We start from the raw sequence: 54,586 nt of genomic DNA on the forward strand, positions 1-54,586 counted from the left end.
CACCGCCGCGCATTCGGTCTTGTCATTGGCGGCCGTTCCGGTGCCATGGGCGTTGATATAGCCGATCTCGTCTCGGTTCAGCCCGGCATCCTGCATTGCGCCGGTGATCGCGCGTTCCGCCCCCTGGGCCGAGGGCATGACGATGTCCTGCGCGTCCGAGGACATGGCAAAGCCCACCACCTCGGCCAGGATGTCGGCGCCGCGCGCGCGGGCATGCTCGTATTCCTCGAAGACGAAGACGCCCGCCCCCTCGCCCTGGACCATGCCGTTGCGGTTGGCGCTGAAGGGGCGGCAGGCATCCTTGGACATGACGCGCAGCCCCTCCCACGCCTTGACGCCGCCGAAGCACAGCATCGCCTCGGACCCGCCCGACAGCATCACCTCGGCCGCGCCCGAGCGCACCATCTGGAAGGCCAAGCCCATCGCGTGGTTCGAGCTGGCGCAGGCCGTGGCGACGGTGAAGGACGGGCCGCGCAGGCCGAATTCCATGCTGACATGGCTGGCGGCGGCATTGTTCATCAGCTTGGGGACGACAAAGGGGTGAACGCGGTTCTTCCCTTCCTCGTAGACGGCGCGGTAATTCTCGTCCCAGGTGTTCAGCCCGCCCCCGGCCGTGCCCAGAACCACGCCCGAGCGAAAGCCGATCGCGCCCTCGAAATGCAGGCCCGATTGCTCGACCGCCTGCTTGGCAGCCAGCAGGGTGAATTGCGTGAACTTGTCGTAAAGCAGGATCTGCTGGCGGTTGAAATACTGCTCGGGCTGCCAGTCATGGACCTGCGCGCCGATCTGGATGGACAGCCGCTCGACATCGCGGAACTGAAGCTGGGTGATGCCCGAACGCCCCTCGCGGAAGGCGTCCAGCGTCGAGGCCACGTCCGCGCCAAGCGCGTTGATCGTGCCGGCGCCGGTGATCACCACCCGGCGCAGACCGGACCGCGCGGTCAGACCGCCCGTCCCCTGCACCGCCGGCGCGGCAATGCCCGCATCGGCCAGCGCCTCGATATCGGCGGGCGGGGTCTTGTCCTTGCCCGCCATCAGCCCTTTTCCGCCACCAGCCGTTCGACCGCTGCGATGATCGTGCCCATGGACGAGATGTCGAAATCCGATTTCTCGGGTTCATTGGCGTTGAAGGGGATCGAGATGTCGAACTCCTCTTCGATGGCGAAGATGGATTCGACCAGGCCCAAGCTGTCGATGCCCAGATCCTGCGGGGTCGCGTCATCGGTGATCTGCTCGGGTTCCAGCATGGCCTGTTCGGCGATGATGGCGCGGATGCGGTTCTTGATGTCGTCGGTCATATGGCCTCCTGATCAGCCCTTTTCCAACAGTCGTGTAACGGATTGCTGAAGTTTTGAAAGCTGTTCTGCGAAACGCGGCAGACGGCGCATGGCCTTCTGGATCTCCATCTGCGTTTCCATCTTCACGGCGGGATTGCCCAGGATCACCCTGCCCGAAGGGACGCGGGTGAAGATCTTGGTCGCGCCGCCGGCGATCACGTCGTCGCCGATTTCGATATTGTCGCTGACGCCGACCTGCCCGGCCAGCACCACGCGGTCGCCGATCCGCGACGAGCCCGCAATGCCCACCTGTCCGCAGATGAGGCAGTCGCGGCCCACCACGACATTGTGGCCCAGATGCGCGAGGTTGTCGATCTTGGTGCCCGATCCGACCTGCGTGGCGCGGATCGTGCCGCGGTCGATCGTGGCATTGGCGCCGATTTCGACATCATCGCCGATCTCGACGCCGCCAAGCGAATGGATGCGCGTCCAGTGCTGCGCCTTGATCGCGTCGCGCTGGCCGAGGGTGCGGCGGATCTCCTCGATGCCGGATTCCTCGGGCGTGACGAAAGAGAAGCCGTCGCCGCCGATCACCGCGCCGGGCTGGACGATCAGCCGGTCGCCCGCCGTGACGCCATGGGCGATGCGCACGCCAGCATGGATCAGCGCATCATCCCCGATCCGGCTGCCGCGCGCGATGCTGGCATGGGCGCCGATTCGGGCGCGCGCGCCGATCACCACGCCGGCCCCGATCACGACGAAGGGTCCGATCGAGGCGCCCTCGCCGATCTGCGCCGAAGGGTCGATGACCGCGCTGGCATGGATGCCGGGGGCGATGTCGGGGCCGGGATCGAAGGCCTGCGTCAGCCCGGCCATGACCAGCCGGGGCCGGGGCGCGAAGATCGCGGCCCGAAGGCCAAGCGCCTCGGGGTCCATCCCCTCGGCCAGGATCGCCATGGCGCCGGGGGCCAGCGCCTCGGCATAGCGCGGCGCCATGGCCAGCGCGATGATGCCGGTCGAGGCGGCGCCTGCGGAGGCGGGTTCGGCGGCACCGGTGACGTTCAGGTCAAGCTCGCCCCAGGCGCGGGCGCCGAGGGTCTGGGCCAGGTCGCGGATGGTGATCGGCATGTCGCCCCCTTTCCCGACGCGACTTAGCCTGTTTGGCCGCGCCGCGCCAGTCTGCTGGCCGTGCCGCAGCGTCAGCCCTGCGTGGCGTCCTGCAGCGCGCGCCAGATGCGGGCATCGCGGCCATAGACATCATCGAACAGCCGCACCCGCCCCTGATCATCGGGCCAGGCGGTGAAATAGACCAGATGGACCGGGATGGCGGGCCGCATCGTCAGCCATTGCTCGCGGCCGCTGTCGCGCGCGCGGCGGAACATCGCGGCCGGGTCGTCCGTCTGGCGCGACAGCAGCTGGTGGGCCAGATCGACCGGGTCGCCGATCCGGATGCAGCCATTCGAGGCCGCCCGCATCCGGTTGCCGAACAGGCTCTTGTTCGGGGTGTCGTGCAGATAGATGTTCCAGGGATTGGGAAAGATGAACTTGACGATGCCAAGCGCATTGTCGTCACTTGGCTTCTGGCGCAGCCGATAGGGAAAGCCGCCCGACAGGTCCAGCGCCTCGCGCGGGACGACATTGCCGCGACGGTCGATCACATCCAGATGCGGAAAGGCGTGCCGGTTCTCGCGCAGCTTGGGCAGATAGGTGCGCTGCAGCATCCCCGGCGGCACCGTCCAGGTCGGGTTCACCACGATATGGGACAGCATGTCCGAGAATTCCGGCGTCCGCATCTCGTCGGCATGCTTGCCCACGACGCTGCGGGTGCGGAAGATCTCGGCCCCGTTCTCGACGATGGTGGTGCTGTATTCGGGGATGTTCACCCAGACATGGCGCTGGTTCAGGTCATGCCCGCCCATCCAGCGCAGCCGCTCCAGCGCGACGGCGATGGCGCGCTGCCGCCCGTCCTGCCCCGAAGGCGTCTCGCCGTTCAGCGCGCGGATCGTCTGCGGCCCGGCAATGCCGTCGGCAGGCAGTCCCGCAGCCTCCTGGAAGCGCTGCACCGACAGCGCCAGTTCGGCGTCATAAAGCGTCGGCTCGGCGGCCGGCGCGGAAAGGCCCATCGCCTCCAGCCGCGCGCGCATCAGGGGCAGGTCGCCCCCCCGCATGCCGATCCGCCACAGTCCCTCGGGCACCCGCGGCAGGTGGTGCGGGATGTCCAGATCGGCCCTGCCCGCCAAGGCCTGCTGCAGGGCGCGATAGGCGGGATGGTCCGGCGCCGCCGACGCGATCACCGCAGCCGGGTCGGACGATTCGACGAAACGCGCCAGCAGGCCCGGCACGTCATGCCCGCCGCCCTCGCGCTTGATCTCGCCATCGACGCGCGAGGGGCGCAGGACGCCGCCCGACAGGTCCGACAGCAGCCGCGACAGGGCGCGGGCATGGGCCAGTTCCGCCTCGATCCCCTCGGTCGCGCCCAGAAGATGCGGCGCGTAGCGGGCCGAGGGGATGGCATGGCGCGGCGCCTCGGCGATAGCGCGGCGCAGCGCCTCGCGACGGGGCGCCGCAGATTCGCCCAGAAAGACCGGCCGCAGCCCGTGCCGCCCGTAGAAGGCCGCCAGATCGGGATCGCCCGCGATCGCCTCGGCCAGCGCCATTTCGTCAGGGGTGAAATGCAGGCGCGGCGCATTTGCCACGCTGACCGAGGTCGCGGTTCCGTGACCGATCTGCGCCATCGCGGGCCCGGCCAGCAGCGCTGCGGCCAGCAACGGCACGGATTTCAGAAACAGACGCAGCACCATCACCGACCCTCAGACCTTGTCTGGACAATACCCGCCGCCCGGCGCACTGTCACTGTCAAGCGGCTGATCGGTCTGGCGAAAACCGCTCTTGTGGCGGGTCGGTCACAGACAGATGCAGATCGGTGACAGTGCCCGGGGATCGGCAAGAACCCGCCCAATTTGCACGATGCAACGTTCGCAGGCCAGAATCCGTTTCGTTCCACACCGGAATTTGACATATTGTTAGCACAGCGGGGGTACAACCCGAACGTGCCGCGCCATGCGTGGAAACCAAGAACGATGCAGGACAGGCGATCTGACATGACTTTGGACCTTATCTCTCGTCGCGGCATTCTCGGTGTGTTTGCGGCGACAAGCGTTGCGGCCGCTCCGGTCATGGCCAACGCTTTCGGATTTCTGCGCGGCAATGCGGGCGACATGCGGCGGGTGCGCATGTATAACGGCCGGACCGGGGAAAGCATCGACACCGTCTACTGGATCGACGGCAAATATGTCCGCGAGGCGCTGAACGAGATCAACATCTTCATGCGCGACTGGCGCACGGGCGAGGTGATCGGCATCGACCCGCGCACCATCGACGTGGCGGCGGCCTCGGCGCGCCTGCTGCAGACGAACGAACCCTACATGATGCTGTCGGGCTACCGCTCGCCGCGCACGAACGCCATGCTGCGGCGTCAATCGGGCGGCGTGGCTCAGAACTCGCTGCACACGACCGGCAAGGCTGCCGACCTGCGTCTCAAGTCGCGATCGGTCGCGCAGATGTACCAGGCCGCCGTGGCCTGCCGCGCGGGCGGCGTGGGCCGCTACACGCGCTCGAACTTCGTTCACATGGATTGCGGCCCGGTCCGCACCTGGGGCAGCTGAGGGCAGAACGTCCCCGCAAATGCCAAGGCGCCCCCGCAACAGGCGGGCGTCTTCGTTGATCATATTCACATTTCGCCCTTGCAGCGCCGCGCGCTACGCCGCAACGTGGGGCGGCACTGACAGATCGAACGGAACGGCATGAGCCCCCAAGAAGCCCGACGCCTCAAGACGGCCAAGAAGATCCAGTCTGCCGCCGTTGCCCTGGCGGTGCGTGACGGCCTTGCCAATGTCACCACCGAGGCGATCGCCCGCGAGGCGGGAATCAGCACCCGCACCTTCTTCAACTATTACCCCTACAAGGAGGCCGCCCTGATGGGGCCGCCGCCCGATTATCCGGCCGATGCGGGCGAAGCCTTCGTGGCGGGCCGCGGGCGTCTGATCGACGACCTGTCGCGCCTGATCGAGGCGCATCTGTCGCGCTTTCTGGACGAGCGCGAGATGATCGGCCACCTGCTGCGCCTCAGCGAGACCGATGCGAAGCTCGAGGCGCTGCGCAACAGCGCCATGCTGGCCCGGCGCGCGCAGATGCGAAACCTGCTGCATCGCCGCCTGCCCGGCTCGGACCCGCGCCTGATCGAGATTCTGGCCGCCGCCATCGTCGCCGCAACCAACGCCGCGACCAAGGACTGGGCCTCGGGCGAGCGTCCGGACTTCATCGCCTCGGCGCATGAGAACCTGACCATGATCATGGCCGCTGCCGAATTGCTGGGCAAGTCGCAGCGCAGCTGATCAGGGCGCAAGCAGCCGGCGATACAGGTCCTCGGCAAAGCCCTCGGCCTCGGCGATGGGATCGCGCGAGGCGCCAAGGACCGCGCGCACCTGGGCATCGAAATCCGCATAATGCTGCGTCAGCGCCCAGATCGAGAAGATCAGGTGATGCGGATCGACGCGGCGCAGCCGCCCCTCGTCCATCCAGCGCCCCAGGATCGCCGCGCTGTCATCGACGATCTGGCGCAGGCCGCCGCCCAGAACCTCGGTCAGATGGGGCGCGCCTTGCAGGATCTCATAGGCAAAGAGCCGGCTTTCGCGCGGAAAATCACGCGACATCATCAGCTTGGCGCGTATATAGGCCAGCACTTCGGACAGCGGGTCGCCCTGGGGGTCCAGCCGCCGCAGCGGATCCAGCCACATCTCCAGAAGCGTGGTCAGCAGCGTCTTGTGGATCTCATCCTTCGAGGCGAAGTAATACAGCACGTTCGGCTTGGAGAGGCCCGCCGCCCGCGCGATCTGGTCGATCGTGGCTCCGCGAAAGCCATTCGCCGAAAAGGCCGTCAGGGCACCTTCAAGGATCAGGTCGCGATTCTTCTGCTGAATTCGCGTCATCGCGGCCGGCGCAGCCTCTGTCATCGCGTCGATCCTTCTGGCATGCTCGGAAAACCGGCAGCGTCCCTGTATCGGCCCTGCGCCCCATCACGGCGCTTGACTGGCACTGGACCCGTGCTAGCCTGATCCTGACCGTTTGGTCAATATTCCGTGAGGACGTTACCCATGCCGCTCGATCGCAAGCCCGCCCCGAATGACCTGCGCGCCTTCTGGATGCCCTTCACCGCGAACCGCCAGTTCAAGTCGGCGCCGCGGATGCTGGTCGCGTCGAAGGACATGCATTACACCTCGGCCGACGGCCGGCAGATCCTCGACGGGACGGCGGGCCTGTGGTGCTGCAATGCCGGCCATTGCCGCCCGCGCATCACCGAGGCCGTGCAGGCGCAGATCGGAGAGCTGGACTATGCCCCCGCCTTCCAGATGGGCCATCCGCTGGCTTTCGAGCTGGCCAACCGCATCGTGGACATCGCCCCCGAGGGGATGGAGCATGTCTTCTATTGCAACTCCGGCTCGGAAGCCGTCGATACGGCGCTGAAGATCGCGCTGGCTTATCACCGCGCCCGCGGCGACAGCGCCCGGACGCGCCTGATCGGGCGCGAGCGCGGCTATCACGGCGTGGGCTTCGGCGGCATCTCGGTCGGCGGGATCGTGAACAACCGCCGCCATTTCGGCACGCTGTTGGCCGGCGTCGATCACATGCCCCATACCCACCTGCCCGAGAACCGCATGACCAAGGGCCAGCCCGAACACGGCGCCCATCTGGCCGACGAGCTGGAACGGATCGTGGCGCTGCACGGGGCCGAGACCATCGCCGCCGTGATCGTCGAGCCGATGGCGGGCTCGACCGGCGTACTGATGCCGCCCAAGGGCTATCTGCAGAAGCTGCGCGAGATCACCCGCAAGCACGGCATCCTTCTGATCTTCGACGAGGTCATCACCGGCTTCGGCCGTCTGGGCAGCCCCTTTGCCGCCCAGCATTTCGGCGTCGTCCCCGACATGATCACCTGTGCGAAGGGCCTGACGAACGGCGTCATCCCGATGGGCGCGGTGCTGACCTCGGGCGCGATCCACGACGCCTTCATGCAGGGCCCCGAGCACATCATCGAACTGTTCCACGGCTACACCTATTCCGGCAACCCGATCAGCTGCGCCGCGGCCATCGCCACACTGGACACCTATGCCGAGGAAGGGCTGCTGACCCGCGCCGCCAGCCTTGAAACCTATTGGCAAGAGGCGATCCACAGCCTGGCGGACCATCCGCATGTGATCGACATCCGCAATATGGGCCTGATCGGCGCGGTGGAACTGGCCTCGATCGACGGCCAGCCCGGCAAGCGCGCCTTCGACGTCTTCATCAAGGCATTCGAGGCCGGCATCCTGATCCGCGTCACCGGCGACATCATCGCCATGTCGCCGCCCCTGATCATCAGCGAGGCGCAGATCGACCATCTGATCGGCACGCTTGGCGATGTGCTGAAAGCCGCCGCGTAAGGCGCGGAACCCATCAAGCCGACCCCGCGACAGAACGGGGCGGCACGACAGGAAGGACGAGACGAATGAGCGACGCGAGCGCCGTGATGAGTGCTGCGAATCTGGCGGTGGACGGCCAGAGGCTGTGGGACAGTCTTGAAGAGATGGCCCGGATCGGCCCCGGCATCGCGGGGGGCTGCAACCGCCAGACGCTGACCGATGCCGATGCCGAGGGGCGCGCGCTGTTCCGGCGCTGGTGCGAGGATGCCGGGATGGTGATGGGGCTCGACCGGATGGGCAACATGTTCATGCGCCACGAGGGGACCCAGCCCGATCTGGACCCGGTCTATATCGGCAGCCATCTGGATACCCAGCCCACCGGCGGCAAGTATGACGGCGTGCTGGGCGTTCTGGCCGGGCTGGAGGTGATCCGCTCGATCCGTGATCTGGGCATCCGCACGCGCCGACCCATCGTGGTGGTGAACTGGACCAACGAGGAAGGCGCGCGTTTCGCGCCGGCCATGCTGGCCTCGGGCGTCTTTGCGGGCGTGCATGACGAGGATTACGCCAACAGCCGCACCGATGCCGAGGGCAAGCGGTTCGGCGAGGAGCTGGACCGGATCGGCTGGCGCGGCGACGAGAAACCGGGCGATCGCAAGATCCACGCGATGTTCGAGTATCATATCGAGCAGGGCCCGATCCTCGAGGCCGAGGGCAAGCAGATCGGCGTGGTGACGCATGGCCAAGGCCTCTGGTGGCTAGAGGTCACGCTGACGGGGAAGGACGCGCATACGGGCTCGACGCCGATGGGGATGCGGGTGAATGCCGGTCTGGGCATGGCGCGGATCATCGAGGCGGTGCACCGGATCGCGATGGACCACCAGCCCGATGCGGTGGGCGCCGTGGGCCAGGCGAATGTCTGGCCGAACAGCCGCAACGTGATCCCCGGAAAGGCGGTCTTCACCATCGATTTCCGCTCGCCTGATCTGGGGAAACTGACCTCGATGCGTGCGAGGCTTGAGGCGGAAGCCGCTGAAATCGCCTCGGATCTGGGGCTGGGCATCGAGATCGAGCCCGTCGGGCATTTCGACCCGGTGACCTTCGACGCGGGGCTGGTCGCCAGCGTCCGGCGCGCGGCAGAGACCCTGGGGCTGAGCCATATGGATATCGTGTCGGGCGCGGGTCACGATGCTTGCTGGATCAACCGCGTCGCGCCCACGGTGATGATCATGTGTCCCTGCGTGGACGGGCTGAGCCATAACGAGGCAGAGGCGATCACGCCGGACTGGGCGCGCGCGGGCTGCGACGTGCTGCTGCATGCGGTGCTGGACGCCGCCGGGATCGACCGTTGAGGGGCTGGCGCTGAGCGGCGGGCGCCGGGGGCCAGCCCCCGGACCCCCGGGGTATTTGGACAACGAAGAAGAGGGAAGGCCATGAGCACGGTCATCAGGGGCGGCACCATCGTCACGGCGGATCTGACCTATGAGGCGGATGTGCTGATCGAGGGGGGCCGGATCGCGGCCATCGGCGAGGGGCTGGTGGGGGATCGGGTGCTGGACGCCTCGGGCTGCTATGTCATGCCGGGCGGGATCGATCCGCATACCCATCTGGAGATGCCCTTCATGGGCACCTATTCGGCCGACGATTTCGAAAGCGGCACGCGCGCGGCGCTGGCGGGCGGGACGACGATGGTCGTCGATTTCGCCCTGCCCTCGCCCGGTCAGGGGCTGCTGGACGCGCTGCAGATGTGGGACAACAAGGTCAGCCGCGCGCATTGCGATTACAGCTATCACATGGCCGTCACCTGGTGGGGCGAGCAGGTCTTCGACGAGATGCAGGCCGTCGTGGATCGGGGCATCACCAGCTTCAAGCATTTCATGGCCTACAAGGGCGCCCTGATGGTGAACGATGACGAATTGTTCGCCAGCTTCCGCCGGGTGGGCGATCTGGGCGGGCTGGCCATGGTCCATGCCGAAAACGGCGATGTCGTAGCCGAACTGTCGGCGCGGCTGCTGGCCGAGGGCAATTGCGGCCCCGAGGCCCATGCTTATTCGCGCCCGCCCCAGGTCGAGGGCGAGGCCGCGAACCGGGCCATCATGGTGGCCGACATGGCCGGCGTGCCGCTTTACATCGTGCATGTCAGCTGCGAGGAGGCGCATGAGGCGATCCGCCGGGCGCGGGCGCAAGGCAAGCGCGTCTGGGGCGAGCCGCTGATCCAGCACCTGACCCTGGACGAGAGCGAGTATTTCCACCCCGACTGGGATCATGCCGCCCGCCGCGTCATGTCGCCGCCCTTCCGCAACAAGGCGCATCAGGACAGCCTCTGGGCGGGTCTGCAATCGGGCAGCCTGTCGGTCGTGGCGACCGATCACTGCGCCTTTACCAGCGAGCAGAAGCGTTTCGGGATCGGCGATTTCACCAAGATCCCGAACGGGACCGGGGGGCTTGAGGACCGGATGCCGATGCTCTGGACGCATGGCGTCGGGACGGGGCGGCTGACGCCGAACGAATTCGTCGCCGTGACCTCGACCAACATCGCCAAGATCCTGAACATGTATCCGAAGAAGGGCGCCGTTCTGGTCGGGGCGGATGCCGATCTGGTCGTCTGGGACCCCGAAGCCGAAAAGGTCATCACCGCCGGCGCGCAGCAATCGGCCATCGATTACAACGTCTTCGAGGGGCAGCGGGTCAAGGGTCTGCCGCGTTTCACGCTGACGCGCGGCGTGGTCGCCGTGACCGAGGGCAAGATCGAAAGCCGCGAGGGGCATGGCGAATTCGTCGCCCGCGCGCGCCGACCGGCCGTGAACAGGGCGCTGTCGGCCTGGAAGGAGCTGACCGCGCCCCGTCCGGTCGAGCGGACCGGCATTCCGGCGACGGGGGTCTGAGTTGGACGCAAGCCCCCTGCCCCGGAACGCCGCCATCGCCCCTGCCGCCCCGGTCATCGAGGCGCGCGGCGTCAGCCTGACCTTCCAGACCGCGGATGGGCCGGTCCATGCCCTCAAGGATGTGGACCTGTCCATCGGGCGCGGCGAATTCGTCAGCTTCATCGGGCCTTCGGGCTGCGGCAAGACGACGTTTCTGCGCAGCATCGCCGCGCTGGAGACGCCGACGGGCGGCACGCTCAGCGTGAACGGGATGGAGCCGGACGCCGCGCGGCGGGCGCGGGCCTATGGCTATGTCTTTCAGGCGCCGGGGCTTTATCCGTGGCGGACCATCGCCGGGAACATCTCGCTGCCGCTGGAGATCATGGGCTTCTCGCGCGCCGAGCGGGCGGAGCGGATCGCCCGCGTTCTGGATCTGGTCGAGCTGTCGGGCTTTGGCGCCAAGTTCCCTTGGCAGCTGTCGGGGGGCATGCAGCAGCGCGCCAGCATCGCGCGCGCCCTCGCCTTCGACGCCGACATCCTGCTGATGGACGAACCCTTCGGCGCGCTGGACGAGATCGTGCGCGACCGCCTGAACGAGGCGCTGCTGGAATTGTGGCGCAAGACCGGCAAGACGATCGGTTTCGTCACTCATTCGATCCCCGAGGCCGTCTATCTGTCCACCCGCATCGTCGTCATGTCGCCACGTCCGGGCCGGATCACCCGCGTGATCGAAAGCACCCTGCCCGCCGAGCGTCCGCTGGACATCCGCGACACGCCCGAATTCATCGCGCTGGCCCATGAGGTGCGCGAGGGCCTGCGCGAGGGTCATGCCCATGATTGAGGCGTGGCGCCGAGCCGGGCGCGGCAATCTGGTGCCGATCCTGACCGTGCTTCTGATCATCATCGGCATCTGGTATCTGGGCGCGATCCGCATGAACGCGCAATGGGAACGCGATCAGGCCGCCCGTGCGGGCATCGAGCTGAGCCTGCCCGAGCTTGTCTCGCGCACCCTTTCACAGGACCGACCGGTCCTGCCCGCGCCGCATCAGGTGGCCGAGGGGCTGTGGCAGGGCGTGGCAGGACAGGCCGTCACCTCGCGCCGGTCGCTGGTCTGGCATGGCTGGGTCACGCTGTCGGCGACGCTGGCGGGATTTGCCATCGGCACGGCGGCGGGGATCGTGCTGGCTATCGGGATCGTGCATAGCCGCGCGATGGACCAGTCGGTCATGCCCTGGGCCGTGGCCAGCCAGACCGTGCCGATCCTGGCCATCGCGCCGATGGTGATCGTGGTCCTGGCCTCGATCGGGGTGACGGGGCTTCTGCCCAAGGCGATCATCGCGGCCTGGCTGTCCTTTTTCCCGGTGTTGGTCGGCATGGTCAAGGGGCTGCGCACGCCCGACGGGATGCAGCTTGACCAGATGCGCAGCTGGAGCGCGGGCGGAGGCCGGACCTTCTGGCATCTGCGCCTGCCCTCGTCGCTGCCCTATCTCTTTGCCAGCCTCAAGGTGGCCATCGCCGCAGCCCTTGTCGGCACCATCGTGGGCGAATTGCCCGCAGGCGCCACGGCGGGGCTGGGCGCTCGGCTTCTGTCGGGCAGCTATTACGGGCAGACGGTGCAGATCTGGTCGGCTTTGTTCGCCGCCGCGATCCTGGCCGCCACGTTGGTCGCCATCGTCGGCCTGCTGGAACGGGCCACCCTCAAACGCATGGGGCTGGCCCGATGAGCGCGATACCGATCCTGGGCGTCTGGCTGGCCGGGCTGGCGCTGAACCTGTGGCTGGCGCGCTTCGACACGCGCGCGACGCGCACCGCCGTCGCGCTGATCTTCGGGGCCACGATCATCCTGCTCTGGGAGATGACGGTCCGCATCTATCAGGTGCCGACCGTCATCCTGCCCGCGCCCAGCCTGATCGCGGAAAGCGTCGTTGCGAACCGCTCAATCCTCTGGGCCGATTTCGTGCAGACGATCCTGAAGGGCGCGCTGTCGGGCTGGGTGATCGGGGCCGCCGCCGCCGTGGCGACCGCCATCGCCATCGACCGCAGCCCGTTCCTGCAGCGCGGCCTGCTGCCGATCGGCAATTTCGTCTCGGCCCTGCCCATCGTGGGGATCGCGCCGATCCTGGTCATGTGGTTCGGCTTCGACTGGCAGTCCAAGGCCGCCGTGGTCGTGGTGATGGTCTTCTTCCCGATCCTCGTGAACATGGTCGCGGGCCTCAAGGCGACCGAGCCGATGCAGCGCGACCTGATGTCCAGCTGGGCCGCGCCCTATTGGCCCGCCTTGTGGAAGCTGCGCCTGCCCGCCGCGATGCCGTTCCTTTTCAACGGCTTGAAGATCACGACGACGCTGGCCCTGATCGGCGCCATCGTTGCCGAATTCTTCGGCAGCCCCACGCGCGGCATGGGTTTTCGCATCTCGACGGCGGTCGGGCGGCTGGACCTGCCGCTGGTCTGGGCCGAGATTGTCGTGGCGGCCCTGGCGGGGACGCTGTTCTACGGAATTGTCGCGCTGATCGAGAAGAAGGTGACCTTCTGGCACCCGTCGCAGCGCGGCTGACCGGGCCGTCAAGGCCCACCAACAGGAGAGGACGCAGATGAAACGACTGATGATTTCGGCCGCAGGGCTGGCACTCATGGCGGGCGCGGCGCAGGCAGACGATCTGACGCTGCAACTGAAATGGGTCACGCAGGCCCAGTTCGCGGGCTATTACGTTGCCCTTGATCAGGGCTTCTACGAAGAAGAGGGCCTGAACGTCACCATCCTGCCCGGCGGCCCGGACATCGCGCCGACGCAGGTTCTGGCCGGTGGCGGGGCCGATGTCATCGTCGAATGGATGCCCGCAGCCCTGGCCGCGCGCGAACGCGGCCTGCCACTGGTGAACATCGCGCAGCCGTTCAAATCCTCGGGGATGATGCTGACCTGCCTCAAGGAAAGCGGCATCGAGAATCCCGAGACCGATTTTGCGGGCAAGACGCTCGGCGTCTGGTTCTCGGGCAACGAATACCCGTTCCTGTCCTGGATGAACACGCTTGGCCTCTCGACCGAGGGCGGGGCCGATGGCGTGACGGTGCTGAAACAGGGCTTCAACGTCGATCCGCTGCTGCAGAAGCAGGCCGCCTGCATCAGCACGATGACCTATAACGAATACTGGCAGGTGATCGATGCGGGCATCGCCCCCGAGGATCTGGTGACCTTCAAATACGAGGATCAGGGCGTCGCCACGCTGGAGGACGGGCTTTACGTCCTGGAACCCGCTCTGTCCGACGAAGAGATGGTGGACAAGCTGGCGCGCTTTGTCCGGGCCAGCATGAGGGGCTGGGAATTCGCCGCCGCCAATCCCGAACAGGCCGCCGAGATCGTGCTGGAGAACGACGAGACCGGCGCCCAGACACTGGAGCATCAGACCCGCATGATGGGCGAGATCGCCAAGCTGCTGGAAGGCTCGAACGGCACGCTGGATCAGGCCGATTACCAGCGCACGGTCGATACGCTGCTGGCGGGCGGCTCGGACCCGGTCATCTCGGCCGCGCCCGAAGGCGCCTTCACCACCGCCGTCACCGACCGCGCCTTCCAGTAAGGCCGCATCGGCGCGAAAGAACAGGGCCGCCCCGTAGGGCGGCCCTTTTTCGATCCCCGGATCGCGCGGCCCTATTCGGCGGGCTGAACCGCGCCGCGCCGGGACTGCCGGCGCGCCTCGGCCCGTGCCGCGCGGCGCAGGCGCCGCCGCCCGTCCCAGGCCAGCAGCGTCGGCGTCAGCAGCAGCGTCACCGCCGTCGCCACGACCAGACCGCCCGCGATCCCCGTCGAAAGCTGGATCCAGAACTGCCCCGAAGGCGCCCCGAAATACAGGTCGCGCCCCGCGAAGTCGATCGTCATGCCCAGCACCATCGGCATCAGGCCGATCACCGTCGTCGTCGCGGTCAGGATCACCGGGCGGAAACGCTCGGCGGCGGCGCGACGGGCGGCGCGGTCCGGGTCCAGCCCGTTGCCGCGATGCTCGTTATAGGCGTCGATCAGGACGATGTTGTTGTTCACCACCACCCCGGCCAAAGCCATGATGCCGATGCCGCTCATCACGATCGAGAAGGGCTCCTGCCGGATCATCAGGCCCAGGAACACGCCAGCGATGGAAAAGATGATCGCGGTCAGGATCAGGAAAGCCTGATAGAAGCTGTTCATCTGGATCAACAGGATCGTGAACATCAGGAACAGGGCCACGAAGAAGGCGCCGACAAGGAAGGTCATCGCCTCCTGCTGGTCCTCGATCTCGCCGCCGTAATTGACCTCGACCGTCTCGGGCAGATCAAGCGCCGCGATGGCCGCGCCGATGCGCTGCAACTCGACCGCCAGCGTCGTGCCGGGCGCCAGATCGGCGCTCAGCGTCTGGGTCTCGCGGGCGCCCACGCGGGTGATGGCGGCGGGCGCGGGTGCGGGGATGATCTGCACCACGTTCGAGATCGGCACCTGCCCCGAGGCGACGTTCACCCGCAGATTGGCGAGGTTCTCGAAATTGCGCTGCTCGGGCGGGTAGCGCAGGGTGATGTCCACCTCGTCATCGGCGAAATCGGGCAGATAGGTGCCCAGGCTCACGCCGTTGGTCAGCAGCCGCACGGCGGTACCGATCGTGTCCATGTCCACCCCGTAGCGCGCCGATTCCTCTCGGTCCACGACCAGTCGGATCTCGGGATTGGGGCGCGGCGTGTCATTGGCGATGTCGACGAAGGTGCCCGCCTCGATCATCAGCTGCTCGATCGCCTCGGCGGCGGCCTGCAAGGTCGCGCGGTCCCGGGCCGAGACCTCGATCTGCACCGGGCGCGAAGCCCCCGGCCCGGCCGAGGCGGCCTCGACCTGGATGCCCAGCCCCGGCAGGCTTTCGGTCAGCGCGCGCATCTCGTCGATGATCTCGCCCGAGCGGCGGCGGGTCTGCCAATCCGTGAACTCGACCTGGATCTGCCCGATCACGTCCGAGGACATGTTGCCCCGCACCCGTTCCTCGACCGATCCGATGGTGCGGGAATAGACGCTGTCGATCCCCTCCAGCCCGATCAGGCGGCGCTCGACCAGCTGCACAAGCTGGTCTGCCTCCTGCACCGCGAGGTTGCCGTTCGCGGTGATCTGGACCTGCGCCCGTTCGGCATCGGTCGCGGGGAAGAAATCCACCCCCCGGCCCAGCAGCGAATAGGCGTAGAACACCGCCAGCAGCCCCAGGATCGCCAGCCCGAGCGAGGTGCCCGGCCGCGCGATGGTCCAGCCCGAGAAGCGGTTCATCACCGACGGCACCTCGGCCTCGTCCGGGGCCAGATTGCCGTCGCCGCCCCCGCCCAGCACCGTCCCCGCCACCGGCACGAAGATCAGCGCCATCGCCAGCGACATCAGCAGCGTCGCGATCATCGTCGCGGGCAGGTAGAACATGAACTGCCCCGCCAGGCCCGGCCAGAACAGCAGCGGGAAGAACACCGCCAGCGTCGTCGCGGTCGAGGCCGTGATCGGCCAGGCCATGCGCTGCGCGGCCATGAGGAAGGCGTCGAACTTGTTGTGGCCCTTGGCGATCAGCCGCTCGCCCAGTTCGACCACCACGATGGCGCCGTCGACCAGCATCCCCACGACAAGGATCAGCGCGAACAGCACGATCACGTTCAGCGTGAAGCCAAGCGCCCAGATCACGAGAATGCCGCCGAGGAAAGAGCCCGGGATTGCAACCGCCACCAGAAGCGAGGCGCGCGTGCCCAGAAACAGCACCGTGACAAGCATCACCAGCACCACGGCGGCGATGACGTTGTTCTGCAGATCCGACAGCAGGTCGCGCATCTCGACGGACTGGTCGTTCATGAAATCGACCTGAACCTGACCCGGCCAGCCCGAAATCGTCCGGTTCACCTCGGCGCGCACGGCCTCGACCGTGTCGATCACGTTGGCGCCCGCGGATTTCCGCACGTCGATGGCCAGGGCGGGCTGGCCGTCGATGCGGGCATAGCTGACAGGGTCCTTGAAGGTCTGGCGCACCTCGGCCACGTCCTGCACCCGCAGGACGGTCGGGCCGTTGACCAGAACCGGGATCGACATGATTTCGTCCAGCCGCACGACCGTGCCGGGGATCGACACGCCCAGCCGCCCCGCGCCGGTATCGAAACTGCCCACCGCGATCAGCTGGTTGTTGGCCTGCACCGCCTGCGACAGCTGCCCGGGCGAGATGCCGTAGGTCTCCATCGCAAGGGGGTCGATCAGAACCTCAAGCTGGTCCTCGCGGTCACCGGTCAGGTCGGCCTGAAGCACGCCGCTGACCGTCTCGATCCGGTCGGCCAGCTGGCGGCCCAGACGGATCAGCTCCCGCTCGGGGACATGGCCCGACAGCGCGACCGTCAGGATCGGGAACATCGACATGTCGATCTCGCGCACGAAGGGGCCGTCCGCGCCCTGCGGGATGTCGGGACCGGCATCGTCCACCGCATCCTTGACCGATTGCAGCGCCGTGTCCTGATCGAAGCCGGGCCGGAATTCCAGCTGGACCGAGGCGAAGCCCTCGCTGGCCTTGGTGGTCATGCGCCGCAGCCCCTCCAGCGCGTTGACCTGCCGTTCGATCGGCTCGGCCAGCAGCTTGGCGGCATCCTCGGCGCTGACGCCGCTATAGGTGACGTTCACGATGAAGATCGGGATGTCGACCTCGGGCATCGATTCCTTCGGGATCGACACATAGGCGTAGAAGCCCGACAGAAGCAGCGCGAACATCACCAGGACGATGGTCCGCGAACGCGAGAAGGCTGCCGCGATCATCCCGTTCATGGCTGCCCCCTCAATTCTCGGCCGACGGCGCCGGCGCGTCGGGATCCGCGGCCCCGATCAGCGCCGCCGCCGCTTCGGCCTCGGCCGAATCCGGGTCGGCGGCCGCCGGTCCGGGCGCCGGCGCTTCGGTGCCGCCGCCCAGCACGCTGCGGAATTCCTCGGGCGTCTCGGACACAAGCGCCCGCTGGCCGTCATTCAGCGCCCCCTGCGAGATGGTCACGATCTGCACCTCGTCGGGCAGGCCGGTGGCCCAGATCGCCTCGGCGCGGGCCTGAACGATGTCGATGGGCGCGAAACGCAGCGTCTCGCCATCGGGCTCGACGATCATCACGCCGATCCGCCCGGCATCGTCCAGCCGCACAAGCGCGGGCGAAATGCGATGCGCGACCTGTTCGGCCAGGGACAGCGCGATCTCGGCCGACAGGCCCGCCGGAACGGCGCTGTCGGGGTTCGGGATCTCGATCTCGACGCGGAAGGTGCGGGTTTCGGGCGTGGCCACGGGCGAGATGAAGCTCACCCGCCCCTCGGCCTCGCGCCCGCCCTGAAAGGCGACCTCCGCCCGCTGGCCAAGCGAGACCGAGGTGATCTCGTTCTGGCGCACCTCGATCTGGGCAATCAGCGGATCGTTGTTCACGATCTCAAGCACCTCGCCGCCCGATTGCACGAAGCTGCCCACCTCGGCCAGCACATTGCTTACCGTGCCGGTGATCGGCGCGCGAAGCCGCGTATTGTCCAGTTCCAGCTCGGCCGCGCGCAGCCCCGCCCGCGCGGCCTCCAACGCGGCAAAGCGCGATTGCAGCTCGGCCTCGGATGTCACGCCGCGCTCGCGCAATTGCCGCGCGGCCTCGTGATCGCGCTCGGCCGAGCGCAGTTCCGCCTCGGCCCGCGCCACGCCCGCCTGCCGGTCATCGGCCGACAGCCGCGCGATCTGGGCGCCCTGCTCGACCGCATCGCCCTGGCGCACGACCTCCTCGACGATGCCCGCCGTCCGCGCGCGCAGGATCGAGGTCTGGTTCGGCACGATATTGCCATACAGAACCACGCGCGGCTGGATGCGTTCGGCCGTGCTGAGATGGGCCGCGACATTGGGCAGCGGCGGCTCGACGCGGGCGGGCTGTTCGGGCGGCGTGCGGTTCAGCATGCCCCCGCCGATCCAGACGACCAGCAGGGCAAGGATCGCCAGAAAGACCAGCGTGGACGACGATTTCAATCGCGACATTGGCAAACACTCAGGCTCGAGGCACGATGGCCGTTGGACAGGCGCAACCGCCCCAAGAAATGGCTGCCGGACCGGGCAAGCAACAGATGGACAGCCGCAGGGGCAAGGTCAACCGCCGGAACCAGAAACGCGGCTCCGCCGACGGATCATGCTTCACGATTGCTTGTTCATGCCCGATCTGCCGGCGATGGTGGCCCGTGAGAGATTCGAACTCCCGACCGGCCCGGTGTAAACGGGACGCTCTACCACTGAGCTAACGGGCCATCCGCAGCCGCGCGCATCGAACCCCAAAGTGCGGCGAATGGCAAGCCCGCGATCAGCCGCAATCCTCGGGATGGCGCAGCACCTGCGGCACGCCGCCCCGCAGCGCCAGGACCCGGCCCTGATCGACCGGCGCCTCGTGCAGGCGCGACCGCCCCGCTCCCGTGACCAGTGCCCAGATCATCCGCAGCGTGATCCCGTGGCTGACAATCAGGACAGGCCCCGTCAGGCGCGCCAGAAAGCCCGCCATCCGCGTCTCCAGCGCGGCCAGCCCCTCGCCGCCGGGCAGCGCGTCATACCAGCCCAGATCGCCCGCCCCGAACAGGCCGGGTCGTTCGCGTTCCAGATCGGCCATCAGCCGGCCGGCGGCCGTTCCCAGCCCGATCTCGCGCAAGGCGGGATCACAGGTGAAGCCGTCCGGAAAGACGATCCGAGCGGTCGCCACGGCCCGCCCCTGCGGACTGGCCAGATGCAGCCCCGGCAGGCCCGCGACCAGCGCCGCCTGCCAGTCTGCCTGCCGCTGGCCGCGCGGCGTCAGGGGCGAATCATGGGCGCCCTGCAGACGGCCCTCGGCGTTCCAGACGGTCTCGCCATGGCGCATCAGCCACAGATCGGGAAAGGCGCTCACATCGGGCCCGGCGCGTGACGGAATGGGGGGATTGGAGCGGGTGAAGGGAATCGAACCCTCGTCGTAAGCTTGGGAAGCTTCTGCTCTACCATTGAGCTACACCCGCGAACATGATCCGCGTAACCCAAGGCCCGCGCAGCGTCAAGCCTCAGCGCAGCCCCATCTCGGCCAGGGCTGCGGCCACGGCGGGCGGCAGCGGCGTCTCGGCCTCGCGCGAGGCGGGAAGGTCCGGCGGCGCATCCTTGGCCTCCAGATAGCGCCAGCCCTGGAACGGCCGGCGCGGCACGGCAGCGACCGGCACCAGCGCGCGGTCCAGAACCAGCCCGCAGCGGCGCACGCCGTCGCCGCCCTCGACCGGCTCCAGCGCCAAGATGCGCTGGCGGGCCAGCATCACGCCCTTGAACACCCAGTAGATAGAGCCGCCCTCAAGCAGCTCGGCATCGCGCTTGGGCCACATCCGGGTGACGTGGCGCGCGGGTGCGCGGCCGAAATGGCTGGCCTGCCATGCGGCCAGATCACCGGGGCCCTCGGCCCCGACACACAGCTTCATCAGATGCAGTTTCGCGCTCATGCCCGACAGGTAATGCCCCCGCCTGCGACACTCAAGCGGCAAGCCCGCGCCGTGGCGCCGCAGGAATACGAAACGGGGCCGCACCAGTTGATGCGACCCCGTCCGTCATTCAGCCGCGCAGGCGGCGGGGATCAAAGCTCGTCCAGCTTCTCGACGGCCTGTTCCAGCTCTTCCTTGGTCACGGTCTTTTCCTCGACCTTGGCCAGCGAGGCGATGTGGTCGATCACCTTGTCCTCGAAGATCGGCGCGCGAAGCTGCTGCTGGGCGCCCTGATTCTGCTGGATGAACTCGAAGAAGGCACGCTCCTGACCCGGATATTGACGGGCGGCGCGCAGGACGGCCTGCGTCATCTCCTGGTCGGTGACGGTCACTTCGGCCTTCTGGCCGATCTCGGCCAGCAGCAGGCCCAGACGCACGCGGCGCTCGGCCAGCTTCTTGTGCTCGTCGGTCGGCTCGATGGCGCCGTGATTGTGGTCGTGAACCTCGGGGTTCTCCTCGTGCCACAGCTGGTGGGCGATCTGCTGGGCCTCGGCCTCGACCAGCGATTCGGGCAGATCGAAGCTGACGGTCGCGTCCAGCTGGTCCAGCAGGGCGCGCTTCATCACCTGACGCGCGGCGCCGGCATATTCGGCCTCCAGACGGTCCGAGATCTGCTTCTTCAGCGCCTCGAGATCCTCGGCGCCGAACTTCTTGGCCAGCTCGTCATCGATCTCAGCGGCCTTGGGGGCCTTCACGGCCTTGACCTTGCATTCGAAGATCGCGTCCTTGCCGGCCAGATGGGCGGCGCCGTATTCCTCGGGGAACTTGACCTCGACCTTGACCTCGTCATCGGTCTTGGCGCCGACCAGCTGCGCCTCGAAGCCAGGGATGAAGCTGTTCGAGCCCAGAACCAGCGGGTAATCCTCGGCCTCGCCGCCCTCGAAGGCCTCGCCATCGACGAAGCCCTTGAAGTCGATCACGACCTGATCGCCGTCCTTGGCCTTGTGGTTCTTCTTGCGCTCTTCGAAGCTTTGGGCCGATTTCGCCAGGTTTTCCAGCGCCTCGGTCACGGCGGCCTCTTCGGCCTCGACCTTCAGCTTCTCCAGGCTCAGGGCCGACAGATCGACCTCGGGGATGGCGGGCAGCGCCTCGTAGGTGACGTTGACGACGACGTCATCGCCTTCCTTCCAGGTCTCGCCGCCTTCCATCTCGACCTTGGGCTGGGTCGCGGGACGGTCGCCCGAGGTCTCCAGATGATTGCGCAGCGCGCCATCGATGGCTTCCTGCATCGCATCGCCCAGAACGCGGGGGCCGAACTGCTTCTTCAGCATGGCCATCGGGACCTTGCCCTTGCGGAAGCCCTTCATCTCGACCTCGGGCTGCGCCTCTTTCAGCTTGGCATCGACCGTGGCCGCCAGATCGGCAGCGGGCAGCGTGAACTGGTAGCCGCGCTTAAGACCTTCGTTCCGGGTTTCCTTGACCTGCATCATCGTCCTCATGTCTGAAAGGGCCACCGGCTGCGGCGGCCCGGAAATTTGCGTCGTTCTAGTCGTGCAAGGCCCGTGCTGCAAGCAGATAGAGGCCGCGCGCCCCGCCGGCCCGGCCCGCGGCCCTAAAACCGCATGCCCAGGCTGAAATCGACCCCCTGCCCGCCGATCCCGAACGAGGCCGCCCCGAAACCGATCCCGATCAGCGCCCCGGCTGCGACCTGCCGGCCGTCATGCTGGCCCGCGCCGATGCGGCTCAGCGCCGTAGCCCCCGCCGCGCCGTAGACCGCAGCGCCGGCCGCCGGATCGTCGGGCCAGCACTTGCCCGCCAGATCCGCCGCGCCGAACCCCGCCGCCGCCGCATGGCCCGAGGGGAAGCCCCGCCCGCCGCCATTCGGCCGCCGCCCGATCGCCTGCCCGTCGGTCAGCGATTTCAGTCCCAGGACCAGCCCGGCCTGCAGTATCCCGCGCAGCGCGAATTCCTCCAGCCTGTCGTCGCGATGCGCGCAGAGCGCGGCGGCAGCGGGCAGCGCGTATTTCATCACCGTGCCGAACCGCTCGGCCGCGCTTTCGGGCGCGGGCGCGGGCGCGTCGCCGGGCACCAGCGCCAGCGGCACGACCGGCCCGCCCGCGACATGGACGGAATCCGCCCAGCCCGCCCCCGGCAGGGCCAGCGCGATCATCAGGGCAAGGCCGCGCATGGGGCTCAGCGCTGCAGGCTCTGGACGTAATCGGCCAGCGCGACCAGCCGCGCGGGCGTGGGCACGGTCTGGCCCGATCCGTCGTCGAACATGACCTGCGGGCCCTCCAGCAGGTCCGAGAATTGCGGCATCGGGCTTTCGCTGCGGCCCATCGTGTAGCCCGCGATATGGCCCATCACCTGCGTCTTGGGGAACACCCCGCCATTGCGGCGCATGACCAGCGTGACATCGGCGGGCGCAGGCTCCATCCCCTCGGCCAGCGGGCCGCCGCCGCGCCCGTCATTGCCGTGGCAGGCCGCGCAATAGGCCGCGAAATCGGCCCGCGCCCCGCCCGGCCCCGCCTCGGGCGCGCAGGCCGCGACCAGCGCGGTCAGCCCCAGACCCGTCCCCAAAGCCAGAAAAAGTGCCCGCATGTCGTTCCCCGTCTCGTTGTTCTTCTGCCCGCCGCAGGATGCCCGCAAGCCCGGCCTGCGGCAAGCCCGCACGACCCCCTCAGACCGGCACGCCCAGCCCGATCACCCGGTCCATCCTCGCGGCCAGCGCATGGTTATGAGTGGCGATCAGCGCCGACAGCCCCGTCTCGCGCACCAGCCCCATCAGCATGTCGAAGACCCGGTCCGAGGTCTCGGGGTCCAGATTGCCCGTCGGCTCGTCGGCCAGCAGCAGAGAGGGCCGGTTGGCCAGCGCCCGGCAGAAGGCCACGCGCTGCTGCTCGCCGCCCGAAAGCTGCGCGGGGCGATGATCGGCGCGGTGGCTCAGGCCCACCCGCGCCAACAGGTCATCCGCCCGCGCCCGCGCCTCGCGCGCGGCCACGCCCTCGGCCAGCTGCGGCAGCACGATATTCTCGGCGGCGCTGAATTCGGGCAGCAGATGGTGGAACTGATAGACGAAGCCCAGAGCGCGCCGCCGCGCCAGCGTGCGCTCGCGGTCGGGCAGGCCCGTCATGTCGCGCCCGTTCAGCAGGATGCGCCCGGCATCGGGCGTGTCCAGCAGGCCCGCAATGTGCAGCAGCGTGGACTTGCCCGCCCCCGAAGGCGCGACCAGCGCCACGACCTCGCCCCGCGCGACGCTCAGGCTCAGGCCGCGCAGAACCTCGACCGGGGCCGGGCCGCCAAGCCCATAGGTCTTGCCGATCCCTTCCAGCGCCAGAACGTCACTCATACCGCAGGGCCTCCACCGGGTTCATCCGCGCCGCCCGGCGCGCGGGAAAGATCGTCACGATGAAGGACAGGGCCAGCGACAGGCCGACCGCCCGCCCGATATCCCACAGCCGCAATTCGGCGGGCAGACGGTAGATGCCGCGCACTTCCGGCTGCCAGGCCCCGCCACCGGTCAGCGCGTTCAGCGCCGCCATGATGTTCTCGACGTTCAGCGCCAGCAGGACGCCCAGAACCACCCCCGCCGCTGTGCCGATCACGCCGGTGAAGGCGCCGCACAGGAAGAAGACCCGCAGCACCGACCCCTCGGTCAGGCCCATCGTGCGCAGGATGCCGATATCGCGGCCCTTGTTCTTGACCAGCATGATCAGGCCGCTGGTGATGTTCATGGACGCGATCAGCACCAGAACCGACAGGATGACGAACATCACGTCATCCTCCATGTCCAGAGCCGCCAGAAACGACCCCGAGGCGTTGCGCCAGTTCCAGACCTGCGCCCCCTCTCCGGCGGCCTCCAGCAAAGGCCAGGTCCAGTCGTCCACCCGCTCGGGATCGCTGACGAAGATCTCGATCTCGTCGGCCACACCCTCGCGGTTGAAATAGCTCTGCGCCTCGGCCAGCGGCATGTAGATCCGCGTCCGGTCGATGTCGTAGCGCCCCGCGGAAAAGACAAAGACGACCTCATAGGCATTCACCCGCGGCGTCGTGCCAAAGGCCGTGCGCGCGCCCTCGGGCGCGATCAGCCGCACCCGGTCGCCCACCCCCAGCCCCAGCTCGCGCGCGATGCCCGACCCGATGGCGATCCCCTCCTCGAACCGCGCCAGATCGCCCATCGAGGTCGCCGGATCCACGATCCGCTCCATCGCCTCCAGATCGGCGCGGCTGATCCCGAAGACCTCGGCCACGTTCGAGGCGTCATTGGCGCTGGCCATGACCTGCCCCTTGATCACGGCGGCGGTGCGCGTGACACCCGGCACGGCAGCCAGGCGGGCGGCCATCTCCTCGTAATCGGTGATCCGGCCGGGCACGATATAAACATCGTCGGTAAAGGCGTTCGTCACCCGCTGCGGCGCCATGTAGACGGTCGTATGGGCATTCGCGCCCAGGATCGTGTCCACGAATTCGGCCCGGAACCCGGCCCGGACGGCCAGCGTCGCGATCAGCGCCATCACGCCCAGCGCGATGCCGATCAGGCTGATCCAGGTCATGACGCTGACGCCGCCCTCGGCGCGGCGGGCACGCAGATAGCGCCAGGCGATCAGGAATTCGAAACGCGAAAAGGGTCGGGTCGCGGCCATGGGCTCAAGCCTCTGATAACTCGCGCGGACCCTGACCCCGCGGCCCGCGAAGATCAAGCCGACAAGAGCGTGAGGGCTTCTTCGTTGCCAAAATACCCATCTTGCGACCCCAGCTGCCGGGTGCGACATAGCGGGCATGGCGAAATCCTCATCGGCCTTCACCTGCACCGCCTGCGGCGCGGCCCACAAGAAATGGGCCGGGCGCTGCGATGCCTGCGGGGAATGGAACAGCATCATCGAAGAGGCCCCCCTGTCGCAAGGTCCGGGCCGCGGCCTCGGCGCGCACAAGGGCCGCGCCGTGCCCCTGTCGAACCTCTCGACCACCGAGCCGCCGCCGCCGCGCAGCCGCTCGGGGATGGAGGAATTCGACCGGGTGCTGGGCGGCGGCCTCGTCCCCGGCTCGGCGCTCTTGGTGGGCGGCGATCCGGGCATCGGCAAGTCCACGCTGCTGCTCCAGCACGCCGCCGCCCTGTCGCGGACGGGTCGGCAGGCGATCTACTTCTCGGGCGAGGAGGCCAGCGCACAGGTCCGCATGCGCGCCATGCGGCTGGGCCTTGCCGATGCGCCGATGCGGCTGGGTGCCGAGACGAACCTGCGCGACATCCTCACCACGCTCGAGGCCGAACGCCCCGATCTGGCCGTGATCGATTCGATCCAGACCCTCTGGTCCGATACGATCGAGGCCGCGCCGGGCAGCGTGGCGCAGGTCCGCGCCAGCGCGCACGAGCTTGTGACCTTCGCCAAGAGGCGCGGCGTCGCCGTGATCCTCGTGGGCCATGTCACCAAGGAGGGCCAGATCGCCGGCCCCCGCGTGGTCGAGCACATGGTCGATTGCGTCCTCTATTTCGAGGGCGAGCGCGGCCACCAGTTCCGCATCCTGCGCTCGGTCAAGAACCGCTTCGGCCCCTCGGGCGAGATCGGCGTCTTCGAGATGACCGGCAGCGGCCTCTCCGAGGTCGCCAACCCCTCGGCGCTGTTCCTGTCCGAACGCGGCCAGCCCATCGCGGGCAGCGCGGTCTTTGCCGGGATCGAGGGCACCCGCCCCGTCCTGACCGAGGTGCAGGCCCTGGTCGCCCCCTCGACGCTGGCCTCGCCGCGCCGGACGGTGGTGGGCCTCGATTCGGGGCGCGTCTCGACGATCCTCGCCGTGCTGGAAGCCCGCTGCGGCATCCCCTTTGCCGGGCTCGACGTCTTCCTGAACGTGGCGGGCGGGATGAAGGTCGTCGAACCCGCCGCCGACCTCGCCATCGCGGGCGCGCTGCTCTCGGCGCGCGAGGACAGCGCCCTTCCGCCCGAGGCCGTGCTTTTCGGGGAAATCAGCCTGTCGGGCGCGCTGCGGCCCGTGGGTCAGGCGGAAAACCGGTTGAAAGAGGCGCAGAAACTTGGTTTCACACAAGCGATTTTGCCCGAGGCCCAGAAGGTCGAGGGCCAGGGCGGCATGGCGCAAAGGCGCATCGCCGACCTGACGGGATTTGTGGGCGAGGTCTTCGGCGCCGGCTGAACCGCCTGAAATGCAAGCAGAACCGGCGCAGGGGCAAGCTTATGGACGGTTTCACGATCATTGACGCGGTGGTGGCGGGTGTCATCATCCTCTCGGCGATCCTCGCCTGGTCTCGCGGCTTCGTGCGCGAATCGCTGGCGATCCTCGGCTGGATCGCGGCCGCCGTGCTGGCCTTCATCTTCGCGCCGACCGTGCGCCCGATGATCGCACAGCTGCCGGTGGTTGACCGCTTCATGTCCGACAGCTGCGAACTGGCCACGATCGCGGCCTTCGCGGTCGTCTTCGCGCTGGCGCTGGTGATCTTCTCGATCATCACGCCGCTCTTCTCCTCGGTCGTGCAGCGCTCGGCGCTGGGCGGGGTGGATCAGGGGATCGGCTTCCTCTTCGGCGTGGCGCGCGGCATCCTTCTCGTGGCGATCGCCTTCATCGTCTATGACCGCGTGATGGTCACCCAGCAGGTCGCCATGGTCGAACAATCGCGCTCGGCCCAGGTCTTCGAGCGGATGCGCCTGTCGATGGATGACAGCATCCCCGAGGACGCGCCGGGCTGGATCGTGAACCGCTACGAACAGATGGTGCGCGACTGCACCGCGCCCGCCGGCTCTGCCCCGCTGCCGACCACCGCGCCCGCGCCCGCCCCTGCCGCGAACTGAGGCACACGCAAAAGCGACAGCATTGTGACGAAAAAGCGCCCCCGCAGCCCTGCGGGGGCGTGACTTATGGGGCCAATCGGACTAAAGGTCCGGCGACAGCTAGCAGCCATCGAGGCCCCAAGCCGATGCAACCTTTCCTGGCCCATCCCTTCGATTCGGACCGCCTGCACGAGGAATGCGGCATCTTCGGCGCCATCGGCGTGGCGGATGCGGCGAATTTCGTCGCACTCGGCCTGCATGCGCTTCAGCATCGCGGGCAAGAGGCCGGGGGCATCGTCGCCCACGACCCCGAACACGGGTTCAACAGCGCCCACCGCTTCGGCTATGTGCGCGACAACTTCACCAAGCCCGACCTGATGGCGACCCTGCCCGGTTCGCTGGCGATCGGCCATGTGCGCTATTCGACGGCCGGAACCAAGGCCAATACCGCGATCCGCGACGTGCAGCCCTTCTTCGGCGAATTCCACATGGGCGGCTGCGCCATCGCCCATAACGGCAACATCACCAATGCCGCCGCCCTGCGCCGCGAGCTGATCGAGCGCGGCTCGATCTTCCAGTCCAGCTCGGACAGCGAATGCATCATCCACCTGATGGCCCGCTCGATCCAGCGCAACATCCCCGAGCGGATGAAGGACGCCCTGCGCCGGATCGAGGGCGCCTTCAGCGTCATCGCCATGACCCGCACCAAGCTGATCGGCGTGCGCGACCCCCTGGGCGTACGCCCGCTGGTCCTGGGCAAGGTCGGCGAAGAGGGGTTCGTCCTCGCCTCGGAAACCTGCGCGCTGGACATCATCGGCGCCGAGTTCCTGCGCGAGATCGAGCCGGGCGAGATGGTCGTCATCTCGAAAGGCCAGATCGAAAGCTCGCGCCCCTTCGGCCCGTCCACCGGGCGGTTCTGCATCTTCGAGCATGTCTATTTCTCGCGCCCCGATTCCATCATCGGCGGGCGGTCGGTCTATGAAACGCGCCGCCAGATCGGCGTGGAACTGGCCCGCGAGGCGCCGGTCGAGGCGGATCTCGTCTGCCCCGTCCCCGACAGCGGCACCCCGGCCGCCATCGGCTTCGCGCAGGAATCGGGCATCCCCTACGGGATGGGGATCATCCGCAACCAGTATATGGGCCGGACCTTCATCGAGCCGACGGACCAGATCCGCAACATGGGCGTGCGGCTGAAGCTGAACGTGAACCGCGCGCTGATCGCGGGCAAGCGCGTCGTGCTGGTCGATGACAGCGTGGTGCGCGGCACGACCAGCCGCAAGATCAAGGACATGATCCTGGATGCCGGCGCGGCCGAGGTGCATTTCCGCATCGCCTCGCCCCCCACAGCCTGGCCGTGCTTCTACGGCGTCGATACGCCCGACCGCGAGAAGTTGCTGGCCGCGAACATGTCCACCGAAGAGATGCGCGACTGGATCGGCGTGGACAGCCTGTCCTTCGTCTCGCTGGACGGGCTTTACCGCGCCGTGGGCGAGGCCGAGGGCCGCAATGCGAAATGCCCGCAATATTGCGATGCCTGCTTCTCGGGCGATTACCCGGTCGCGCCCTTCGACCAGCTCGAGCGCGGGTTCCGCATGAAGGCCGGGTCCGAGACGGCCGGGAAGATGGCGGCCGAGTGAATGCGTCCCGCGAGGGCCGGGGGCGCTTCGCCCCCCGGACCCCCCGAGGATATTTGCACCAAGGCAAAGATCAGGGGACGATGCGTTCCAGCGCGTCGTAGGTGGCCGGGCCGTGGCGCCAGATCGCTTGGCACAGGCTGTCGGGCTTATGGCGAAGCGCGGCCAGTTCGTCGCGCGTGACCCAGCGGGCGCGGTTCACGATGCCCTCGGGATCCACGAGGGTGAGCGTTGGCGGACCGGTCAGCGTGGCGCGGAAATGGATCTCGACCTGATGGAAGCCGCGTTCGGGATCGTGGAATTCGTTGATCAAGAAAGGCTGGCCCACCGCGATGGTCAGGCCGGTTTCCTCGGCCACTTCGCGGGCCAGGTTCTCGGGCAGCGAGGCATGGGGATCGACCCCGCCCCCCGGCAGGCACCAGAGGTCCGAGGCCTGGCCGGGATAGGCGTTCACCACCAGAACCCGCCCCGCATCGAGGATCGCGGCGCGGACCGCGAGCCGGATCATCCGGTGATCCGGTTCACATGGCCCATCTTGCGGCCCGGCCGCGCCTCGCCCTTGCCGTAGAGATGGATCTGCGTGCGGGGCCGGGCCAGCAGGTCGGGCACGCGCGCCATGTCGTCGCCGATCAGGTTCTCCATCACCACATCGGCATGGCGCTTGCCGTCGCCCAAGGGCAGGCCCGCAACCGCGCGGATATGCTGTTCGAACTGGTCGACCGCGCAGCCCGCCTGCGTCCAGTGGCCGGAATTGTGCACGCGCGGCGCGATCTCGTTCACGATCAGGCCGTCCGGCGTCACGAAGAGCTCCACCCCCATCACGCCGACATAATCCAGCGCATTGGCGATCCGCGCCGCGATCAGGACCGCATCCGTGGTCAGCCGCGCGGGCAGGCCGCAGGGGATCGTCGTCGTCCGCAGGATGCCGCCCTCATGGACGTTCAGCCCCGGATCATAGGCGGCGGTCTGGCCATCGGCGCCGCGGGCGATGATGACGCTGATCTCGGCCGAGAAATCGACGAAACCCTCGAGGATCGAGGGCGCGCCGGTCCATTCGTCGGGGCCGTCCCCGATGCGGACCTGCCCCTTGCCGTCATAGCCCATCCGCCGCGTCTTCAGGATCGAGGGCCGCCCGATCCGGGCGATCGCGTCGTCCAGCGCGCCCTGATCGGGCACGTCGGCAAAGGGGGCGGTCGCCAGCCCGATCTCGTTCAGGAAGGTCTTCTCGGTCAGCCGGTCCTGCGACACGGCCAGGGCCCGCCTGCCGGGCCGGATCGGGCGCAGCGATTCCAGCAGGTCCAGCGCAGAGGTCGGCACGTTCTCGAATTCGTAGGTGATCACGTCCACGCTTTCGGCGAAGGCGCGCAGCGCGGCCTCGTCCTCATAGGGGGCGGTGGTCAGGCGCCAGGCCACGTCGCCCGCAGGCGCGGCGCCGGGCTCGTAGATATGGCAGCGCAGGCCAAGGCGGCTGGCCGCCGCCGACAGCATCCGGCCCAGCTGGCCGCCGCCCAGAATGCCGATCGTGCGGATATCATTCATCGGAGGGCACCTCGGGGATCGAGGCCGACAGGGCCGCGCGCCAGTCGTCCAGACGCTCGGCCAAAGCGGAATCGCTCAGCGCCAGGATGCCAGCGGCCATCAGCCCGGCATTCGCCGCGCCCGCAGCCCCGATGGCCATGGTGGCGACCGGATAGCCCTTGGGCATCTGCACGATGGAATAGAGCGAATCGACCCCGGACAGGGCCTTGGTCTGGACCGGCACGCCCACGACCGGGATGCGCGTCTTCGAGGCCATCATGCCCGGCAGATGGGCCGCGCCCCCTGCCCCGGCGATGATCACCTTGAGCCCGCGCGACGCCGCCGCGCGCCCGTAATCCCACAGCCGGTCGGGCGTGCGATGCGCACTGACGATGCGCGCCTCATAGGGGATGCCCAGCTCGTCCAGCACCTGCGCGGCCTCGCGCATGGTGGGCCAGTCGGACTGGCTTCCCATGATGATCCCGACCTCGACCTGTCCTGCGATGTCCGCCATGCTCACGCCCCTCTGCCGCCTTGCGACCCCGCATAGCGCGACGGCGGGCCGGTCGCAATCAGGCGATGATGTCGGGCGTGATCTCGTCCTCGAGCCGGGCGATCCGGTCCTTCAGCGCCAGCTTCTGCTTTTTCAGCCGCTGCAGCGCCAGCGACGATGTCAGCTGTTGTTCCTGCAAGGCCGCGATCGCCTGATCGAGGTCACGATGCTCGCAGCGCAGCGCCTCGAGACGGGCGCGCAGGATATCCTCGTGGCTCATCGAATGCTGCATGTTCATCGAAAACGTCTCTGCAAGGGGAAACCTCTGGCTCCACTATAGCGCGACATTGCGCCGCTGTTAATGGAAACCGACATTTCCGCGAACTAGGCGGGCATCTTGCAAATCCCTGACAGGATTTCCATATCCTGCGGACGGGGCCGCCGCTTCGGGGCCCCTGGATGCACAGTCGCTTTGACGAGAGGGCTGAGATGACGAAGATGTCGCTGGGGTCGCACCCTTATCTTCTGGGTTTCGACCAGCTGGAACGCATGGTCGAGCGCGCCGCCAAGGGCGCCGAGGGTTATCCGCCCTACAATATCGAGCATATCGCCCCGGACGGGTTCCGCATCACCCTGGCCGTGGCCGGCTTTTCCGAGGCCGAGCTGAGCGTCACCACCGAGGATCGTCAACTGGTCATCCGTGGCCGCAATGCCGAGACCGACGACAAGCGCGTCTATCTGCATCGCGGCATCGCCGCCCGCGCCTTTCAGCGCAGCTTCGTGCTGGCCGAGGGGGTCGAGGTCACCGGCGCCTCGATGGAAAACGGCCTTCTACATGTCGAGCTTCGACGCACCCAACCGGAACAAGTGGTTCAGACCATTCCGATCAGCCGCAAATAAGGGGATCACGATGGACAACAAGATCGCATTCACCGCCAACCGTCTTTCCAACACGGTCTATATCCGCAAGATCGCGACCGAGACCCTGCCGCAGGAAATCCGTAGCCAACTTCCCGGCGTGGACGCCATGTATGCCGTCCATGACACGGATGGCGAAAGGCTGGCCCTCGTGCAGCAGCGCAGCCTCGCCTTCATGCTGGCGCGCCAGAACGAATTGACGCCGGTCAGCGTCCACTAGCCTCGGGCGCATAGCGCATGAAGGCAAAGGCCCGCCCGTCGGGCGCCCAGCAGGGCACGTTGATGCTGCCCTGACCGCCGAACAGGCTGACGACACGGCGCCGGTTCCCCCCGTCCGGCGCCATTAGCCACAGCGCCACGTCCAGATCGCGGGGATGGCCCTCGGTGCCGGGCGGATAGGCCAGGTAAAGCACATGCCTCCCGCAGGGCGAGGGATGGGGAAACCAGTTCACACCATCATCGCGGAAGACCGGGGCCGCCTCGCTGCCATCGGCGCGCATCCGCCAGATCTGGGCATGGCCCGTCTCGTCCGAATTGAACCAGATGAAGCCGCCACAGGCCGAAAAATCCGGCCCGTCATGATGCGCCATGCCCGGCGTCAGCACGGTCTCGCGCCCCGTTTCCATGTCCAGAATTCCGATCCGCACCACCCGGTCGCTGCCCCTGACGCAGGCATAGGTCAGCCGCGCCCCATGCGCCCCGTGCCACCAGCTGGGGCGCGGCAGGCCCAGCGGCGTGGTGCGGCCGTTCTCCAGCAGATGGATCCCCGCGCCGCTGCCGTCATGCGAGGACAGCACGATCCGGCCATCGGGCAGAAAGCCGTGATCGTTGTTGCAGCGTTCGTCCAGATCCATCGGGATCGGCTCCAGCCCCGACGCATCCGCGCGCCACAGCCGCCCCTCGCCATTGACCAGGAACCACCCGTCGGGGTGCCAGTTCGGCGCCTCGATCAGGCGCGGCGTGCGCAGGATCACCCGGCAGGTGCCGCTGGCCAGATCATAGACCTCAAGCGATGAACGCCAACCCGCCATCCCGTCCCCCCTGATGCGGAACGGCCCCGCCGGGGCGGGGCCGTCGTTCATTTCAGCCGGCCGGTCACTCCAGACCGATCAGACCCATGCTCTCCAGCTTCAGCAGCACCTGATGCGCGGCGCCGTCCACATCGATATTGCTGGTGTCGATCCGCAGTTCGGGATTCGCCGGTTCCTCGTAAGGGTCCGAGATGCCGGTGAATTCCTTGATCTTGCCCTCGCGCGCCAGCTTGTAGAGGCCCTTGCGGTCACGGCGCTCGCATTCCTCGATCGGGGTGGCCACATGCACCTCGACAAAGGCGCCGCCGGCCTCGACCATCTCGCGCACGGCGCGGCGCGTCGCGGTATAGGGCGCGATGGGCGCGCAGATCGCGATGCCGCCATTCTTGGTGATCTCGGACGCGACATAGCCGATGCGCTTGATGTTGATGTCGCGATGCTCTTTCGAGAAGCCCAGCTCGCTCGACAGATGCTTGCGGACCACGTCGCCATCCAGCAACGACACGGGCCGGCCGCCCATCTCCATCAGCTTGACCATCAGCGCGTTGGCGACGGTGGACTTGCCCGAACCCGACAGGCCGGTGAAGAACACCGTGAAGCCCTGCTTGGCGCGCGGAGGCGAGGTGCGGCGCAGCTGCGTCACGACCTCGGGGAAGCTGAACCATTCGGGGATGTCCAGCCCCTCGCGCAGGCGGCGGCGCAGTTCGGTGCCGCTGATATCCAGCACGGTGCAGCCCTCGGGAACCTCGTTGGCGGGATAATATTGCGCCTTTTCCTGCACATAGACCATGTGCTTGAAATCGACCATCTCGACGCCGATCTCGTCCTGGTGCTGCTTGAACAGCTCCTGCGCGTCATAAGGGCCGTAGAAATCGACGCCCGCGCTGTTCTTGCCGGGGCCGGCATGGTCGCGGCCGACGATGAAATGCGTGGCGCCGTGGTTCTTGCGGATCAGGCCATGCCAGACCGCCTCGCGCGGGCCGGCCATGCGCATCGCCAGGTTCAGAAGCGACAGCGTCGTGGTCGCGGCCGGATACTTGTCCAGCACCGCCTCGTAGCAGCGCACGCGGGTGAAATGGTCCACGTCGCCGGGCTTGGTCATGCCGACGACCGGGTGGATCATCAGGTTGGCCTGCGCCTCGCGGGCGGCGCGGAAGGTCAGCTCCTGATGGGCGCGGTGCAGCGGGTTGCGGGTCTGGAAGACCACGACGCGCTGCCAGTTCAGCTTCTTGAACATCGCGCGCAATTCGTTCGGCGTGTTGCGGCGGGCGCGGAAATCGTAATGCGTCGGCGCCTGCAGACCCTTGATCGGGCCGCCCAGATAGACCGGACCCGCGACATTGTGCAGGTAGTTCACGGCCGGATGGGCCAGATCGTCGGCGCCGAAGACCTTCTCGGCCTCGCGCGCCTTGTTCGGCACCCATTTGTCGGTGACGGACATGATCGCCAGGATCACGCCCTCCTGGTCGCGCAGGGCGATGTCGGTGCCCGGCTCAAGCCCTTCGGCGAATTTCTCGCTGACATCCAGCGTGATCGGCATCGGCCACAACGCGCCCGATTCGAGACGCATGTTCTCGACCACGCCGTCGTAATCGGCCTCGGTCAGAAAACCCTTCAGCGGGTTGAAGCCGCCATTCATCAGCAGCTCCAGATCGCAGATCTGGCGCGCGGTCAGGTCCCAGCTGGGCATCGCGCCCGCCTCGTCCTTCAGCGCAAGGGCGGCATCGGCCGAGACGAAAAGCTCGGGGATCGGCAAGTGGTTCGGATTGGTCATCTCTTCGACTCGGATATTGCCACGGAAAACAGCGATTGCGCGCCACCCCACGGGCCGACACGCGTCGGAATCGCTCTAGCGCGGTCGAAAGCGATATTCAACCTTGGGAAAACGCCTCGAGCCGACCTGTGGCCGCAAAGCGTCATGGCCTTGCAGGAACTTCGCCCCGTCTGGGCCGTTGATGGACAACCCACCGAAAAAGGAGGCACGCCATGACCCGTGACGCCCAACCCCACGAAGCCGCCAGCCCCGCCGAACTGCGCGCCCTGTCGCGTGACGAACAGGAACTGGCCGACATGGCGCGCAACCCGGTGCTGGCCGGGCTGAGCGACCGCGAGCTTGGCGACCTGATCTCGCGCCTGCGCGAGCGCCGCAACCGCGCCCGCGACATCGGCGACCGCCAGGGCCGCGAGGCGCGCGGCAAGCAGGCCCCCGCCGGTGCGACCATCGCCAGCAGCAATCACGGCACGATCAGCAAGCACGATTTCCTGTCCGAGGCGCTGGACCGCGCGATGGACGAACGCGAGCGCCGCGGCGGAGAGCATGGCGATCCCGTCACCGAGGGCGCCCATGGCGAGGAAAGCCAGGCCGAACTGACCCGCAAGGCGCAGGCCATGGCGAACGAGGGCCGCCGCGACAGCGCGATGAAAGAGGACGGCGCGCCGCTGCACCCCTCGGACCCCGATGCCAGCGACGGCAAGGCCGGCATGGCCGCGACCGAACGCAACACCGCTCCGTCGGGCGCGCTGGATCACGCGGGGAACCTGCCCTCGCGCGAACGCTCGCGCACGCGCTACTGATCCGGGCCTATCCCGCACCGGCCGCCTCGGCGGCCTGATGCCGCCGCCGGATCTCGGCGGCGGCGTCGTCATAGAGAAATGGCAGGAACGCATAGCGCCGCCCGCGCGTGACCGGATCGACCTGATGCAGCAGGCTGCACGAAAAGACGATCCCCGCGCCGGGCGGCGCCCTGAACCGCTCGTCCGAGAATTCCGGAAAGCTCAGCGCGCCCCCCTCGAAATCGCCGCCCAGATTGACCGACAGCGCAAAGCGCCGATGCGCGGTGCCCGGCGTCGTGTTGTCGCGATGGGCGCGGAAATGCCCGCCCTCGGCCGCGTCGTAGCAGGCGACCAGATAACGCTCCATCCGCGTGACGGGGAAATGATGGCAGGCGCGGATCGCCGGCACCACGCGCGCGACGATGCGCGACTGGATCGTGGCGATCATCGCCGGATCGCTCACCACATGGTCGCGCCGCACCTTGTGCGCCGGATCGTGGCGCCCCACCGTGCGCCCGTCCTCGACCACCATGAAGCCCGACATCTCGCCCCCCGCCGCGTCATAGGCGGCGATCAGCGCGGCGCACAGGGCGGGCTCGAACAGATCGGGCAGGATCAGGACCGGAGCCCTGACCCCCAGGCGATGGGGCGTTGCGGCATTCGTCATCCCCGCATTCTAGGCGCCTGAACGCCCGGATCCCAAGCCCCAAACGCGGACGAGTTTAACGATCCTCAGACCGTCGCCACCACGCCCTGCGGCGCGGGCTCGACCTCGCCCAGGGCCGCCAGGTAATGCTCGGCATCCAGCGCGGCCATGCAGCCCATCCCGGCGCTGGTCACGGCCTGACGATAGACATGGTCGGTCAGGTCGCCCGCCGCAAAGACACCCGGGATCGAGGTGCGCGTGCTGCCCGGCTCGACCTTCACATAGCCGCCATTGTGCAGTTCCAGCTGGTCCTTGACCAATTCGCTGGCCGGGGCATGGCCGATCGCCACGAAGACCCCGTCGGCGGCCAGCGTCCGCGTGCTGCCATCGACCGTCGAGCGCAGCACCGCCCCGGTGACGCCCATCGGGCTGTCGACCCCCGTCACCTCGGTCAGTTCGTGGTTCCAGATGACCTCGACCTGCGGATGCTTGAACAGCCGCGCCTGCAGGATCTTCTCGGCGCGCAGGCTATCGCGGCGATGGACCAGCGTCACCTTGCTGGCGAACTTGGTCAGGAAAAGCGCCTCCTCGACGGCGGTGTTGCCGCCTCCGATCACCACCACTTCGCGGTTGCGATAGAAGAAGCCGTCGCAGGTCGCGCAGGCGCTGACGCCGAAGCCCTTGAACTTCTCCTCCGAGGGCAGGCCCAGCCAGCGTGCCTGCGCGCCGGTGGCCAGGATCACCGCATCCGCCGTGACCACGCGCCCGCTGTCGCATTCCGCGACAAAGGGGCGCCGGCCCAGATCCAGCTTCGTGACCATGTCGGTCACGATATCGGCACCCATCGCGCGGGCATGGGCTTCCATCTTGACCATCAGTTCGGGGCCCTGGATCTCGACCTCGCCGGGCCAGTTCTCGACCTCGGTGGTGATCGTCAGCTGCCCGCCGGGCTGCATGCCCTGGATCAGCATGGGGTTCAGCATGGCCCGCGCGGCATAGACCGCCGCCGTGTAGCCCGCAGGCCCAGACCCCACGATCAGAAGTTTGACATGCATAGCGTCACTCATCTTGCGCCCCGTTTCCCGTTTGTGCATCAGGTAGCCCCTTACGGCCCGGACTTCAACGGACCGCCCGGCGGCGAAAGAATATTGCGCGCAAGGGGGGCTCATTGTAGCGTTCGGCCACGCCCAGAACGAACAGAACGAAAGAGCCCGGAATGGCTGGCGCCCGCCTTGACGACATCGACCGCAAGATTCTGGCCGAATTGCAGGCCGATGGCCGCATGACCAATGTGGAACTGGCGCGGCGGGTCGGCATCTCGGCCCCGCCCTGCCTGCGCCGCGTCCGCACGCTGGAGGAACTGGGCTATATCCGCGGCTATCACGCCCGTATCGACGCCCGCGAACTGGGGCTCGAGGTGCAGGTCTTCGCGATGGTGCGCCTGGCCTCGCAATCGGAACGCGACCTGGCCGCCTTCGAATCGCTCGTGAAGGATTGGCCGATGGTCCGCGAATGCCACATGCTGAACGGAGAGATCGACTTCATCCTGAAATGCATCTCGCCCGACCTGTCCAGCTTCCAGCGCTTCCTGACCGAGGCGCTGACCGCCGCGCCGAACGTGGCCAGCGTCAAGACCTCGCTGGTGATCCGCGCCGCCAAGACGGAACCCGCCGTCCCCTTCGAGGTCGTGGAGGAACGCGCCCGCGAAGCCGGCTGAGGCCGACAGCCCGCAACAGCGTTCGCAAGCGGTGCACGTCCGGTGCACGCCCCGTGCCCCTGCCGTGCACGCACCGTGCGGCACTTTTTCCGGCAATTGCTGGCATTTTCCGCCCCGGCCTGCGCCAGCCCGTTGCGCGGTGCCGCCATGCAACGCCCGCAGGCGTTGCGCGTCACAGGGCGATGGCGCTGATCAGGCGGCCGTAATCGGCCTGCCCCTCATGCGTGGCGCGGCGATAGCTGAAGAAGCGGTCGGGATCGGCATAGGTGCAATGGCGCGACCATTCCGCCTCGACCCCGGCCTCGCGCAGGCGCTTCAGGCCGAAGCCCGGCAGGTCAAAATGCGGGCTTCCCTTGGGGCCGCCGCTGAAGAAACGTTCCGATTCAGGGTCTTCGGCCAGGAACTCGTCCATGAACGCGTCGCCCACCTCGTAATTGCGCTGGCTGATCGTGGGGCCGATCACCGCGCGGATTTCGGTCGCGCCCAGATCGCGCATCGCCGCGACCGTCGCCTCGATCACGCCCGCCAATGCGCCGCGCCAGCCCGCATGGCAGGCCCCCACCACGCCCGCCGCCGGATCGGCCAGCAGGATCGGCTGGCAATCGGCGGTCAGCACCGCGATGGCCACGTCGCGCCGCGCCGTGACCAGACCGTCCGCGTTGATTTCCTTGACACTTTCCAGATCGTCGTCCGGCGCCAGCGTCACCACATCGGCGGAATGAACCTGCTTCACCGTGGCCAGACAGGCGGGCTCGACCCCCATCGCCACGGCCACGCGGGCGCGGTTGACCTGGACCATGTCGCTCTGATCGCTGGATCTCCGCCCGCAATTCAGCCCCGAGAACAGCCCCGACGAGGCGCCCCCCTTGCGCGTGAAAAAGCCGTGCCGGACCGGCGACAGCAGCGGATGGGTCAGGATCTCAAGCGTCGTCTGCATGACGTGTCAGCGCCTCGAAGCCGGGGACCGGAGGCGCCCCTTTCGGCCAGATTGCAAGGGTCTTGAACAGGTGACCCATTTCACCTTCATGGGTCAAGCGCCGAAGCGCGACCATCGCCCCGGCGTCGCCCGCCTGCGCCAGACGGCGCGCCCGCGCCTCGGCGCCAAGCGCCAGCAGCCAGTCGCCCTGCCGCCCCATCCGCGAGACGACCGCCCCCGCCCGGATCGCGGCAGCGGCAAGAGGGGCAAAGTCGACATGGGCGGTCAGGTCCGCCTCGCCCGGATGGGCCAGCGGATCGTCCGGCGCATGGCCGCGCAGCGCCTGGAACGTGTCGCCGCGCCCGTCCCAGCCGCCGTAATCGACCAGGATCGCCGCCCCCCCATGGCGCGCGATATGGCGGGCGATGGCCTCGATCGCGGCGACGGCGGCGGGGCAATCCTCGACGATCTCGCCGGCGTGGCCCCTGCGCGGCAGGTCGACCACCGGCCCCAGCCCCATCGCCAGACGGCCGTCGGCGTCCAGCCCGACCATGCGTTCGCGCCAGCCTTCGCCGGTCATCTGGAACTGCCGGATCGGCAATGCGTCCAGAAATTCGTTCGCCATCAGGAACAAGGGCTTGGACGGCAGATCCTCGATCCGGTCAAGATGCAGGACCGGCCCCAGACGGTCGCGCTGGACCTGCCGCAGATGGGGCGAGGCCTCGACAAGCGCGATCTGCGCGGCCTCGGTCATGCCCGGAGCCACGCGGATCGCGCGGCGCATATCGGCCATCAGCGTGCCCCGCCCCGGCCCCGGCTCGGCCAGCAGACAGGGCGCGGGGCTGCCCTGATCCATCCAGGCCTGCGCCAAGGCAAGGCCGCAAAGCTCTCCGTAAAGCTGGTGGATTTCGGGCGCGGTGGTGAAATCGCCCGCAGCGCCAAAGGGATCGCGCGTGGCGTAATAGCCGTGGCGGCTGTCCAGCAGGCAGATCTGCATATAATCGGCCAGCGTGATCGGCCCGGTGGCGCGGATGCGCGCGGCGATGATCCCGGCCAGAGGCGTCATGCGCCCGGGCTGCCCACCGGCGCGCGGCGCCGCGCCTGCCAGATCAGCGCCAGCCCGATCAGGACCATCGGCAGCGACAGGACCTGCCCCATCGTCAGTCCGATCACCGGCCCGCCGATCACATGGCCAAGCGGGTTGTCGGGCGTGATGAACTGCGCGTCGGCCACGCGGAAGATCTCGACGAACATGCGCGCCAGGCCGTAGCCCGCCAGGAACACCCCGAAGGCCAGCCCCGGACGGCGCAGCCCGCCCGCGCGGACCAGCAGCAGCAGGATCAGACCCAGCAGCAGCCCCTCGAGGCCCGCCTCGTAAAGCTGGCTGGGATGGCGCGCGCAGGGTCCGATGATGCCGGGGCAGTCCTGCGCGGCGGGGCCGGGGAAGATCACGCCCCAGGGCAGGTCGGTCGGGCGGCCCCACAGTTCGGCATTGATGAAATTCGCCACCCGGCCGAAGAAGATGCCGATCGGCGCCACGACCGCCATCGCATCCGCCAGGGGCAGGATCGGCACCCCGTTCCGCCGCGCCCACAGCCAGGATGCGACGATCACCCCGGCAAAGCCGCCGTGAAAGCTCATCCCGCCCTGCCAGACCATCGGGATCTGCGCGGGATTGGCCAGGTAATAGGCGGGGTCGTAGAACAGCACGAAGCCCAGCCTGCCGCCGACGATGACCCCAAGGATCACCCAGGTCAGCAGGTCGTCCACCCTCTCGGGCGCGCAGGGCGCCCGCCCGCCCCAGATCGCCGGGCGGCGCATCATCGACACGATCAGCCGCCAGCCCAGGATCAGGCCGACGATATAGGCCAGCGCATACCAGCGCAGCGACAGCGACAGCCCGCCAAGGTTCAGCGTGAAGATCTCGGGGGATATCTGCGGAAAGGGGATCATGGGGCCTCGGGCTGGATTCTGGCGCGCACGCTATCGGCCGGACAAGCGGTGTCAACCGCAAGGCGTCCGCGAAAGCCGCATTGAACCGCGCCCCTGCCCGGACCATATAGAGGGCAAGTTCAGGATACGAGGCCAGCCATGACGACGCAGAACCGCTTTTTCGACGACATCTCGAAGCTGATGACCAATGCCATGGGCGTGGCGCAGGGCGCCCGGTCCGAAGCCGAGACCGCCATGAAGGGCTGGATCGACCGCTGGCTGGCCGAGCGCGATTTCGTCACCCGCGAGGAATTCGAGGCCGTGCGCGAAATGGCGATCAAGGCCCGCACCGAGAATGCCGAGCTGAAGGCCCGGCTGGACGCGCTGGAAAAGCCTGCGACGCCCGCTCAGGGCGCCTGATCGATCGGGGTGCGGCCGTGCAGTTCGCCTGCGCGGTCGTAAAGCAGGACCTCGCCCGTCTCGGTCACGACCACCAGCCAGTCGCGGGCAAAGGTGACGGCGGCCGGGCTTGCGCCCTCGGGCAATTGCACGCTGTCGGGCAGTTCCGGCAGGCCGGGCTGGGCCGGCTGGCCCAGACGCAGCCACAACAGCGCCACGACCGCGACCATCCCCAGCCCCATCACCAGCGCCAGCCCGGTCACCAGCGTCTTGAGAAAGCGCAGTTCGGGAACCGCTTTCGCCTCGGCCTTCCAGTCGCTATCGTCCCGTCCCATGTCCATCCTTGTCGTCACGATCCCCGAGAACCCGCCCGAACGGCTTGATAAGGCGCTTGCGCTGGCTGTGCCAGAGGAAGCCGCCCTGTCGCGGTCGCGTCTGGCCCGCCTGATCATCGAGGGCGCCGTCACCGGCCCGTCGGGACCGGCCCGCGACGTCAAGGCGCGCGTGGCGGGCGGCGAGGAATACCGCATCGCCCTGACCGCCCCTGCCGAGGTCGAGACCCGCCCCGAGGCGATCCCGCTGAGCATCGCGCATGAGGACGATGACCTGATCGTGATCGACAAGCCTGCGGGGATGGTGGTCCATCCCGCGCCGGGCAGCCCCTCGGGCACGCTGGTCAACGCGCTGCTGGCCCATTGCGGCGAATCGCTGTCGGGGATCGGCGGCGAAAGACGGCCGGGCATCGTCCACCGGATCGACAAGGACACGTCCGGCCTGCTGGTCGTGGCCAAATCCGACCGCGCCCATCACGGCCTTGCCGCGCAGTTCGAGGCGCACAGCGCGCGCCGCCTGTATCTGGCGCTGGCCCATGGCGTGATCGACCCTACCGATCCGCGCCTGCGCGGCACGCGCGGTGTCAGTTTCGAACCCGGCCATGTCCTGCGCATCGCCACCCATTTGGACCGCCACCCGACCGATCGCCAGAAACAGGCGGTCCATTTCGACAAGGGCCGCCACGCCATCACCCGCGCCCGGCTGATCGAGGCTTTTGGCCATCCGCCCTCGGCCATGCTGGTCGAATGCCGGCTGGAAACCGGGCGGACGCACCAGATCCGGGTGCATATGGCCCATGCCGGACTGGGGCTGATCGGCGATCCGGTCTATGGCGGGGCGCGCAAGGCCTCGGTCAGGGCGCTTGGTCCTGCGGCGGATGCGGTCTCGGCCTTCCCGCGCCAGGCGCTTCACGCCGCGCATCTGGGCTTTGTGCATCCGGTCACGGGGCAGGACATGGCCTTCGACAGCCCGCTGCCGCAGGACATGGCCGATCTTCTGGCCGCGCTGCGCGGGCAGCCCTCTGAGTGACGGCTTGACGTGCCGCCTTGACGTGAACGTGAGCCGATTTCGGATTACAAACCTGTCGAAATCACTCAATCTATCCCTGACCCGTCCCGGCCGATCGGGGAACCGATGCGTGTCCGGCGGCGTTTTTCTCGATCCTTGAAAGGCCCGAACGATGGCAAGTTACAGCAACCTTCCGGCGCCCAGCCCAGAACAGGGGCTGAACCGCTATCTGCAAGAGATCCGCAAATTCCCCCTCCTGCAACCCGAGGAGGAGTATATGCTGGCGAAAGCCTGGGCCGATCATCAGGACAGCGAGGCCGCGCATCGTCTGGTGACCAGCCACCTGCGTCTGGCCGCCAAAATCGCGATGGGCTATCGCGGCTACGGCCTGCCCCAGGCCGAAGTCATCTCCGAGGCGAATGTCGGCCTGATGCAGGCGGTCAAGCGCTTCGACCCGGAAAAGGGCTTCCGTCTGGCCACCTATGCGATGTGGTGGATCCGCGCCTCGATCCAGGAATACATCCTGCGATCTTGGTCGCTGGTGAAGATGGGCACGACAAGCGCGCAGAAGAAGCTGTTCTTCAACCTGCGCAAGGCCAAGTCGCGCATCGGCGCGCTGGAGGATGGCGACCTGCGCCCCGAAAACGTCGCCCAGATCGCCCATGACCTGAACGTCACCGAACAGGAAGTGATCGAGATGAACCGCCGCCTGTCGGGCGGCGATGCCTCGCTGAACGCGACGGTGGGGTCGGGCGACGGCGAATCGGCTGCGCAATGGCAGGACTGGCTGGAGGACGAGGATGCCGATCAGGCCAGCGCCTATGCCGAATCCGAGGAACTGGATGCCCGCCGCCAGATGCTCATCGCAGCGATGGATGCGTTGAACGAACGCGAGCGCGACATCCTGATGGAACGCCGCCTGCGCGACGAGCCGATGACGCTGGAGGACCTGTCCACCCGCTACGGCGTGTCGCGCGAGCGGATCCGCCAGATCGAGGTGCGCGCCTTCGAGAAACTTCAGGACCGGATGCGCGGCCTCGCCCGCGAAAAGGGCATGCGGATCGCCGAGGCCGACACGGTCTGACCGACAAGGCACCAGGTCGGGCACGGGGGTGCGATTGACGCCCCCGGACCCTGCGCTATGGTCTGGAGAAGGCAGGGCAGATCCGGACCGATGACAGCGCTGAAACAGTTTCAACGGCTTGAGGCGCAAGGCGCCTGGCGCGAGACGCCCGATGCCCGATTGCGCGAGGTGATCGTCTCGGTCGGCGAGGCGACGCTGACCCTGTCCGATCCCAAATCCGACCGCCCGCTGACCCATTGGTCGCTGCCGGCGGTGGCCCGGCTCAACCCCGGCCAGACACCCGCGATCTACACCCCCACCCATGACACACCCGACGAGATCGTCGAGATCGACGACCCGCTGATGATCGACGCGATCGAGCGGGTGCAGGAGGCGATCGCCGCCCATCGCGCCCATCCGGGGCGACTTCGCGGTGCGCTGACGCTGCTGGCGGCGACAGTGATGGTCGCGGGGGCGGTCTTCTGGCTGCCCGATGCGCTGATCCGCCACGCCGCCAACATCGCGCCGCCCGCGCAGGCCCGCCAGATCGGACTGGCCGTGCTGGCCGATATGGAGCGCAGCGGCGGCGCGGTCTGCACCCGCGCCTCGGGTCAGGCCGTGCTGGACTGGCTGGCGCCGCGCCTTGTCGGCTCCGAGGCCGTGATCAAGGTGATCCCGGGCCCCCTGAACGGCGCAAGGCGGCTGCCGGGCGGGGTCTATGCTTTAGGGGGCGACCTGCTGCTGGCCGCGCCCGCACCCGAAGGGCCGGCCGCTCATCTGGTCGCCGCCTCGCTGGCCGAGACCGAGACCCAGATCCGTCTGGCCGCCCTGCGCCATGCGGGACTTGGTGCGGTGCTGCGGCTCTGGACGCTCGGCGCGCTGCCGCGCGAGGCGATGGAGGGCTATGGCGAGACGCTTCTGTCCCAGCCCCTGCCCCGCCCGGAAACCGCGCCGCTCCTGTCGGCGCTGGCCGATCGGGGCCTGCCTTCGGAACCCTATGCGCTCAGCATCGATCCCACCGGCGCCTCGGTCCTGCCCCTGATCGAGGGCGACCCGCTGCGCCGCGGCGACATTGCCCCGGCGGACCTGCTGACCGATCCGCAATGGATCGCGCTGCAGCAGATCTGCGCGGGCTAGGCGGCCTGCGCAGCGGGCATCTCCGACAGGATCCCGGCCGCGATCTCGAAACTGCGCAGCCGTGCCGCGTGGTCGTGGATCTGCCCGGTCAGGATGATCTCGTCGGGACTGTGCCGCGCGATCAGATCGGCCAGCTGCTGCCTGACCGAGCCCGGATCCCCCACCGCGCTGATCCGCAGTGCGCGATCCACGGCCTGACGCATCCCGGCGCCTATGGCAGCATCGATATCGTCGACCGGCCGGGGCAGCTTGCCGGGCTGCCCGCTGCGAAGCCGGGCAAAGGCCAGCTGCATCGTGGTCCGCAACCGCTCGGCCTCGGCCTGCGTCGGGGCGGCGAAGACGTTGATCGCCATGATGGCTTGGGGGCGCTCGGCATGGCGCGAAGGCCGGAATTGCGCGCGATAGACCGCCAGCGCGCGCTCCAGATCGTCGGGCGCGAAATGGCTGGCAAAGGCATAGGGCAGGCCCAGATGCGCGGCCAGCTGCGCCCCGAAGAGGCTGCTGCCCAGGATCCAGACGGGCACATGCGTTCCCTCGCCCGGCAGGGCGCGCACCGCCGCCCCGGGCCGCTCATCCCCCAGATACGAGATCAGCTCGACCACATCCTGCGGAAAGCTGTCGGCCATCGGATCGCGGCGCAAGGCGCGGATCACCGCCCCGTCCCCGCCCGGCGCACGACCCAGACCCAGATCGATGCGCCCCGGAAAGATCGTCGCCAGCGTGCCGAAGGCCTCTGCCACGGTCAGCGGCGCATGATTGGGCAGCATGATCCCGCCCGCACCCACCCGCATGCGCTCGGTCGCCTGCGCGACCTGCCCGATCAGCACGGCGGTCGCGGCCGAGGCGATGCCCGGCATGTTGTGATGCTCGGCCAGCCAGAAGCGGCGATAGCCCCAGCTCTCGGCATGGCGCGCCAGATCGACGCTGTTCAGGATCGCCTGCCGCGCATCCTGCCCCTCGGGCACCGGCGACAGATCCAGAAGCGAATAGGGAATGTGCTCACTCATCCCCGAAAGCTAAGCCGCCCGCGCCCGGATTCAATCCCCACCCGCGCATTTGCCTTGGTGCAAATATCCTCGGGGGTGAATTGCCCGGCACGGGCAAGAGGGGGCGCGAGAGCCCCCTGCCATCGGCCCGCAGGCCCGTCAGCCCATCTTGCGCAGATAGGTCCAGGTCGGCACGCGGGCATTGCGCGCGACCGACCAGCTTTCGGCATCGCCCAGATAGACGAAGCCGCAATTGGTCAGCACCCGGGCCGAGCCGGGATTGTCCTGAAACGCCTCGGCGAAAAGCGTGCGCGAGCCATGCGGGTTGGCCGCGACCAGCCCCGCGACGGCCTCGGTCGCGAAGCCCGTATTCCAGAAGCCGGCACCGACCCAGAAGCCCAGCTCGGACTGGTCGCCCTCCATCCGGGTCAGCGACACGACGCCCAACAGCTCGGCCAGCTGGCTGTGCGAGCCGTCGATGGCCCAGACATCCTCGCGCCGGTCGGCGGCCAAGGCGCGGGCCACGAAACCCTCGGCTGCGCCGGGGGGCAGCGGATGGGGGATGGCGCGCGTGCCCTCGGCCACGCGGCGATCGGCGGTGTAATGGGCGATCAGCCCGGCATCGGACACGCGCAGCGGCCGCAGCAGCAGCCGCTCGGTCTCGATCGTGATCTGGTCGGTGGCGCCAAGCGCCAGCGCGTTGAGGTCGTCCAAAGCTGTCCCCTCCCTCAAGGGTGCAGACATCACCATGTTTCCTCCTCCGGAAACGGTCATGAAACAGAACGTTTAAATGGCCGGGGGGACCGGCTTCCGCCGATCCCCCCTCTAGCAGCGAATTGTTACGCTCGGGTTACTCGGCGGCGTCGAGGGCTGCGGGCATCACCGAAATGAAGGTGCGACCCTTCAGGCCCTTGCGGAAGGTCACCTGGCCATCGGTCAGCGCGAACAGGGTGTGATCCTTGCCCATGCCGACATTGACGCCCGGCCACATCTTGGTGCCGCGCTGACGAACGATGATGTTGCCGGCGACAGCTTCCTGCCCGCCATAGAGTTTCACGCCAAGACGGCGGCCAGCCGAATCGCGACCGTTGCGGGACGAACCGCCTGCTTTCTTATGTGCCATGGGTCAGTCTCCTTACGCTTCGACGGTGGCTTTGGTGGAAGCACCGATTGCGGCCTTCACGCCGGTCTTGTCGGCGCCGGTTTCCAGCACGTCGGTCACGCGCAGCAGGGTCAGCTGCTGGCGATGGCCGCGGGTGCGCTGCGAGCTGTGCTTGCGGCGGCGCTTGACATAGGTGATCACCTTGTCGGCCTTGATCTGGTCGATCACTTCGGCCTGCACGCAGGCACCGTCGACCAGAGGCGCGCCAAGGGTCGAGCCGACCATCAGCACTTCGTTGAACTGGACTTTCTCGCCAGCGGCGGCGGCCAGCTTCTCGACACGCAGGACATCGCCCGCCTGAACCTTGTATTGCTTGCCGCCTGTCTTCAGAACCGCGAACATCGCTTCACTTCCCTTTCCTGCCGCGTCCTGCGGCCCTGCCGGTTTCGTGGCGCCTGGCGCCCCTCACCGTCAGAGTTCGGGGGCAAGGCCCCGCCTTCGGACAGCGCACCCGTCATGCGGGTGTCATCAATATAACGCGCCGGCCAAGAGCCTGCGGCCCGACCGGATCACGCGCATATGGACGAGCGCGCGCCCCGTGTCAAGAAAACCCCGCCGAAACTTTGCGCGACCGGTCCGAGGGAACCGCGGACCGCCGCCGGGGCTTTCCCCCTGTCGGCGGATCAGGGAACGGAATGCAACGCTTTGCCTGCCCCCGCTGCGGGGCCCGCGCCTATTTCCACAACCTTGCCTGCCTGTGCGGCACGAGGCTGTGCTACGATCCCGAGACCCGGGCGATGGTCGCGGACGCGCTCGCCTGCGCGAACCGCGACCTGATCGGCTGCAATTGGGTGGCCGATGCGGGATCGGCGGTCGGGCTCTGCCGGTCCTGCGCCATGTCGCGGGTCATTCCCGATCCGGGCATCGGCGACAACCGCGTGCTGTTCGACCGGGCCGAGCGCGCGAAAAGATGGGTTCTGGCGAATCTGTCGAACTGGGGCTGGTTCACCGATGCCGATCCGGGCCGCCGGCCGCATTTCCTGATGCTGTCCGAACATGTCGAGGGCCGGACCGAGCAGATCACGATGGGCCATGCGGCGGGCGAGATCACCATCAACATCACCGAGGCCGACGCCCTGATCCGCCTGCAGCGCCAGCGCGATCTGGGCGAGCAATACCGTTCGATGGTCGGGCATTTCCGGCACGAGCTGGCGCATTTCCTGTTCGACCGGCTTGCCGTCGCCCCGGATTTCCTGCCCGCCTTCCGCGAGCATTTCGGCGACGAGCGTCAGGATTACGCCGCGGCCCTGGCGCGCCACTACGCTGCGCCGCGCGATCCGGGCGAGGATTTCATCACCCCCTACGCGACCGCCCATCCCCATGAGGACTGGGCCGAGACGGCGGCCCATCTGCTGCACCTCGTCGATTTCACCGACAGTTTCGCGAGCGCCGGACTGACCATGCCGGGAATGCCACCGGATTTCCGCCCCTACGAAGAAACCGATACCGGCCTGCTGCTGAGCGTCGGCACCGAGGTCGCGATCGCGGTGAACGACATCAACCGGGCGCTGGACAATGACGACCTCTATCCCTTCGTGCTGACCCCGCAGGTGCGCCACAAGCTGCGCTTCGCCCATCACTGGCTCAGCCGGCACCGCAGCCGGGGCGCCTGAGCCTCTCAGCCCCCGGCGCGTTCCTCGAGGGTCAGCCATTCCTCCTCGGCCTGGGCCAGGGCGGCCTGCCGTTCGACCAGCGCGTCCGAGGCTTTCTGAAACTTGGCGGGGGCGCTCTGGAACAGGTCCGGGTCTGACAGGAATTCGGTCAGCTTGGCGATCTCGGCCTCGAGCCGCGCGATGATGCCGGGCAGCGCGTCCAGGCGGTGCCTTTCGCTGAAGCTGAGCCCCGTGCGCGCGGCCGGTTTCGCGACCTCGGCGGGTCGGTCGTCCTTTGCCGTCTCGCGCATGGGGGCGGGGGCTGCTGGCTGATCCTCGGCGCGTTGGGCACGGTAATCGCTGTAGCCGCCGGCATAGACCGTGGCGCGGCCGTCGCCCTCCATCGCGATGGTCGTGTCGGCCACGCGGTCGATGAAGTCGCGGTCATGGCTGACCAGCAGGACGGTGCCGTCATATTCGCCCAGCAGGTCCTGCAGCAGATCCAGCGTCTCGACATCCAGATCGTTGGTGGGCTCGTCCAGAACCAGCAGGTTCGAGGGGCGCGCCATCAGCCGCGCCAGCAGCAGCCGCGCCTTTTCGCCGCCCGACAGGCTGCGGACGGGTGCGCGAGCCTGCGCGTCGTCGAACAGGAAATCCTTGAGATAGGCGACCACATGGCGCGGCTGGCCGCGCACCATGACCTGATCGGCCTGGCCCGAGACGCGCATCTCGGGATCGCCGGTCAGCGATTCCCACAGCGTCTGGTCGGGGTTCAGCGCGGCGCGGGCCTGATCGAAGACCGCGATTTCCAGATTGGTGCCAAGCGTGACCTGCCCCTGATCGGGCGCGATCTCGCCGGTCAGCATCTTGATCAGCGTGGTCTTGCCCGCCCCGTTCGGGCCGACAAAGGCGATCCGGTCGCCCCGGTTCACGCGCAGATCGAACGGCCGCAGGATCACCCGCTCGCCGAAGGTCTTGGCGATGCCCCGCGCCTCGATCACCTTCTTGCCCGAGACCGGACCCGAATCCAGCGCCATCGCCGCCGTGCCCTGACGGCGGATCTGGGCGCCCCGTTCGGCGCGCATCGCCGCCAGCGCGCGCAGGCGGCCCTGATTGCGCTTGCGCCGGGCGCTGATCCCCTCGACCGCCCAACGGGCCTCGGCCTTGATCTTGCGGTCCAGCTTGTGGCGGGCATCATCCTCGGCGGACCAGACGGCCTCGCGCCAATCCTCGAAGGCCTCGAAGCCCTTTTCCTGGCGTCGCACCTCGCCCCGGTCCACCCACAGCGTCGCGCGCGTCAGGCGACGCAGAAAGGCGCGGTCATGGCTGATCAGCACAAAGCCCGCACGGGTCTGGGACAGATGCTCTTCCAGCCAGCCGATCGCCTCGATGTCCAGATGGTTGGTCGGCTCGTCCAGCAGCATCAATTCGGGCGCCTGAGCCAGAAGCCGCGCCAGCGCCGCGCGACGGCGTTCCCCGCCCGAGGCCGTGGCGACGGGACGCTCGGGGTCGAATTTCAATCCCTCGGCGGCCATGTCCACGCGGTAGCCCTCATCCTCGGGCAGGCCGGCGCGGGCAAAGGCGCCAAGCGTGTCGAAACCCGTCAGATCGGGGTCCTGCTCCATATAGCCGACCGAGACGCCGGCGGACAGGACGACCTCGCCCCGGTCGGGCTCGACAAGGCCGGCCATGACCTTCATCAGCGTGGACTTGCCCGAGCCGTTGCGCCCCACCAGCGCGACGCGGTCGCCGGGCTGGATGGTCAGCGAAAGGCCGTCGAATACCGGATCGCCGCCGAAGGTCAGCGAAATCTCGGTCAGTTGCAGAAGGGGTGCGCGTGCCATGGGCGCGGCCTATCGCGCGGCCCCGATCTGGTCAATGCGTCACGCGCAGCGGCCACCGCGCGTCACGCACCGGGACCCCCGCCACAGCGCACGGATTTTCTTGACAGCTTTCGTCGGGCTATGGCAAGAGCCCCCGGAAACCTGATAAAAGAGGTCAACATGCGTCTTCTGACCACCGTCGCCGTGATCGGCGCCACCGCGATCCCGGCCTTTGCCGAAGAGGTGAACGTCTATTCGCACCGGCAGCCGGAACTGATCCAGCCGCTGTTCGACGCCTTCACCGCCGAGACCGGCATCACGGTCAATTCGTCCTTTGTCGACAAGGGCATGGTCGAGCGCCTTCAGGCCGAGGGCTCGCGTTCGCCCGCCGACCTGGTCCTGACCGTCGATGTCGCGCGCCTGGGCGAGGTCAAGGATGCCGGCGTCCTGCAGCCCATGGATGCCGAGGCGCTGTCGGTCATTCCCGCGAACCTGCGCGACGACGAGAACATGTGGTTTGCCCTGACCACCCGCGCCCGCATCATCTATGCCCACAAGGACCGCGTGGCCGAGGACGAAGTCACCACCTACGAGGATCTGGCCGACCCGAAATGGCAGGGCCGCATCTGCACCCGCGTCTTCACGCATGATTACAACGTCGCGCTGACCGCCGCCCATCTGGCCCATCATGGCGAGGAGGCCACTCTGGCCTGGCTGGAAGGCATCAAGGCGAACCTGGCGCGCAAGCCCGAAGGTGGCGACCGCGACCAGGTCAAGGCTATCTGGGCGGGCGAATGCGACATCGCCATCGGCAACACCTATTACATGGGCGGCATGCTGGCCGATGACGAGCAGAAGGCCTGGGCCGAATCGGTCCGCATCGAATTCCCGACCTTCGAGGATGGCGGCACGCATCTGAACGTCTCGGGCGTCGCCATGACCGCCGCCGCGCCGAACCGCGAAAACGCGCTGAAGCTGGTCGAATTCCTGGTCGGTGACGAGGCGCAGCGCATCTATGCCGAGACGAACCACGAATTCCCGGTGAAGGAAGGCGTAGCCCTGTCCGAGCTGGTCGCCAGCTGGGGCGAGTTCGAGGCCGACGATCTGGCCCTCTCGGAGATCTCGGACCTGCGCCCGCGCGCGCTTGACCTGATCGAGCAGGTCAACTTCGACGGCTGATCCCGGCCGGGGGCGGGCCGTGGGGGCCAGCCCCCACACCCCCGGGATATTTGGACCAAGGCAAAGGCGCAGGCAGGGCTTGCGCCTTCCGCATGTCTGGCGCAGGTTTCGGCCTGACAAGGAGCGAGAGGCATGGCGCAGAAGATCATCATCGATACCGATCCGGGCCAGGACGATGCCGTGGCCATCCTGCTGGCGCTGGCCTCGCCCGAGATCGAGGTTCTGGGCGTGGTCGCGGTGGCGGGGAACGTGCCGCTGGCCCTGACCGAGGTGAATGCGCGCAAGATCGTGGAACTGGCGGGGCGGACGGATGTGCCGGTCTTTGCGGGCTGCGACCGCCCGCTGGCGCGGCCTCTGGTCACGGCCGAGCATGTGCATGGCAAGACCGGGCTGGACGGGATCGACCTGCCCGCGCCCGGCCTGCCCTTGCAGGCGCAGCACGGTGTCGAGTTCATCATCGAGGCCCTGCGTCGCGAGGCGGCGGGCAGTGTGACGCTGGTGCCCATCGGGCCGCTGACCAACATTGCCGAGGCGTTCCGCCGCGCGCCCGACATCATCGGCCGGGTGAAGCGCATCGTGCTGATGGGGGGCGCCTATTTCGAGGTGGGCAACATCACCCCGGCTGCCGAGTTCAACATCTATGTCGATCCGGAAGCCGCCTCAGAGGTCTTTGCCTCGGGCGTGCCGATCGTGATGATGCCTCTGGATGTGACGCACCGGGCGCTGACCTCGCGTGACTGGGTCGAGGCGATGCGCGCCCTGCCGGGGCGCTGCGGGCCTGCCGTGGCCAGCTGGACCGATTTCTTCGAGCGCTATGACCGCGAGAAATACGGCAGCAGCGGCGCCCCCCTGCACGACCCCTGCACCATCGCCTGGCTGATCCGGCCCGAGCTGTTCCAGGGCCGCGAGATCAATGTCGAGATCGAGACCGAGGGGAGGTTCACCACCGGCATGACCGTCGCGGATTGGTGGCGTGTCAGCGGGCGGGCGCCGAACGCCCTGTTCATCCGCGATCTGGACCGCGACGGCATGTTCGCATTGCTGACGGAACGGCTGGCGCGTCTGCCCTAGCGCGGCGCCTCGGGCAGGGGGACGGCCCCTGCCCCGTCGCCGATCTCGCGGTCGAGCCGGTCGGTCAGGGCCTCGGTGATGTCGATGGTTTCCAGCGAGACGAAAACCGTGCGGTAATCCAGGACCGCCACCGCGCCGCGTTCCGCCATCAGATCACCCATATGGGGCAGCGCCGCGCGGAAGAAGGCCGCACGGTCGGCATCGGCCCAGTCGTTCAGCTCTTGCACGGCCTGGGCGCGTTCGCGCCGGATCCGGGTCGCACGCAGATCGAAAGCCTCGGCGAGACGGCGGAACTCGTCGGGCGGAAGGGCTGCGCGGCGGTCGGTCAGCGCCGCCTCTTCCGAGGAGAGAAGCTGGGTCAGACGCTCGTTCTCGGCCGCGATCTGGCCGCCCTCGGCCTCGAGCTGGGCCTGGGCGCGCCGCCCCCAGGCCGAGGCGGCATAGAGGCGGTTCTGGTCGATGGTCAGGATGGCCGAGACCGGCACGCCCGACGGATCGGGCGGCGCGATCACCCGCGCGGGCAGGTCGGGCGCGGCGATCTCGGGCGCGGGCAGATCGGCATCGGCGGCCAGTTCGCCGATCTCTGGCGCAGGGGCCTCGGTCTGGGCCAGCGCGGCGCCGGGCAGGATCAGCGCCGCCAGAAGCGCTGCGAGGGGACCCGCGCCGCGCATCTCAGAACTGCGTCTGGATCGTCAGGTCGAAATTCTGCGTGCGGTCGAAATCTTCCTTGCGCAGCGCCTTCGAGAAGTTGAACCGCAGGGGCCCGATCGGCGTCGTCCAGAAGATCGAGGCGCCCACGGCCGAGCGCACCTTCATGCTGTCGTCGATCGTGCCGGTATTGCCGGCCACGTCGTCCAGACCCCAGAGGCTGCCGATATCGGCGAAGAGACCGCCGGAAATGCCGTATTCCTCGGGCAGGCCTATGGGGAATTGCGCCTCGGCGCGGGCGGCCCAGAAATACTTGCCGCCGAGCGCGTCCTGATTGTTCGCCCCCAGATCCCGCGGGCCGAGGCCGTTCGGCTCGAAGCCGCGGATGCGGCTGCCGCTGCGGAAGCGGTCGAGGATCCAGGGCTGATAGCCGTCGTAACCCTCGATCGCGCCGGCCTCGATCTGGCCGCGCAGGGTGATCTCCTCGCGCCAGGCATTGCTTTCGACACCGGCCGAGACGGTCGTGGTCACCGCCTTCGCGTCGCCGCCAAGGCCCGAAATGTCCTGACCGAAGCTGAAGCGATACGAGGTCAGCGGGTCCAGCCCGGTGCGGCGGCTGTCCCAGTTATAGGTGTAGCCCAGAGCCGAGGTCACGCGGCTGCCCGTCTCGTCGCGCAGCAGCCGCGAGCTGTCGTCATCGACGTTGCGCAGCGTGTCCTTGGACACGCGGTAGCGCAGTTCCAGCCGTGCATTCTGCGAGACCGGAAACTCGATCGACGGTCGCAGACCGATGGTCCGGGTGTCGTAATCGGAATTGAGGCTTTCGGTCTCGTTGTAATTGGCCGCGATGCTGAAGCGCAGGTTGCGCCCCAGGAAGAACGGCTCGGAGAAGTTGACCGAGGCCGTGCGGTCGCCGCTGGCGGTCGAGATCTGCAACCCGACCGACTGGCCGCGCCCCAGGAAGTTCTGCTCGCTCAGGCCGGCATTCAGGCCGATCCCGGCATTGACGCCGTAGGAGGCGCCGAAGGACAGGCTGCCGGTCGGCTGTTCCTCGACATTGACGCCGACGATGACCTGATCGGGGCCGCTGCCCTGACGGGTCTCGACCTGCGCATCCGCGAAATAGCCAAGCGCCCGGATGCGTTCGGCCGAGTTGCGGATCTCGCGGGGGTTGAAGGGGTCGCCCTCGACGGTCGAGAACTGGCGGCGGATCACCTCGTCCAGCGTGGTCGTGTTGCCCTCGATGTCGATGCGTTCCACGAAAATGCGCTGCCCGCGCACCAGCGCGAAGGTCAGGTCCAGCGTCTGGTTCTGCGGGTTCCGGGTGACGCGAGGCTCGATATTGACGAAGTTCAGGCCCTGCTGGATGGCGATGGTCTCCATCCGGCGGATCGTGTTGTCGATGACGGCGGGGTTGTAGACCTCGCCCCGGCGGACGCGGTTCTGGGCGGCAAAGGCCGCGGCATCGACGCCCGGAATCTCGGACACGGTGTCGATGCGGCCGAACCGGTAGCGCGGGCCTTCCTGGATGTTGAACGTGATGAAGAACGCGTCGCGTTCGCGGGCGATTTCCGGGGTCACTGCCTGGACGCGGAAATCGGCATAGCCGCGCGAGCGGTAGAAATCGGTCAGAAGCTGCTCGTCCAGCGGGATCCGCTCGGGCGAGAACGTGTCGCGGCGGATGAAGGTCCGCAGCAGGCCCGCCTGCTTGGTCTGCAGGACGTTGCGCAGGCGGCGGTCGGAAAAGGCGCGGTTGCCGGTAAAGCTGAGACGCTCGATCTCGGTCACGTTGCCCTCGCGGACCTCGAAGACCAGATCGACGCGGTTGTCGCTGCGGCGGATGATGCGCGGATCGACGCGCGCGGCCAGACGGCCCTCGGCGGCATAGACCTCGGCGATGGCCTGCGCGTCCTGGATCGCCTGGCTGGGCTGGTAGATGCGGCGTTCCTGGCTGCGGATGATCTCGGACAGGCGTTCGTTGTTCAGGCGGCGGTTGCCCTCGAAATTGATGCGGTT

Annotated in this window: 55 protein-coding genes, 2 tRNA genes and 1 pseudogene (2 of these 58 cut by a window edge); 23 read left to right on the forward strand and 35 right to left on the reverse strand. The window is 68.0% G+C overall.

Translation table 11 applies throughout. From position 1 onward, the window contains the following. The 4 genes from QAR72_RS03040 to QAR72_RS03055 form a co-directional block, all read right to left on the reverse strand. A protein-coding gene (locus QAR72_RS03040) for a beta-ketoacyl-[acyl-carrier-protein] synthase family protein (RefSeq protein WP_304615958.1) crosses the window boundary here: on the reverse strand, positions 1-927 show its 5' portion. Its footprint begins 282 nt before the window's first position; only the first 927 of its 1,209 coding nucleotides appear in the window; it begins with the start codon at positions 925-927; its stop codon lies beyond the left edge, outside the window. Positions 928-1,034: 107 nt separating this feature from the next. Continuing rightward, positions 1,035-1,298: an acyl carrier protein gene (locus tag QAR72_RS03045; protein ID WP_304615890.1), complete on the reverse strand. Its 264-nt coding sequence runs from the start codon at positions 1,296-1,298 to the stop codon at positions 1,035-1,037. 12 nt (positions 1,299-1,310) lie between these two features. Beyond that, positions 1,311-2,405: a UDP-3-O-(3-hydroxymyristoyl)glucosamine N-acyltransferase gene (gene lpxD, locus QAR72_RS03050; RefSeq protein ID WP_304615891.1), complete on the reverse strand. Its 1,095-nt coding sequence runs from the start codon at positions 2,403-2,405 to the stop codon at positions 1,311-1,313. Between the two features lie 71 nt (positions 2,406-2,476). Next, positions 2,477-4,078: a L,D-transpeptidase family protein gene (locus QAR72_RS03055; RefSeq protein WP_304615892.1), complete on the reverse strand. Its 1,602-nt coding sequence runs from the start codon at positions 4,076-4,078 to the stop codon at positions 2,477-2,479. Between the two features lie 300 nt (positions 4,079-4,378). Here QAR72_RS03055 and QAR72_RS03060 point away from each other — a divergent pair, with 300 nt between their 5' ends. Both QAR72_RS03060 and QAR72_RS03065 read left to right on the forward strand, forming a co-directional pair. Then, positions 4,379-4,942 carry a YcbK family protein gene (locus tag QAR72_RS03060; protein ID WP_304615893.1) on the forward strand — a complete coding sequence of 188 codons (564 nt, stop codon included), beginning with the start codon at positions 4,379-4,381 and terminating at the stop codon, positions 4,940-4,942. 138 nt (positions 4,943-5,080) lie between these two features. Continuing rightward, positions 5,081-5,671 carry a TetR/AcrR family transcriptional regulator gene (locus QAR72_RS03065; protein ID WP_304615894.1) on the forward strand — a complete coding sequence of 197 codons (591 nt, stop codon included), beginning with the start codon at positions 5,081-5,083 and terminating at the stop codon, positions 5,669-5,671. On the opposite strand, the gene QAR72_RS03070 is transcribed toward QAR72_RS03065, so the two are convergent. After that, positions 5,672-6,289, reverse strand: a complete 618-nt coding sequence (locus QAR72_RS03070; protein WP_304615895.1) for a TetR family transcriptional regulator C-terminal domain-containing protein — start codon at positions 6,287-6,289, stop codon at positions 5,672-5,674. A 141-nt stretch (positions 6,290-6,430) separates the two neighbouring features. Here QAR72_RS03070 and QAR72_RS03075 point away from each other — a divergent pair, with 141 nt between their 5' ends. From QAR72_RS03075 to QAR72_RS03105, 7 genes are all read left to right on the forward strand, one after another. Then, the gene (locus QAR72_RS03075; protein WP_304615896.1) at positions 6,431-7,756 is read left to right on the forward strand and encodes an aspartate aminotransferase family protein; all 1,326 of its coding nucleotides are present in this window, start codon (positions 6,431-6,433) and stop codon (positions 7,754-7,756) included. Between the two features lie 86 nt (positions 7,757-7,842). After that, on the forward strand, positions 7,843-9,087 hold the full coding sequence (locus tag QAR72_RS03080) for a Zn-dependent hydrolase (protein WP_304615959.1): 1,245 nt from the start codon (positions 7,843-7,845) through the stop codon (positions 9,085-9,087). A gap of 81 nt (positions 9,088-9,168) precedes the next feature. After that, positions 9,169-10,620, forward strand: a complete 1,452-nt coding sequence (gene hydA, locus QAR72_RS03085) for a dihydropyrimidinase (RefSeq protein ID WP_304615897.1) — start codon at positions 9,169-9,171, stop codon at positions 10,618-10,620. A 1-nt stretch (position 10,621) separates the two neighbouring features. Further along, the gene (locus QAR72_RS03090; protein ID WP_304615898.1) at positions 10,622-11,440 is read left to right on the forward strand and encodes an ABC transporter ATP-binding protein; all 819 of its coding nucleotides are present in this window, start codon (positions 10,622-10,624) and stop codon (positions 11,438-11,440) included. Beyond that, positions 11,433-12,323, forward strand: coding sequence for an ABC transporter permease (locus QAR72_RS03095; RefSeq protein ID WP_304615899.1), 891 nt, complete (start codon positions 11,433-11,435; stop codon positions 12,321-12,323). The genes QAR72_RS03090 and QAR72_RS03095 overlap by 8 nt, the downstream gene beginning before the upstream one ends. Beyond that, positions 12,320-13,153, forward strand: coding sequence for an ABC transporter permease (locus QAR72_RS03100; protein WP_304615900.1), 834 nt, complete (start codon positions 12,320-12,322; stop codon positions 13,151-13,153). Before QAR72_RS03095 ends, QAR72_RS03100 begins: the two co-directional genes overlap by 4 nt. 37 nt (positions 13,154-13,190) lie before the next feature. Further along, positions 13,191-14,174 carry an ABC transporter substrate-binding protein gene (locus tag QAR72_RS03105; protein ID WP_304615901.1) on the forward strand — a complete coding sequence of 328 codons (984 nt, stop codon included), beginning with the start codon at positions 13,191-13,193 and terminating at the stop codon, positions 14,172-14,174. 71 nt (positions 14,175-14,245) lie between these two features. Here the strand turns inward: QAR72_RS03105 and QAR72_RS03110 are convergent, their stop codons facing one another. The 11 genes from QAR72_RS03110 to QAR72_RS03160 all read right to left on the reverse strand — a co-directional run bounded on the left by QAR72_RS03110 (position 14,246) and on the right by QAR72_RS03160 (position 24,678). Continuing rightward, entirely contained in the window at positions 14,246-17,377 is a 3,132-nt protein-coding gene (locus QAR72_RS03110) for an efflux RND transporter permease subunit (protein ID WP_304615902.1), read from the reverse strand. A 10-nt stretch (positions 17,378-17,387) separates the two neighbouring features. Next, the gene (locus QAR72_RS03115) at positions 17,388-18,596 is read right to left on the reverse strand and encodes an efflux RND transporter periplasmic adaptor subunit (RefSeq protein WP_304615903.1); all 1,209 of its coding nucleotides are present in this window, start codon (positions 18,594-18,596) and stop codon (positions 17,388-17,390) included. Between the two features lie 188 nt (positions 18,597-18,784). Continuing rightward, a tRNA-Val gene (locus QAR72_RS03120) sits at positions 18,785-18,859 on the reverse strand. 53 nt (positions 18,860-18,912) lie between these two features. Beyond that, positions 18,913-19,485 carry a histidine phosphatase family protein gene (locus tag QAR72_RS03125; RefSeq protein ID WP_304615904.1) on the reverse strand — a complete coding sequence of 191 codons (573 nt, stop codon included), beginning with the start codon at positions 19,483-19,485 and terminating at the stop codon, positions 18,913-18,915. 32 nt (positions 19,486-19,517) lie between these two features. After that, positions 19,518-19,591: transfer RNA gene (locus QAR72_RS03130), tRNA-Gly, on the reverse strand. Positions 19,592-19,633: 42 nt separating this feature from the next. Further along, positions 19,634-20,056: a DUF1489 family protein gene (locus tag QAR72_RS03135; protein ID WP_304615905.1), complete on the reverse strand. Its 423-nt coding sequence runs from the start codon at positions 20,054-20,056 to the stop codon at positions 19,634-19,636. A gap of 131 nt (positions 20,057-20,187) precedes the next feature. Further along, positions 20,188-21,522, reverse strand: a complete 1,335-nt coding sequence (gene tig, locus QAR72_RS03140; protein ID WP_304615960.1) for a trigger factor — start codon at positions 21,520-21,522, stop codon at positions 20,188-20,190. A 125-nt stretch (positions 21,523-21,647) separates the two neighbouring features. Next, on the reverse strand, positions 21,648-22,223 hold the full coding sequence (locus QAR72_RS03145; protein WP_304615906.1) for a phosphatase PAP2 family protein: 576 nt from the start codon (positions 22,221-22,223) through the stop codon (positions 21,648-21,650). Between the two features lie 5 nt (positions 22,224-22,228). After that, positions 22,229-22,636, reverse strand: a complete 408-nt coding sequence (locus QAR72_RS03150; RefSeq protein WP_304615907.1) for a c-type cytochrome — start codon at positions 22,634-22,636, stop codon at positions 22,229-22,231. A gap of 79 nt (positions 22,637-22,715) precedes the next feature. Beyond that, positions 22,716-23,384, reverse strand: a complete 669-nt coding sequence (locus QAR72_RS03155) for an ABC transporter ATP-binding protein (RefSeq protein WP_304615908.1) — start codon at positions 23,382-23,384, stop codon at positions 22,716-22,718. Further along, positions 23,377-24,678: a lipoprotein-releasing ABC transporter permease subunit gene (locus QAR72_RS03160; protein WP_304615909.1), complete on the reverse strand. Its 1,302-nt coding sequence runs from the start codon at positions 24,676-24,678 to the stop codon at positions 23,377-23,379. The genes QAR72_RS03155 and QAR72_RS03160 overlap by 8 nt, the downstream gene beginning before the upstream one ends. Positions 24,679-24,814: 136 nt before the next feature. On the opposite strand from QAR72_RS03160, the gene radA reads away from it, so the two are divergent. From radA to purF, 3 genes are all read left to right on the forward strand, one after another. Next, complete coding sequence (gene radA / locus QAR72_RS03165; protein ID WP_304615910.1) at positions 24,815-26,179, forward strand: DNA repair protein RadA; 1,365 nt, start codon at positions 24,815-24,817, stop codon at positions 26,177-26,179. Positions 26,180-26,220: 41 nt separating this feature from the next. Continuing rightward, a complete protein-coding gene (locus QAR72_RS03170) occupies positions 26,221-26,832 on the forward strand; it encodes a CvpA family protein (RefSeq protein ID WP_304615911.1) in 612 nt (203 codons plus the stop codon). Between the two features lie 125 nt (positions 26,833-26,957). After that, on the forward strand, positions 26,958-28,448 hold the full coding sequence (gene purF / locus QAR72_RS03175) for an amidophosphoribosyltransferase (RefSeq protein WP_304615912.1): 1,491 nt from the start codon (positions 26,958-26,960) through the stop codon (positions 28,446-28,448). A 70-nt stretch (positions 28,449-28,518) separates the two neighbouring features. On the opposite strand, the gene QAR72_RS03180 is transcribed toward purF, so the two are convergent. From QAR72_RS03180 to QAR72_RS03195, 4 genes are read right to left on the reverse strand one after another with little or no spacing between them, the layout of a single operon-like run. Beyond that, a complete protein-coding gene (locus tag QAR72_RS03180) occupies positions 28,519-28,953 on the reverse strand; it encodes an NUDIX domain-containing protein (protein WP_304615913.1) in 435 nt (144 codons plus the stop codon). Next, a complete protein-coding gene (locus tag QAR72_RS03185) occupies positions 28,950-29,984 on the reverse strand; it encodes a 5-(carboxyamino)imidazole ribonucleotide synthase (RefSeq protein ID WP_304615914.1) in 1,035 nt (344 codons plus the stop codon). Before QAR72_RS03185 ends, QAR72_RS03180 begins: the two co-directional genes overlap by 4 nt. After that, positions 29,977-30,477 carry a 5-(carboxyamino)imidazole ribonucleotide mutase gene (gene purE / locus QAR72_RS03190; RefSeq protein WP_304615915.1) on the reverse strand — a complete coding sequence of 167 codons (501 nt, stop codon included), beginning with the start codon at positions 30,475-30,477 and terminating at the stop codon, positions 29,977-29,979. The genes QAR72_RS03185 and purE overlap by 8 nt, the downstream gene beginning before the upstream one ends. A 58-nt stretch (positions 30,478-30,535) precedes the next feature. Continuing rightward, on the reverse strand, positions 30,536-30,754 hold the full coding sequence (locus tag QAR72_RS03195) for a YdcH family protein (protein ID WP_219829970.1): 219 nt from the start codon (positions 30,752-30,754) through the stop codon (positions 30,536-30,538). 191 nt (positions 30,755-30,945) lie between these two features. On the opposite strand from QAR72_RS03195, the gene QAR72_RS03200 reads away from it, so the two are divergent. Continuing rightward, a complete protein-coding gene (locus QAR72_RS03200; protein ID WP_304615916.1) occupies positions 30,946-31,356 on the forward strand; it encodes an Hsp20 family protein in 411 nt (136 codons plus the stop codon). A 10-nt stretch (positions 31,357-31,366) separates the two neighbouring features. After that, positions 31,367-31,594, forward strand: coding sequence for a DUF1150 family protein (locus QAR72_RS03205; protein ID WP_304615917.1), 228 nt, complete (start codon positions 31,367-31,369; stop codon positions 31,592-31,594). Here QAR72_RS03205 and QAR72_RS03210 read toward each other — a convergent pair. Continuing rightward, positions 31,581-32,405, reverse strand: coding sequence for a TolB family protein (locus QAR72_RS03210; protein ID WP_304615918.1), 825 nt, complete (start codon positions 32,403-32,405; stop codon positions 31,581-31,583). The genes QAR72_RS03205 and QAR72_RS03210 overlap by 14 nt on opposite strands. 64 nt (positions 32,406-32,469) lie before the next feature. Further along, positions 32,470-34,179, reverse strand: a complete 1,710-nt coding sequence (locus QAR72_RS03215) for a bifunctional sulfate adenylyltransferase/adenylylsulfate kinase (RefSeq protein ID WP_304615919.1) — start codon at positions 34,177-34,179, stop codon at positions 32,470-32,472. 212 nt (positions 34,180-34,391) lie between these two features. Here QAR72_RS03215 and QAR72_RS03220 point away from each other — a divergent pair, with 212 nt between their 5' ends. Continuing rightward, positions 34,392-34,979, forward strand: coding sequence for a hypothetical protein (locus tag QAR72_RS03220; protein ID WP_304615920.1), 588 nt, complete (start codon positions 34,392-34,394; stop codon positions 34,977-34,979). 7 nt (positions 34,980-34,986) lie between these two features. On the opposite strand, the gene QAR72_RS03225 is transcribed toward QAR72_RS03220, so the two are convergent. Together QAR72_RS03225 and trxB are read right to left on the reverse strand one after the other, a co-directional pair. Next, entirely contained in the window at positions 34,987-35,625 is a 639-nt protein-coding gene (locus tag QAR72_RS03225; RefSeq protein ID WP_304615921.1) for a 2OG-Fe(II) oxygenase, read from the reverse strand. Positions 35,626-35,690: 65 nt separating this feature from the next. Continuing rightward, positions 35,691-36,659 carry a thioredoxin-disulfide reductase gene (gene trxB, locus QAR72_RS03230; RefSeq protein WP_442953540.1) on the reverse strand — a complete coding sequence of 323 codons (969 nt, stop codon included), beginning with the start codon at positions 36,657-36,659 and terminating at the stop codon, positions 35,691-35,693. Positions 36,660-36,820: 161 nt separating this feature from the next. Between trxB and QAR72_RS03235 the strand changes: the two genes are divergently transcribed. After that, positions 36,821-37,321, forward strand: coding sequence for an Lrp/AsnC family transcriptional regulator (locus tag QAR72_RS03235; RefSeq protein WP_304615923.1), 501 nt, complete (start codon positions 36,821-36,823; stop codon positions 37,319-37,321). Positions 37,322-37,493: 172 nt separating this feature from the next. On the opposite strand, the gene pgeF is transcribed toward QAR72_RS03235, so the two are convergent. From pgeF to lgt, 3 genes are read right to left on the reverse strand one after another with little or no spacing between them, the layout of a single operon-like run. Beyond that, on the reverse strand, positions 37,494-38,258 hold the full coding sequence (gene pgeF / locus QAR72_RS03240) for a peptidoglycan editing factor PgeF (protein WP_304615924.1): 765 nt from the start codon (positions 38,256-38,258) through the stop codon (positions 37,494-37,496). Further along, positions 38,242-39,303 carry a class I SAM-dependent methyltransferase gene (locus QAR72_RS03245; RefSeq protein ID WP_304615925.1) on the reverse strand — a complete coding sequence of 354 codons (1,062 nt, stop codon included), beginning with the start codon at positions 39,301-39,303 and terminating at the stop codon, positions 38,242-38,244. Before QAR72_RS03245 ends, pgeF begins: the two co-directional genes overlap by 17 nt. Beyond that, the gene (gene lgt, locus QAR72_RS03250; protein ID WP_304615926.1) at positions 39,300-40,190 is read right to left on the reverse strand and encodes a prolipoprotein diacylglyceryl transferase; all 891 of its coding nucleotides are present in this window, start codon (positions 40,188-40,190) and stop codon (positions 39,300-39,302) included. Before lgt ends, QAR72_RS03245 begins: the two co-directional genes overlap by 4 nt. 138 nt (positions 40,191-40,328) lie before the next feature. Here lgt and QAR72_RS03255 point away from each other — a divergent pair, with 138 nt between their 5' ends. Beyond that, the gene (locus tag QAR72_RS03255) at positions 40,329-40,589 is read left to right on the forward strand and encodes an accessory factor UbiK family protein (RefSeq protein WP_304615927.1); all 261 of its coding nucleotides are present in this window, start codon (positions 40,329-40,331) and stop codon (positions 40,587-40,589) included. On the opposite strand, the gene QAR72_RS03260 is transcribed toward QAR72_RS03255, so the two are convergent. Further along, complete coding sequence (locus tag QAR72_RS03260; RefSeq protein ID WP_304615928.1) at positions 40,577-40,903, reverse strand: DUF6476 family protein; 327 nt, start codon at positions 40,901-40,903, stop codon at positions 40,577-40,579. The genes QAR72_RS03255 and QAR72_RS03260 overlap by 13 nt on opposite strands. On the opposite strand from QAR72_RS03260, the gene QAR72_RS03265 reads away from it, so the two are divergent. The 3 genes from QAR72_RS03265 to QAR72_RS03275 all read left to right on the forward strand — a co-directional run bounded on the left by QAR72_RS03265 (position 40,902) and on the right by QAR72_RS03275 (position 44,109). Further along, positions 40,902-41,930 carry an RluA family pseudouridine synthase gene (locus tag QAR72_RS03265; protein ID WP_304615929.1) on the forward strand — a complete coding sequence of 343 codons (1,029 nt, stop codon included), beginning with the start codon at positions 40,902-40,904 and terminating at the stop codon, positions 41,928-41,930. The genes QAR72_RS03260 and QAR72_RS03265 overlap by 2 nt on opposite strands. A 151-nt stretch (positions 41,931-42,081) precedes the next feature. Beyond that, positions 42,082-42,993, forward strand: a complete 912-nt coding sequence (rpoH, locus tag QAR72_RS03270) for an RNA polymerase sigma factor RpoH (RefSeq protein WP_304615930.1) — start codon at positions 42,082-42,084, stop codon at positions 42,991-42,993. 90 nt (positions 42,994-43,083) lie between these two features. Further along, positions 43,084-44,109, forward strand: coding sequence for a hypothetical protein (locus QAR72_RS03275; protein WP_304615931.1), 1,026 nt, complete (start codon positions 43,084-43,086; stop codon positions 44,107-44,109). On the opposite strand, the gene QAR72_RS03280 is transcribed toward QAR72_RS03275, so the two are convergent. The 4 genes and pseudogenes from QAR72_RS03280 to rplU form a co-directional block, all read right to left on the reverse strand. Beyond that, complete coding sequence (locus QAR72_RS03280) at positions 44,106-45,104, reverse strand: LLM class flavin-dependent oxidoreductase (protein ID WP_304615961.1); 999 nt, start codon at positions 45,102-45,104, stop codon at positions 44,106-44,108. The genes QAR72_RS03275 and QAR72_RS03280 overlap by 4 nt on opposite strands. A gap of 150 nt (positions 45,105-45,254) precedes the next feature. Then, on the reverse strand, positions 45,255-45,809 hold the full coding sequence (locus tag QAR72_RS03285) for a GNAT family N-acetyltransferase (RefSeq protein ID WP_304615932.1): 555 nt from the start codon (positions 45,807-45,809) through the stop codon (positions 45,255-45,257). A 136-nt stretch (positions 45,810-45,945) separates the two neighbouring features. Continuing rightward, entirely contained in the window at positions 45,946-46,218 is a 273-nt protein-coding gene (gene rpmA, locus QAR72_RS03290) for a 50S ribosomal protein L27 (RefSeq protein ID WP_304615933.1), read from the reverse strand. A 21-nt stretch (positions 46,219-46,239) separates the two neighbouring features. Next, positions 46,240-46,599 (reverse strand): annotated as a pseudogene (gene rplU, locus QAR72_RS03295) (50S ribosomal protein L21); the annotation flags it as partial. A 293-nt stretch (positions 46,600-46,892) separates the two neighbouring features. Between rplU and QAR72_RS03300 the strand changes: the two are divergent. Continuing rightward, positions 46,893-47,870 (forward strand): putative zinc-binding metallopeptidase, encoded by a 978-nt coding sequence (locus QAR72_RS03300; RefSeq protein ID WP_304615935.1) that lies wholly within the window; start codon positions 46,893-46,895, stop codon positions 47,868-47,870. A gap of 5 nt (positions 47,871-47,875) precedes the next feature. On the opposite strand, the gene QAR72_RS03305 is transcribed toward QAR72_RS03300, so the two are convergent. After that, complete coding sequence (locus tag QAR72_RS03305; protein WP_304615936.1) at positions 47,876-49,693, reverse strand: ABC-F family ATP-binding cassette domain-containing protein; 1,818 nt, start codon at positions 49,691-49,693, stop codon at positions 47,876-47,878. Between the two features lie 159 nt (positions 49,694-49,852). Between QAR72_RS03305 and QAR72_RS03310 the strand changes: the two genes are divergently transcribed. Together QAR72_RS03310 and QAR72_RS03315 are read left to right on the forward strand one after the other, a co-directional pair. Then, a complete protein-coding gene (locus QAR72_RS03310; RefSeq protein WP_304615937.1) occupies positions 49,853-50,851 on the forward strand; it encodes a Fe(3+) ABC transporter substrate-binding protein in 999 nt (332 codons plus the stop codon). A gap of 132 nt (positions 50,852-50,983) precedes the next feature. Beyond that, positions 50,984-51,922, forward strand: coding sequence for a nucleoside hydrolase (locus QAR72_RS03315; RefSeq protein ID WP_304615938.1), 939 nt, complete (start codon positions 50,984-50,986; stop codon positions 51,920-51,922). On the opposite strand, the gene QAR72_RS03320 is transcribed toward QAR72_RS03315, so the two are convergent. Further along, complete coding sequence (locus QAR72_RS03320; protein ID WP_304615939.1) at positions 51,919-52,593, reverse strand: OmpH family outer membrane protein; 675 nt, start codon at positions 52,591-52,593, stop codon at positions 51,919-51,921. The two genes, QAR72_RS03315 and QAR72_RS03320, sit on opposite strands and share 4 nt — an antisense overlap. Position 52,594: 1 nt before the next feature. Continuing rightward, positions 52,595-54,586 carry the 3' portion of an outer membrane protein assembly factor BamA gene (bamA, locus tag QAR72_RS03325; RefSeq protein WP_304615940.1) on the reverse strand. The gene runs 303 nt beyond the window's last position, so only the last 1,992 of its 2,295 coding nucleotides appear in the window; its start codon lies off the right edge, out of view; its stop codon occupies positions 52,595-52,597.

It is taken from the genome of Paracoccus sp. (in: a-proteobacteria), from assembly GCF_030604785.1.
Lineage (GTDB): Bacteria > Pseudomonadota > Alphaproteobacteria > Rhodobacterales > Rhodobacteraceae > Paracoccus.

Excerpts from the sequence above, each read along its gene's own strand:
- QAR72_RS03045 (WP_304615890.1), bottom strand. The coding sequence starts at position 1,298 with ATGACCGACGACATCAAGAACCGCATCCGCGCCATCATCGCCGAACAG.
- lpxD (WP_304615891.1), bottom strand. The coding sequence starts at position 2,405 with ATGCCGATCACCATCCGCGACCTGGCCCAGACCCTCGGCGCCCGCGCC.
- QAR72_RS03055 (WP_304615892.1), bottom strand. The coding sequence starts at position 4,078 with ATGGTGCTGCGTCTGTTTCTGAAATCCGTGCCGTTGCTGGCCGCAGCG.
- QAR72_RS03060 (WP_304615893.1), top strand. The coding sequence starts at position 4,379 with ATGACTTTGGACCTTATCTCTCGTCGCGGCATTCTCGGTGTGTTTGCG.
- QAR72_RS03065 (WP_304615894.1), top strand. The coding sequence starts at position 5,081 with ATGAGCCCCCAAGAAGCCCGACGCCTCAAGACGGCCAAGAAGATCCAG.
- QAR72_RS03070 (WP_304615895.1), bottom strand. The coding sequence starts at position 6,289 with ATGACAGAGGCTGCGCCGGCCGCGATGACGCGAATTCAGCAGAAGAAT.
- QAR72_RS03075 (WP_304615896.1), top strand. The coding sequence starts at position 6,431 with ATGCCGCTCGATCGCAAGCCCGCCCCGAATGACCTGCGCGCCTTCTGG.
- QAR72_RS03080 (WP_304615959.1), top strand. The coding sequence starts at position 7,843 with ATGAGTGCTGCGAATCTGGCGGTGGACGGCCAGAGGCTGTGGGACAGT.
- hydA (WP_304615897.1), top strand. The coding sequence starts at position 9,169 with ATGAGCACGGTCATCAGGGGCGGCACCATCGTCACGGCGGATCTGACC.
- QAR72_RS03095 (WP_304615899.1), top strand. The coding sequence starts at position 11,433 with ATGATTGAGGCGTGGCGCCGAGCCGGGCGCGGCAATCTGGTGCCGATC.
- QAR72_RS03100 (WP_304615900.1), top strand. The coding sequence starts at position 12,320 with ATGAGCGCGATACCGATCCTGGGCGTCTGGCTGGCCGGGCTGGCGCTG.
- QAR72_RS03105 (WP_304615901.1), top strand. The coding sequence starts at position 13,191 with ATGAAACGACTGATGATTTCGGCCGCAGGGCTGGCACTCATGGCGGGC.
- QAR72_RS03110 (WP_304615902.1), bottom strand. The coding sequence starts at position 17,377 with ATGAACGGGATGATCGCGGCAGCCTTCTCGCGTTCGCGGACCATCGTC.
- QAR72_RS03115 (WP_304615903.1), bottom strand. The coding sequence starts at position 18,596 with ATGTCGCGATTGAAATCGTCGTCCACGCTGGTCTTTCTGGCGATCCTT.
- QAR72_RS03135 (WP_304615905.1), bottom strand. The coding sequence starts at position 20,056 with ATGAGCGCGAAACTGCATCTGATGAAGCTGTGTGTCGGGGCCGAGGGC.
- tig (WP_304615960.1), bottom strand. The coding sequence starts at position 21,522 with ATGCAGGTCAAGGAAACCCGGAACGAAGGTCTTAAGCGCGGCTACCAG.
- QAR72_RS03145 (WP_304615906.1), bottom strand. The coding sequence starts at position 22,223 with ATGCGCGGCCTTGCCCTGATGATCGCGCTGGCCCTGCCGGGGGCGGGC.
- QAR72_RS03150 (WP_304615907.1), bottom strand. The coding sequence starts at position 22,636 with ATGCGGGCACTTTTTCTGGCTTTGGGGACGGGTCTGGGGCTGACCGCG.
- QAR72_RS03155 (WP_304615908.1), bottom strand. The coding sequence starts at position 23,384 with ATGAGTGACGTTCTGGCGCTGGAAGGGATCGGCAAGACCTATGGGCTT.
- QAR72_RS03160 (WP_304615909.1), bottom strand. The coding sequence starts at position 24,678 with ATGGCCGCGACCCGACCCTTTTCGCGTTTCGAATTCCTGATCGCCTGG.
- radA (WP_304615910.1), top strand. The coding sequence starts at position 24,815 with ATGGCGAAATCCTCATCGGCCTTCACCTGCACCGCCTGCGGCGCGGCC.
- QAR72_RS03170 (WP_304615911.1), top strand. The coding sequence starts at position 26,221 with ATGGACGGTTTCACGATCATTGACGCGGTGGTGGCGGGTGTCATCATC.
- purF (WP_304615912.1), top strand. The coding sequence starts at position 26,958 with ATGCAACCTTTCCTGGCCCATCCCTTCGATTCGGACCGCCTGCACGAG.
- QAR72_RS03180 (WP_304615913.1), bottom strand. The coding sequence starts at position 28,953 with ATGATCCGGCTCGCGGTCCGCGCCGCGATCCTCGATGCGGGGCGGGTT.
- QAR72_RS03185 (WP_304615914.1), bottom strand. The coding sequence starts at position 29,984 with ATGAATGATATCCGCACGATCGGCATTCTGGGCGGCGGCCAGCTGGGC.
- purE (WP_304615915.1), bottom strand. The coding sequence starts at position 30,477 with ATGGCGGACATCGCAGGACAGGTCGAGGTCGGGATCATCATGGGAAGC.
- QAR72_RS03195 (WP_219829970.1), bottom strand. The coding sequence starts at position 30,754 with ATGAACATGCAGCATTCGATGAGCCACGAGGATATCCTGCGCGCCCGT.
- QAR72_RS03200 (WP_304615916.1), top strand. The coding sequence starts at position 30,946 with ATGACGAAGATGTCGCTGGGGTCGCACCCTTATCTTCTGGGTTTCGAC.
- QAR72_RS03205 (WP_304615917.1), top strand. The coding sequence starts at position 31,367 with ATGGACAACAAGATCGCATTCACCGCCAACCGTCTTTCCAACACGGTC.
- QAR72_RS03210 (WP_304615918.1), bottom strand. The coding sequence starts at position 32,405 with ATGGCGGGTTGGCGTTCATCGCTTGAGGTCTATGATCTGGCCAGCGGC.
- QAR72_RS03215 (WP_304615919.1), bottom strand. The coding sequence starts at position 34,179 with ATGACCAATCCGAACCACTTGCCGATCCCCGAGCTTTTCGTCTCGGCC.
- QAR72_RS03220 (WP_304615920.1), top strand. The coding sequence starts at position 34,392 with ATGACCCGTGACGCCCAACCCCACGAAGCCGCCAGCCCCGCCGAACTG.
- QAR72_RS03225 (WP_304615921.1), bottom strand. The coding sequence starts at position 35,625 with ATGACGAATGCCGCAACGCCCCATCGCCTGGGGGTCAGGGCTCCGGTC.
- trxB (WP_442953540.1), bottom strand. The coding sequence starts at position 36,659 with ATGCATGTCAAACTTCTGATCGTGGGGTCTGGGCCTGCGGGCTACACG.
- QAR72_RS03235 (WP_304615923.1), top strand. The coding sequence starts at position 36,821 with ATGGCTGGCGCCCGCCTTGACGACATCGACCGCAAGATTCTGGCCGAA.
- pgeF (WP_304615924.1), bottom strand. The coding sequence starts at position 38,258 with ATGCAGACGACGCTTGAGATCCTGACCCATCCGCTGCTGTCGCCGGTC.
- QAR72_RS03245 (WP_304615925.1), bottom strand. The coding sequence starts at position 39,303 with ATGACGCCTCTGGCCGGGATCATCGCCGCGCGCATCCGCGCCACCGGG.
- lgt (WP_304615926.1), bottom strand. The coding sequence starts at position 40,190 with ATGATCCCCTTTCCGCAGATATCCCCCGAGATCTTCACGCTGAACCTT.
- QAR72_RS03255 (WP_304615927.1), top strand. The coding sequence starts at position 40,329 with ATGACGACGCAGAACCGCTTTTTCGACGACATCTCGAAGCTGATGACC.
- QAR72_RS03265 (WP_304615929.1), top strand. The coding sequence starts at position 40,902 with ATGTCCATCCTTGTCGTCACGATCCCCGAGAACCCGCCCGAACGGCTT.
- QAR72_RS03260 (WP_304615928.1), bottom strand. The coding sequence starts at position 40,903 with ATGGGACGGGACGATAGCGACTGGAAGGCCGAGGCGAAAGCGGTTCCC.
- rpoH (WP_304615930.1), top strand. The coding sequence starts at position 42,082 with ATGGCAAGTTACAGCAACCTTCCGGCGCCCAGCCCAGAACAGGGGCTG.
- QAR72_RS03275 (WP_304615931.1), top strand. The coding sequence starts at position 43,084 with ATGACAGCGCTGAAACAGTTTCAACGGCTTGAGGCGCAAGGCGCCTGG.
- rpmA (WP_304615933.1), bottom strand. The coding sequence starts at position 46,218 with ATGGCACATAAGAAAGCAGGCGGTTCGTCCCGCAACGGTCGCGATTCG.
- QAR72_RS03300 (WP_304615935.1), top strand. The coding sequence starts at position 46,893 with ATGCAACGCTTTGCCTGCCCCCGCTGCGGGGCCCGCGCCTATTTCCAC.
- QAR72_RS03305 (WP_304615936.1), bottom strand. The coding sequence starts at position 49,693 with ATGGCACGCGCACCCCTTCTGCAACTGACCGAGATTTCGCTGACCTTC.
- QAR72_RS03310 (WP_304615937.1), top strand. The coding sequence starts at position 49,853 with ATGCGTCTTCTGACCACCGTCGCCGTGATCGGCGCCACCGCGATCCCG.
- QAR72_RS03315 (WP_304615938.1), top strand. The coding sequence starts at position 50,984 with ATGGCGCAGAAGATCATCATCGATACCGATCCGGGCCAGGACGATGCC.
- QAR72_RS03320 (WP_304615939.1), bottom strand. The coding sequence starts at position 52,593 with ATGCGCGGCGCGGGTCCCCTCGCAGCGCTTCTGGCGGCGCTGATCCTG.